This window comes from Vibrio marinisediminis, from assembly GCF_014050145.1.
Classification (GTDB): domain Bacteria; phylum Pseudomonadota; class Gammaproteobacteria; order Enterobacterales; family Vibrionaceae; genus Vibrio; species Vibrio marinisediminis.
The window spans coordinates 230,686-288,356 of sequence record NZ_JACFYF010000001.1; the positions used below are offsets into that span (position 1 = coordinate 230,686).

Genomic DNA, 57,671 nt, shown 5'->3' on the forward strand with positions numbered 1-57,671 from the left:
TTGTTTTTACGCCAACCGTTATGTTACCAACTTGTTAGCTAGCGAGATGCTTACCATTGATTCAAGAGTCGCATAATTGACCGGTTGATATGGATTAACCCAATGTTGGGATGAAATTGAACGTGCTGCCAGACGGGAGCTGTAAAGTCATTTACAGAAGCAAGGATAACCTTGCTGACCATTAAGGAAGGTCACTGAGTATGAACCACCGTTATCAAAATCATCATCTAGAGAACTTCTTCTCCACTCAACTTTCTGCAACCGACGACGCTGTGTTTGCAGGAATACAAGCGGAGTATGCTCGCCAAAATGAACAAATTGAATTAATCGCTTCAGAAAACATTGTCTCAAAAGCGGTTATGCAGGCACAGGGAACTTGCCTGACCAACAAATACGCAGAAGGCTATCCTGGTCGTCGCTACTATGGTGGCTGTGAACATGTGGATACGGTCGAAGCTATCGCCATTGAACGCGCGAAAAAGCTATTTAATTGCGAATTTGCCAATGTCCAGCCTCACTCAGGTGCACAGGCTAACGGTGCAGTAAAACTCGCGCTGTTACAACCGGGCGATACCATACTTGGTATGTCACTAGATGCTGGCGGGCACTTAACACACGGTGCGAAACCCGCCCTGTCTGGGAAATGGTTCAACGCAGTACAGTATGGCGTTGATCGAAACACGCTTGAAATCGACTATGATGCGGTGCGCGAATTAGCACTAGAACACCAGCCTAAAATGATCATCGCTGGCGGCAGCGCTATTCCCCGCACCATAGATTTTGCCAAATTCCGCGCTATTGCCGATGAAGTAGATGCGATCTTAATGGTGGATATGGCGCATATTGCTGGTCTAATAGCGACTGGCGCACACCCTAGTCCACTGCCTCATGCGCACGTCGTTACAACAACCACACATAAAACCCTTCGCGGTCCTCGCGGTGGCATGATCCTCACTAACGATGAAGCGATCATTAAAAAGATCAATTCTGCCGTGTTCCCTGGCTTGCAAGGCGGTCCTTTGATGCACGTTATCGCATCAAAAGCAGTCGCATTTGGCGAAGCATTGGGACCTGAATTTAAGACTTATATTGATTCGGTGATCGATAACGCAAAAGTTCTCGCTGAAGTATTGCAAACTCGCGGATGCGATATTGTAACAGGCGGGACTGATACACATTTGATGCTGGTTGATCTTCGCCCTAAGGGTTTAAAGGGCAATCAAGCCGAGCAAGCCCTAGAGCGTGCAGGCATCACATGTAATAAAAATGGCATCCCATTCGATACAGAGAAGCCTATGATTACATCGGGCATTCGTTTAGGAACCCCCGCCGGAACAAGCCGCGGCTTTGGCGTAGAAGAATTTAAACTGATCGGTGAATGGATTGGTGATGTGCTAGATGGGTTGATTGAAAACCCAGAAGGCAATGCAGAGGTGGAACAACGTGTCCGCAAGCAAGTAAAAGAACTCTGCACTCGCTACCCTCTTTACCAATAAAAAATTAAATTTGGAGATTTAGCAATGGACAAAACCCTCATGTTTACTGATAGCCACGAATGGGTCCGTGACAACGGTGACGGCACTGTCACTATCGGTATTTCTGAACATGCACAAGAAATGTTAGGCGACGTGGTTTTCGTTGACCTACCAGAAGTCGAGAACTCTGTTGAAGCGGGTGATAGCTTCTCACTCGTTGAGTCGGTAAAAGCGGCATCAGATATCTACGCACCTGTATCGGGTGAAATCGTAGAAGTGAACGAAGAGTTGGAAGACAGTCCAGAACTGATCAATGAAGAACCTTATGACGGTGGTTGGATAGCGAAAGTCAAACTTTCTGATCCATCTGAGTTAGAAAGCCTCAAAGACGCCGATGAATACCTAAACTCTATTGAAGAAGAGTAACCAAGGAAATAGCAAAAGCTGCCCATGAAAATGGGCGGCTTTTTTTGAAGGTGACGTCTGTCATTGGCGCTATTTAATAGCCAATAAATGACAGGGACGAACCTTTATAGAAGGTAAAAGCAAATGACAACACTACTTCAAAGCCTCAGCACCCAACATGAGTTCGTTGCTCGCCACAACGGCCCTAATAAAGCGGATCAGCAAACTATGCTGACTGCAATTAATGCCACCAGTTTGGAAGATCTCATCACCCAAACGGTACCAGCACAAATTCGCCTTGAGCAGCCACTAAAACTGGCACAAGCACAGAGCGAAGCAGACATGCTCACTTCAATGAAGCAATTCGCTCAGCTAAACCAAGTTAAGCGCACCTTTATCGGACAAGGTTACTACAACACCTTTACGCCAAACGTTATTCTGCGCAATGTGATGGAAAACCCTGGCTGGTATACCGCGTATACGCCTTATCAGCCTGAGATTTCTCAAGGTCGCCTTGAAGCACTATTGAACTTCCAACAGATGGTGATGGATCTGACGGGGATGGAAATCGCCAATGCTTCACTGCTTGATGAAGCGACGGCCGCTGCCGAAGCGATGACCTTGTGTAAGCGTGCCGGCAAGAGCAAAAGCAATACCTTCTTCGTTGCTTCTGATGTTCACCCGCAAACGATTGAAGTAGTGAAAACTCGAGCAAAATTTATCGGCTTTGATGTATTGGTGGATGAGCTAGATTCACTGCCAACTCACGATGTGTTTGGTGCACTAGTACAATACCCATCCACAACGGGTGAAGTACGCGACATCAGTGATTTGATCGCCAAGGCACAAGCCAATAAGACGCTTGTCGCGGTAGCAACCGACTTACTTGCTAGTACCCTTGTGAAGCCTGCGGGTGAAATGGGCGCTGACGTAGTGATTGGTTCTGCACAACGTTTTGGCGTACCAATGGGTTATGGTGGTCCTCACGCTGCATTTATGGCAACCAAAGACAAGCATAAACGTACCATGCCAGGACGTGTGATTGGTGTTTCGATTGATGCCAATAATAACCAAGCACTGCGTATGGCAATGCAAACTCGTGAGCAGCACATCCGCCGCGAGAAAGCGACATCTAACATCTGTACTGCGCAAGCACTGCTTGCCAACATGGCAGCGTTTTACGCGGTTTATCATGGCGCTGAAGGCTTGCGCACTATTGCCCGTCGCACGCACCACATGACAGCCATTCTGGCGGCAGGCTTAACCAAGTCAGGTTATGAACTAGCACACAATAGCTTCTTCGATACCATCACGATTAACAGTGGTGCAAACACGCAAGCACTATACCAAAAAGCGCAAGATTCAGGTATCAACCTTCGTCTGCTGAAAGCGAACCAGCAGCTTGGTGTTAGCTTAGATGAAACCACCACAATTGCCGATGTTGGCGCCCTCTTTGCTATCTTCGATGTGCAAGAGAACGTGGCTGATTTGTCTGCCGATATCGAGAACAACGAGTTTGCTGCCATTCCAGAGTCTTGCCGCCGTAGCTCTGAGTTTCTAACTCACCCGGTATTCAACACGCATCACAGCGAAACTCAGATGATGCGTTACCTAAAACAGCTTGAGAACAAAGACTTCTCACTGACCCACGGTATGATCCCGTTAGGCAGTTGCACCATGAAGTTAAATGCTGCCGCAGAAATGATCCCTGTGACTTGGCCAGAATTTGGTGCACTACACCCGTTTGTTCCGGTTGAACAAGCGGCAGGTTACAGCGCGCTCGCCAAAGACCTCAAAGAGAAGCTTTGCGAAATCACCGGCTATGATGATTTCTCACTGCAACCAAACTCGGGAGCATCAGGTGAATACGCGGGTCTTATCGCGATTCAGCGTTACCATGAAAGCCGCGGCGACGCACACCGAAATGTCTGTTTGATCCCAAGTTCAGCGCACGGCACTAACCCTGCTACCGCTTCTATGGTTTCAATGAAAGTGGTCGTGGTTAAATGCGACGATGACGGTAACATTGACCTTAGCGACCTAGCAGACAAGATTGAGAAGCACCGCGACAATCTATCAAGCATTATGATCACCTACCCTTCTACACACGGTGTGTATGAAGAGCAAGTGATGCAAGTATGTGAAATGGTGCATGAAGCAGGCGGTCAGGTTTACCTTGATGGTGCCAACATGAACGCACAGGTTGGTTTAACCACTCCAGGGCTAATTGGCTCAGACGTTTCTCACTTGAACCTGCACAAAACCTTCTGTATTCCACACGGTGGCGGCGGCCCGGGCATGGGACCTATTGGTGTGAAATCTCACCTAGCACCTTTCCTACCTGGTCACATTGAAAACGGTGTAGAAGGTGAAGACTTTGCCGTATCAGCAGCAGATTTAGGCAGTGCTTCTATCCTCCCTATTTCATGGGCATACATTGCTATGATGGGTGAAATTGGTCTAACGGAAGCGACTAAAGTTGCCATTCTAAATGCTAACTACGTAATGGAGCGCTTACGCCCGCATTACCCTGTTCTATACCGCGGTACTAACGGTCGTATTGCGCATGAGTGCATTATTGATATTCGTCCGCTGAAAGAAGAGATTGGCATTAGCGAAGAAGACATTGCCAAGCGTCTAATGGACTACGGCTTCCACGCGCCAACCATGTCGTTCCCAGTGGCTGGCACTTTGATGGTTGAGCCAACTGAATCGGAAGATTTGGAAGAGCTTGACCGCTTCTGTGAAGCAATGATCGCAATTCGTCACGAAATGAACAAAGTGAAAGAAGGTGAATGGCAACTAGACAACAACCCACTAGTGAAAGCACCTCATACTCAGGTGGATCTCTCTGCTGACGAATGGGACCGCCCATACTCACGCGAAATTGGTTGCTTCCCATCACCATCAACTAAGATCTGGAAATACTGGCCAACAGTAAACCGTGTTGATAATGTTTATGGTGACAGAAATCTAATTTGCTCTTGCCCGAGCATTGATAACTACGAAGAGTAATTTTTAAATAATGATCATGTCATATCAAGTTGGAAACCGTGATATGCCAGCACTGTGTATAAATCATTTAATTGGTTAACGATTGAATAAATTTGGTTAAATCCAAATGATAAAAAGCGAACCCCTGCAAGGTTCGCTTTTTGCGTTGTGGACTAAGCTCAGACAGCGATCCTACTGCTACGTAATAATATAACCACCCAACCATTCGAGCATTTACGTCCACATGCCGGATAATCTGATTGAGGTATATTAGCCATATAGCTAACATTTACTTGAAAGTGAGAAAAGGTAGCTATATGGCTAACACCTGACTAGGAGTCAATCATATGTACAAACTGTAATAGCAAGCCTTGTTAACCAACTTCCATGTTTGAAGTACGTTTTCGAAGATCCATCTTTCGAGAGTCGATTAACCAAACTTGATTAATCATCCTCAATTACGAAGCCATAACTAAAAGTATTGCAAAGGCCACTTAACTTATTGGCTGTGATGGCTCAAGAACAAAATCCGCTTTATTACTCACTGTTTATATTCTCCTAAGAGACGCTCTGGAACTAAATAAAGACTTCGCTTTGCTCTAGTACAAGCCACATATAGCTTGTTTTTGGTCTGAGGGGGTAATTCGCTAAGCTTACCCTTAGTGTATTTATTAACAGTATTGGGGTTTAAAACAACGCAGACATCTTCGTAGTGATCCTCACCTTTTGTCGCCCCCCAGTTCTCAGTAAATCCTTTATATTTATAACTTGCTTGATAGAACAATTTTACGGTGTCGGGACAATTGAAAAGCTCTTTAGCTCGTTCCTTGCAGTTTATGTATTCTACATTCGTAGCATCTTCCCTATGCGAAAAAATATCTATTCCTATGTTATTCGTGACGAAATCACAGGTGTTTACGCTACATCGATAGCTGTGGGAAAGCGTACCTGTATCGACCATGTATCCAGCTTGGATAAATCTTTGCTTATATTTATGATAGTTGTCATGCAAAGCCTTATTGATCGGCCCATCTCTACTGGTGTCGAAAGTGTGCTGGTAAAAATCACCAACCAGCAACTGACTTACATTAGTGTTTGCCATCTGAAGCAAAAAATTAAAATCATGTCCAGCGAAGTCTTGAACTTCATCAATACAAACACTCTCGAAATACTTTTCCACTCTCGATAGGATTTCATCAACGACTTTATATTGCTCGAACATCTTAGCTATGCGGTTATGATAGAGCCTCTCGTTTGTATCAATATAAAAACGTTCATCGTCTCTTTTCAAACGTAGTGTGAATTGAGGCGGTATATCCCAGTTTATGCCCTTAACTTTGACGGTATTACCCAGTATTGGTTTGAAACAGAACGAATATATAAATGTGAAATAGGTATACACCTTGATACCACTCGGAATGTATCCAAACTTGGTTGATATGCGCCTTTTTAGGTTTTTGAAGTTATTTTCAGTGTACGTGATGATGAGGGTACGCGATCTCTCATTTAAACCATCAATAATATGACTAGTTTTACCCGAGCCAGCTACCGCAAAAATTACTCGTTTATCCATACGAACGCTCTAGTAATGTAATCGGGTGAAACTAATTCGTTTGCTTTTTTATCAAGCATTTCAAAGGCTACATCAGCTTTATGACTTAGCATGTATTCTGGAAGTGTCGTTTTCTCGTTTTTTTTTGGCTTTTTTCTTAGCTTCTTGGTGAACAGTTCGTCACAAACCTTGAAGTTTGCAGCTAACATACATATTTCGAATGTCCAGTTATTATCATCGTCATCATAGAACACTTGCATATTATCAGCTGTGTAGTCGACAAAGCCATCGACACAATTTGTCTGATGGTCACCATCATTATCTCTAATCACAGCGACTTTAATGCCTAACAACTTTGCAATATCGAGATAGCGCTTGAAGCTTGTCCCTCCGACTGAAATGATATGCACGTCATCCTGTTCTGGTGTTGAACCTGTAGCACTTTTATATAGCTGCTCAATGAGCATGTATTCGGCGTCACCTTCAACTAGAATGACTTTTGGCGACATTACAAATTCCAGAACATTGTTATCTGGCGCTTTCATAAAGAACTTGGCGGTATCGCTAGGCAAATCTTTTAACAAAAGAGGATCTGTGGATTTACTATTCATGAAAACTGTTCTTCGAAGATCTAATCTCGTACTAATCAAACTGCTATGAGTTGCAATAAATATCTGTTTTGCCTCAGATTTAGAAATTCGATCTACCAATTTCTTCATATTTGTATGACTAAGGTGATTTTCAGGCTCTTCCAATAAAAGAACATCAAGATCTTGGTCTGGATTACTTCGTTGCAGCGCGAACTCTGTCTTGATGAAACACTGGCGTCCTTTACCTTTGTTCTCGATTGGAACATCATCTTCAGTGATTGTTAAGTCAGTTTCTAAATTAGACTTAGTTCCTGACCTAATCGCAAACTGATAGCTACTTAGACGGTCATTAATAGGCTTTAAATTATTTTCTTTAAAGTTAGTTTTTTGCTGGCGGTAGTCATTTTGCAACCCAATTCGTTGTGGTTGTTCAACATGAGATTCATAAACAGTCTTAACATACTCTTTTGTTGCATACTCATTATTTATTTGAGAACTATCGAGTGTTAGATATTTCAAGAACTTACGATAACCAGTGTATGCTTCACCAGAAAAAGTAACAAATTTTATTGAATAATATTCAAAGGGAAAATTAGCTTCTGGCTGAGTTAACACTTGGGCTATTTCATAACTGAGTTCTTCATTTGGTTCACAGATAAGCCGAAGCCCATCTGTCTTAATTCCATCTATGTTGTTTCTTCCATTTAACGATGGATTGTCTTGCTCATTAAGGTGTAACTCGGCAATGAGGACGGGAAGGTTTTCAAGTTTTTTATCACTAGCTAAAAAATCCTGTACAACGCTCGTGTTAAACAAGGTATCGAGACCAGCAGTCTCAACTCTGTTCTTACTCCCACTAAGCACTAATTCAATGGCTGTCAGGATGGTGCTTTTGCCAGCTTCGTTATCTCCAATTAAAATGTTGAGTTCGGGGTCAAAATCGACATTGAATTCCTGATATTTTTTGAAATTGCGTAATTGAATTTTAGTTATTGTTTTCATATTTTTCGTTCTTAGAGATCAAGTGTGAGTAATCCGAATATTGATGGGTGCCCCTATAACACCTCAATATGAGATTACTTGCACTATATAGGCATTAGCCGAGTTGATTCAAATAGGAAGAGATAGAAGTGTTATGCGCAACAACTCTAAATCAAAATGGGGCAGAACTGAGCTTGAAAGGCAGTAAGACCATACCAACATCGAAAGATGTATTTTTCACAACCTCCCTCCTCGATAAACACGACGGATAAAATCCTTTTCAGACATATAGATCCGGGGGGAAATCGAAGGGGACTACACTCACACTCTAACCTCACATTTTCCTATACGGCATGTTCAGCTGCACACTATCTCCACTAAGTCATTTTTCTTGATCGACCGGATATCTTGCCTGTTATTTCCTTTTTATTTTCGAACGTTAATAGCCAGAAACTATCAATAATAATATATCAATAATTAACACCTACTAATATTTAAGTGCTAAATCTCTGATTTGTAGAAAAACCAAAAGAATCGACAAATCTAAACTATTAGCAATAGTTAATATTTTTACTATATTATCAGTGACTTACAAATTTTACAGATTAAAAAACGCGCTTATGCTCCTTGATAAAGTACTTGAGGAGGTAGTATGACTAAACCTGTAAAGCAACCCATCGTTACTCAGAAAGAACGCAATCGGATTACGGAATATCTAAAGGCTGTTAAGCGACAAGGCTATCGACCTTGGGTAACCGTACGTCAAAGCCACACCATTGGCCAAGGTCAAGTTATAAATAGCTGGAAAACAGAGCGTAACCACCATTTTCTTGGTCGTGGAGAGCTTCAGCCATTTTTCCATTTTGAACATGACCCTAACGTCGTCGATATTTTTGAGCAATACCCTCTTCCCATTGCAGAAACGATGCAGATAGCGAAAGAGTTAAATATCGTACATCCTCGTTCATACATCGAGGCCGAAGACTTCGATGGTAGTGCTCCTGCGAAAACGATGACAACAGATTATGTTGTACTTTACAGAGACAACAAATTACACGCGTACAATTTCAAATATAGTGAGAGCTTAGATAGCACTATTACAAGTCCACAGTCAGTTGCACGTACTCTTGCAAAAAATAGTATCGAAAGGGCATTTCACTCGAAGCACGATATCGGGTGGACTCAAATCACCGAAAAAAGCTTCGATCCGAACATTACAGCTAATCTTATGTACCTGCGGGAATGCTTCAGTGATGAAGATGAGCTCACAGTAGATGATCACTTCAAAGCAATCGTTCTATCAAGACTCTGCGCTGGGTTTGAGCAAAATCCAGATGCGACAGTGAGAGAGGTCTTAGAAACTGTTGCAATTGAATGCGGCATCAGCCTTTTTCAGTGTCAATGCTTGTTTCAATGGTTCGCTTATCATCACTTGTTCACTTTTAACTGGTTAGTACCAATCGATCTCAATCGCACTCTTTCCGTTAATGTCACAAGGGGGAATCATGCTCGTTAATCAAGTACTGGTTTCTACTGGCAAAAGAGAGGCAGTTAAACTTTTGATTGTCGACATTAACGATATTGACGGTTTAATCGCAGTCTCTGACCTATTAGCGATTCCGCCTAAACGTCCTTTTACTATTAGCCTTACTGAAGCCGAAAAAAAGCTTAAAAACAAAAAGTATGCATTACGTGATCACGACTTTCCTGACACACTCTATTTGCCGAATTCAAAGATCCCCTCTAGTCAACTCAGCAAGCGAGATGATGCAAACAAATCGCTTGCGTCTTTACTTCAAGACCCTGACAAAAAACATCAGTATTTGTACGGCGATGCTACTGGTCTAGTCGCTGAATTAATATCCCTTTCAGGTCGAAGTAAAAAGTACATCACTGGGTTATTAAATCGCCATTTTTTCTTTGGAGGATTTGAAAACTCCGTTTTGCCGACTTATTTCAATTGCGGGAAAAATTTCAAACTAGAGCAAGAGCCACTCGAACTAGCTGACGGCTCAATTTGCCTAAAGAAAAAGCCAGGTCGTAAGACTACATATGGGAATCCATACCGCCATGTCACTCAAATGGACATAAATAACATCCAGAAATTTGCTAAACATCACGTGCGCAACAATCAGCAAGTCGTGTTGAGCGACCTCTATCAGGAGTTCATTGGTCAGTATTACGCAATGACCGTCAAGAAGAAAAACATTCCTGATGAAGAAATAGCCGAACCACTTCGTCTTGTCATGGACAGACGACACTTAATTTCTACGAGAGCATTTAAACGTCAATTAAACAAACTATTCTCTAAACTCGACTGGATTAAAAAGCGCGTCGGAGAAAAAAATTACTTGCGAGACCATGCTGGAAAACCAGGTAGTGCACACAAAGGACTTCGCGGAGCGACTTCTCGATATGAAATCGACAGCACAATTCTCGACGTATACATTCGCTACCCCTACAGTAATGAGCTACTGAGTATAGGTCGTCCGATACTCTACCTAGTTATTGATGTAGTAACGGGAATGATCGTTGGTATGCATGTCGCGTTTCATGGTCCTGACTGGACTGGCGCTAGTCAAGCCTTGCTCAATGCTTTTTCCAATAAAGTGGATTTTTGTGCCAAATGGGGTGTTGAAATTGAAGAAAAACAATGGCCTTGCCACCATGTTTGCAAGGAGTTAACCGCAGATCGAGGGACAGAAAACACCGACAAAAACATTGAGGCTCTTCTCAGAGGTTTAATCGGCATTAGCACCGTAAACCTAAATCCCTACTACATGGGCAGTGCAAAAGGAACCGTTGAAAAAACATTCGATATCATACAAAAGAAGTCACTCACTTTTGAAGCAGGCAAAGTAACTAAAGTACCTCGAAGGGAAGATCAACATTCATCTCGCCGTGCACTGTATACATATGAAGAGCTAATGCAGGTACTCATTAAGACCATCCTACTAGCCAATAACCACTCCGAACGAATCAACGGCCGTACTTTTGAAATGGAACGAGACGGCTGTGCATTTACATCTCTAGCCGCTTGGAACTACAGCCTTTCACGCAGCATGATCACCAAAGATCTACCTCAAGACAGATTAATATTTGCATTATTGCCAGAGGCACAAGCTACGGTTCGAGCACAAGGTGTGTACTTCCAAGGTTTGTTTTATAGCTCTAGAGAGTTCGAAAAACTCGACAAATTGGCAGAAGCTAAAAATTTCGAACGAAAAAAAATCCAGATTAGATACAGTGATATAAGTACCAACTGCATTTGGTGGCGAGATGATGAAACCAAAAATCTCTATAAACTCGATTTGACTGACCGCTGTGAAGCATACAAAAACCAATTATGGGTTAGTGTTTTACATCGCATAGAAATCATCAAGCATGAACTCGCATTATTAGATGAAGCTAACTTTGCAGCTAAGGTGGCTCATCGCATGGATCTGCGCAATAAAGAACTATACCTCAAACGAAAAAATCGTGAACTAAAACGTTCTAGAGCCAAAACACCCGCGTTAGGAACCAAAGAGCGCGGTAAGAATTTTGGTGATCAACAAAAATATCTTTTCCATCAACAGGTTAATGCAACACTCTCTTTACCAGAAAACCTGTCTACGTCATCCATTGATCCCACACCGGATTACACTACTTGGTCAAACCCTAATGCAGTTCCCTACGAGGAGATAAACAATGGTAAAAGCTAAATATATTCGTCATCCGAATTCTGCTCTGCGAGGAAATCCTCTTATTGAAGGGTTAGGCTACCCTCTTTCTAGAACTCAACTACATGAATGCTGCAATCGTTCGTTTGTAAGAGATTTAGATTTAAATGAAGTGCCAGTTGAACTTCATGGTTATTACATACGCTCGTTGTTGAACAACTTGCTAGATGTGCATATCTGTCAAGATGAGATGATTGAAGTCTATGAAACTATTAGACAATCCATTGAGGTTGGCTATCGAAAACGTAACCCTCTCGATCCAGATCACCAACGCCTATTAGCCGCAATTGAGCGTGACAAAGATTCTCCGCTGAAAGCTCAGAACATTAAACGCTTAAACCTTCTTGGCGACTCGTTTAGCTATTTACTCTGTGGCTTAAGTGGCAGAGGAAAAACATCAATGATTCACATAGCTCTCAATCACATTGACCAAGTTATTGAACATGACGAGTACGTTGACTTGGACAATAATACTGTTGCTTTATCCTTTACTCAAGTAACGTACGTTTATATACAACATCATGATCGCAGGGGTCAGAAAGCATTACTTATATCCATTCTGGAAGCTATAGATGAAGAAACAAATGAGGGTTATGCGTACGGGAATCGTAACAGTAGCGTAAAAGATCTAATAAACAGTGTTCGTAAGGCTGTGATCTTACACGGTATTGCCACAATCATCATTGATGAAGCACAAAACTTTGCCTCATCACCGAAAGATGTAAAAATTGGCACGAACGAAAAAACATCTATGAAGTTTGTTGAAGAGATCTTCAACACGATTGGCGCATCACTTATTTTCGTTGGCACGTTTTCAACGCTAGAGTTATTCAGCAAAGAAGTTACGATTACTCGTAGAACTATTCGCCATGGTTCAATGACGCTCGCTAGTTGTGATGTCGAAGGCTCATTTTGGAAAAGACTGTGTAACGAGATCCTTGTGACTGACTTACTCGCTGGAGCAAGTGATGACCATGTATCACTTCGTCAACATGTTCACTATTTAAGTGCAGGTATACCTGCCATTGCAGTAAGCCTAGTTAATTCCACGCTGTCCTACTTGACATACAACACACCCGAAAATCAGACGCTCACCATATCCGCTCTCGACTATGTCTTCGATAAGCAATTTTCTCTGCTTCGTGAACCCATTCGCGCATTACACGAAGGTAACTATCATCAATTTGAAGACCTAAAACCGATGCTTCTACTTGAAAAAGCAAACCCAAAAAATAAAACAGAAGAGCAAATACGTGGCATCCAAGTACAAGCTCAAGAAATGGAAGCGAGGTTACATCAGAAACAGACGAACCTTCTCTCCGGATTTGTACAAATGCCCTCAGCCGAAAAACCGACACCAAAGTATGAAGTCGATGCCACCAAAGAGTCAGAAGCTCTCTCTCCAACTAATTTTATCAGTCTTTTGGGGGGAAATTCATGAATGGAATGATGAAACTACTTCCCAATGAACACTTATCTGCTGCTCCTGCTCGATGGCATTTCCTTGGAGCAACAGGGGCGATTGAACATACATTAGAAGCCCTAGGGGTCAAGCAAGTAGCCTTAAAGCCAACTCGCTTAATGAGTACAGAAGAACTTGTCATCAGCGACCTTCTTACTAAGCAGGGTACCAGTAACTCTCATTTCTCAAATGGTATGGCTGCTTATGAAATGAGCTTTTTGCGACCTAATGAAGAAAACCTATATGCTTTCAACAGAGCCTCATTGAAAATCGTAGGGTCACACTCTATTTTACCAAATCGATGGCGTTGGTGTCCCGACTGCGTTGAAGAAGATAATGATATACATGGTATTAGCTATTACCATCGCGACCATCAATTACCCGGAGTATTTCATTGTCATAAACATAAACATAAACTTGGACTTGTTGATAGCTGCCACGAATGCGGATTTCATGTGAGCAGTCTTAAGTCTCTATGTGTGCCTCCTTATGATAACAAATGCCCTAATTGTGGAATGTGGATGAGCAGCTACGATGGCATTTTTACAGCGGCAATGGCAGCTATTGAAACTGCCAGTCTTGGCTTAGTACAAAACCAGACATATAAAAATCGTCAACAAGCAAGCATAACAGCAATTCGAGACCATGCCGGTCTAAAACAAGTACACGAAAACTCATTACCAGAGCGTAAACGACTTATCAATTGGTTGGACGCATTTTCTGCTCACTATCAATCTGGAGAGATACGTGCATTTTTCAATCAACTAAGATGATGAAAGGAAAGCTAGTTTCACCACTGATGCGTCATCAACGTCTTTATCTGCATGCTACACCTGCTCCTCCTCTCCATCCTCTGGTTCATCTAATGGCAGAAGAATATGTCAACGAGTCAAACTAACGATTAAAGAGGAAGCGAGATGCATAGACTGCCAACTTATTTACTAAAAGATGAGAGTGCTTACAGCATCGTCGCTCGGACATATATAGCTTCGCCACATCAATCCTGGAAAGTAACGAATCACAAATTATTTGGCAGTGAGTATGTCAGACTCAATTCAATGCTACCCGGTCATATCGATGACTTAGCGAAGTTATTAAATAAACCCTCAGCAGAAGTCAGGCTTTGTTGTACGGGACATCCTCTGATCGCTTTAGGGATAGCTAAAAAACAAGTGCTACTCGAAATGATGCGGCATGATGTTAATGGTGATGCGTCGAATCTTTACCACGATAGTCGCTTAGCGGCTTCAAAACTGAGTTTTGGGAATTCTTTAAAAGGGTGCCCCCTTTGCCTTATTGAAGATGAAGCAAACTACGGTATTGGTTACTGGCACACTATTCATCAATGTCATGGAGTATGCTCATGTCCGAAACATAATGTTAAGTTAGTCGCTCTAACAGCTGGCGATGGGGGTATTAATCATCATTACATACTGCCGACACCGGAAATCTTAGGTCCCCCTGTTACAAGTAATCCAGCTGAACAAAAATTGTCGAACTTTGTTTGGCAACTAAAACAGTACTTATGCAAACAATCCCCCATTATTGCGATGAGTGCTCTGTACAAAAACTGGCTCAATGCACTGGGGTACCTCACCAAAGGAGGTAGCATAAGATGGAAACGGCTAAGAGCAGATCTAAATAATTGTTGGGGTGATCTATTTAATAGCACATCCCCTTCACTGCCATTGGAACTCAGTGATTTTAAATTTGTACCTAGCATTGTGCATCATGACAAGAATGTACATTATATTAAGCACACATTGCTTATGAGCTTTCTCTCACAGTCCCCAAAGTCGTTTTTTGATGGACCTATGCGCGATAATAATCCCACAACTACAAGCACCAAAACACCGTTACCTAATTCGACTTCTGTGCTCAAGTTGCTGGATAACGGGTCATCTATGCGACAAACAGCGAAACAGCTAAAGTGCCGTGTCGGCTATATAAAACAGTTAGCTTTGCGCGAAGGGAGAAATATTGAACGACGCCGCCAATTTATTACATCAGATATAGAAAGAGCGATTTGGCTTAAAGCATTTATCGGTGAACACCGCCAATCCATTGCTGACGCGTTCAATTTATCGGTTGGAGCTGTAGAGGCAATCATCCAAAGTCATTATGGTTTGGCTGAATGGCGGCATCATTTACGAATGGCAAAACGTAAGAAACAAGAACAAGACAAGCTACTTGACTATTTGGTAAAGCACCCCGCCGCTTCTCGAACTCATATCAAACAAGACTGCGGTGCTTACATGTGGCTGTATAAACATGATCGCGATTGGCTATACAAGCAGTTACCGCCAGCACAAACGAATATTAACAAAGCGCCAATTAACTGGCCTGGAAGAGATTTAGTAGTTCTTGCTCAACTCCAATCATTAGAAGGAAATTACGCCTCAATGTCCGCAATAGACAGGGCTGTTGGCGGACATAGTTGGCTTACTAAGATGAAAGATCGATTTCCGCTATCATGCGCATATGCAAAGAAAATATTACTTAGCGAGTGAAGCGGAAAAAGGAACTGGACCTTGCTCATACATAGTATGTATGCCCCCCAACCGACATAAACTGAAGTAAGAGCGCTACCTAACCTATGAATTAATAATGGCCATATAACATTTAGATTTTAGTGACGTACTTATTACCTTGTGAACAAATAAAGTTCACATCACACTTAGAACATGTACCCTCACATGTTTTATTTTTATCAAGTTTTGGCAGCTTAGGTTTGTTGCTACTAAAGAGACCTTCGGCTTGAATACGTAACGTTACTTTAGCTGCATTCAGTTGCTCTTCACTCACTTCATAAGTATCTGGTTTAGAGGTTTGGAACTCTCCACTACTATCACGTTTAGGTTTATCTGCGTAGACAACTGAAATACGTTTTGGGACCTCTCCACTTTGCTCCCACTCACCCAAAGCATACCCCATCAATTGAAGTACTACTTCATCATGTGAAACGGCACTGTGCTCACTTTTTAGATCAAGTACTTCCTTACCACCCACACCGAGACGAAGCACATCCATCCTTCCAACCAAACGTATACATTCCGACAACAATAAACTTACCGATTTTTCCGTATGCGTCGCCCCTCGAATTTTGTCAAACCGATGTTCATGTAAAAACTTAAACCTTTGAATCAAACTCTTGTGTATGTTTTTGCGAAGTTCACTGTCAAAACCTGTAGTGTAAGGTAGGTAGAAGTGTCTATTTACAAGACTCTCTATATAAATTTCAGGGTTTTCGTTAGTAACTTTATTAACCAAGAGATCATTTATGTACTCTTGAAATGCACTATGCAAAATGTTGCCAAACCCCAAACGCTCACTGTAACCAGGTTGAAACCCATATTCACATCGTAACTTATAAGCATATGGGCAAGTATTGAAAATTTTAAGGTGACTGAAGTCCACTTCTTGTATAGCACTCAATGACTTAGGCTTAGGCACTAATTTTGGCTCAGTAACTTCCTTATCATTGCTCTGTGAATAATCTGAAGATGCTAACTCCTCAAAGAAAATAGACTGTTTGGAAAAACTATTGTTCCCCGCCGGAATTGGTGCCCAACTTGCAAATAAGTACTTTTCTGCCCTGCTAGCCCCGACAAAACCTAAACGGCGCTCTTCATCTCGAGGAGTGCGATAGGCCTCTGGATAAGGAAATGCGTCTTTATCTATGAAATAAAATTCATTACGACCACCGCTTGCCTTAAGAGGAAATTTGTTTGCAACAAGGCCAGGCATGAATACAGCTGGAAACTCTAGTCCTTTAGCTGCGTGAACAGTCATAACATTAACAGCATCGTGTTCTTTTTGCTGATGGAAAAGCCTCTCATCAAATTGGCTATCCGCCGTGTAAACCAGAAAGTTTGCAAAATTGGAGTACAAAACTTCGGGAAAGTAGCCAAAGTGAATTAATTCAAAGCGAGAAATCAACTGGCTAAATTGTCCTAAGATTGAGAAAGCGTGTTCACCGGGCGAACAATAAGGGTTGCCATCATACTCCACTCGTTCTTCCGATAAAGAAAGGCTCCCGACAAACAATTGGAAGCACCTCTGGATGGAGCGTTGCGAGTGCATTTTGCTGTCTTTCCAACTAACTTTAAATACATCAAGCGCATCTATAGCTTGGTCGATGGTTTCTATCGCCAACTTGAACGGAGTCTTTAACCAACTATCTATTAAATCTTCACGGTTGTATTCTTGGCTCTTATAACTACCACATAAATAGAAAAAAATGCCAGCACAAGCTTGACCTATCGATGAGCTACTAATTAACCCTGGCCCACCTTTAAACTGATAAGGAACGGCTGCTTGCTCTAATGCTTGATTAATAATTACTGCTTGTTTTTTAGTCCGTACTAAAATGGCAAAATCGCTATAAGATAGACCTCGTGGTTCACTGGTGGATCTATCCTGATAAGGCGTGCCAATCATACGTTTGATTTTTTCTGCCACCCAACACGCTTCGGCAGAACAATCATCAAACTCCAACGTCAATACATCACCTGGGTCAAATTTATGATGAGAGCTGGCTTTGATGTTTTTACTCAAGCGTTGAAGATTCCGATCAACAATCCTATACGAACAATCAATGATAGCAGGACTAGATCGAAAATTATGATTGAGAGTTATACGTTCGACCTCTGGATAGCGAACACTAAACTCCAACATATTTTCACGTAGAGCATTGTTCCACCCAAAAATAAGCTGATCATCGTCCCCAACTACTGCTAATTTTATACGACCATCTGAAACTTGATGTAAATACTTAACAACTCTCTCTTGTGCATAGTTTGTATCTTGGTATTCATCGATAATCAGATATTTCAATGAATTAACGACTGAGAGGCGGAAATCGATATCACTCAACAACAAATCTGCAACTGAGCAAAGCAAAGCAGAAAAGTCGAGCTTATGTTGCAGTAAAAGCATCTCCTCGTAGTTTTTAAGGCACTCTTCAGCATTCCCAAAAGTTATTTTGCTTTTATCTAAATGAGCTTCACGCAACAGATTAAATAGTTTGGGAGCCCAACGCATTGTGTCTGATTTGCTAGCAAGTGAAACTACACCGTTTTTGTTTCTATAATAGAGCCCTCCATCGGGGAATATATGTTTGTAGTAACGTTGTATGAAAAGATACTGCTGCATACCATCTATTAAATCGAAACTTAAGTAATTAGGAGAGTGGCGCTGTAATAACTCAAGACACCACGCATGTATCGTACCAACAAATAGTTCGTCTAACTCACGCTCATGACCGAACTCCTCTCGATATATTTTTCTCAGTCGCTCACGGTTTTCAGCTGCTGCTCGTTGGGTAAATGTAATAACTACAATCTCTTTAGGCTTCATTCCATGATCCGTAATCAATGTACACACTTTCTGAGCTAGAATTTGGGTTTTTCCTGCCCCTGCCCCGGAGATGATTTGCAAGTTCCCAGGAGGGTGATTGATTGCCAATAATTGCTCCACCGTATAGCTGATTGTGTTGCGCTTGAATGTTAAATGCCGAGCTTCAGTACTAGTAGGGTCAGTATCTATTAGCCAAAGTTGGCTGGGTTCAACTTCTAATGCTTTTGCTAACTTGATTACGGTGGCGGAGTTAGGTACTGTTGAACCTTGTTCTGCTCTTGCTATTGTTTTCTTTCCTACGTTAGCTTTATGAGCTAGAGCTTGCTGGGACAATCCCTTTAACCCTCGGTAATACTTCAAATTTATTAACTTACATTCCATAGCATATTTTCTCGCAACACAATTGACTCATTAATCTAGTCATAACAGTAGAGCTCGATCAAGCGCATAGTGGGGTCACTTTGGGGTCATTGAGACATATGTCCCCAAAGTGACTCCAGAACGGCCCCTTTTCCTCGGATGTAGACTTAGTTGTAAGAAGCAGCAGAAGTACTCACTTAAATGCACTATGCCTTTATTGCTTAAATCGATGGAACTAAATCAAGAAGCTACGACCTGATCTGGTTACAACCAATCAATCGCCGTAGCCTCATACCTAAACCTCGTTACAAAACCACTAACTGGAAGCAGTACAGCAAAGCCTTAATCTACCGTGGTTCTCTGACCTTTTGGATTGATGAGGAAGCGAATGCCGAGTGGAAACAAAACAAGCAAGGCAAGGTTTTCTAGACTCAGTATTTAAGCTGGCTAACATACCGCTTGTTTGCCCTCACTACACCTGCATAGCCGCCGAGCTAAAGAATTTGAGGTATCATTTAAAACCAAAACCAGAAGCGTGATACAGCATCTGACCATCGATGCCACTGCCTCAAGGTTTATGGCGAAGGTGAATGGAAGGTCAAAAAGCATGGTGCTATTCGGAAGCGCCGACTCTGACGTAAGCTACATTTAGCAGTAGAGACCAGCACCCACAAAATAGTCGCAGCATAGCTCAGATTATCTAACGTTACCGATGCTGAAGTGCTTCCCAACCTACTTAAGCAGACACGTCGTAAAATCATTGAAATATAAGATGATGGTGCTTATGACACAGACATTGCCATGATGCAATACGTGTAAAACGAGCTGTTCCGCTCATCCCTCCAAGATAAGGAGCAGCCTTCTGGGAACAAAAACATCCTCACAATCTGGCAGTAGGTTGCCAGAAGCTATACGGATCCAGCAAGAAGCGGTATGGTTATCATAGGCGCTCGCTCTCAGAGACAGCAATGTATCGGTTAAAACAGTTGTTAGGTGGGAAACTAAGCCTAAGAAATTACAACGCTCTGGTTGGCGAGACTTACGCTATGATCAAAGCGTTGAACAAGCTTACCGGGCTTGGTATGCCTGAAACTCAGTGTATTGTTTAAGTATCAATCAGCATGGGGCAGCCATGTCTTCTCACTTAATTAAGCAACAAAGTCCGAGTAAAGAGGAAAACGGGAGATTTGCCCTAAATCAGCTCATTCACTAACTAGCTAACCGAATACGGCTAGCTAAAATTCCCGATGACATTCTGTTAATGCTCGCACCATATCAATTACAGTTATGAGCAATCGATCAACATCTAATAGTCGCTCTTTGTCAGGTGCCAACCTGAGCCGTATTTACATTTATAAGCCCGCAAGCTAATACCGTGCTCTAGATAAATAATATCTGCTCTTTGTCGCGCTTCTCTTTTAGAACGATAAGCATCCTTGGAAAGTCCATCTCGACCAGTACAACAATGGCACTTCTTACTTGGCGTTTGTCTATATCGTGGCGACAGGTGCCAAAGGCCGCACTTGGCACAATTATAAGGCGTTAGGTCGTTACCGAAATGTTCCCTAGAATACTCTGCTGCGCTTTGAGCGTCTTCCTCAGTGTAATATTCAGATAAGGGTTGGCCGTACATTTTGCCAAAGCATGTTTCACTTTTCATATCCCCTCCTTAAAGCACTACAACGTCTATATCAGCTTTGTGATATCTTGAAGCAAAGGTTCTAGAATTAAACTCTATTTGATTAAGGGCATTTTCTACACCACATAGACTAATGCTCTCACTAAACTTATATCCGACTTTGTTGGTGGAATTCTGGTAAAAGCGTCCTTGTGGATCAATCATCAAGTATGACTCTGTCATCGTAGAGTTAGACTCTGAAAAGATAGGTAACCCCAGCCCACTATGCCTATAGACGAACCTGTCAAACTGCTTTTTAGAGATGAGTAGTTCATTATTACCATATGGCATGACATGCAAAATTTTCCATTTATAAGGTTTCAGTTCCATCATTAGTTCAGAGAAATCTTCGTCTAAATTAAGGCTATTCACGACAGTATTGATCTTTGTCTTGATACCTCTTTGAGACAGGGTCAGGCTCGCTAATGCCTGCTTCAGATCTTCAGTTCCAAAAGAGTTTCCTTTTCTGTCTTTTCTTCCAATTTTACTTCGGGTGTCTAGACTCTGGCTGTCAAAGCTAATTCCGATCATATCTAGCGTGTTTTCAGGCAATGCCAATTTACTGTTAACTAAGTAATGCCCGTTAGTTATGGTAGATGTCTTAAAGCCTTTTTGTTTTGCCAGTTTCAAAGCAGTAATAAACGTGCTTCCAAGCATCATTGGTTCACCACCTGCAAAATTAAGACGAACATTTTCGTAACCAAGCTCACCTTTTAAGGTTGGAGTACCTTTGATGAAGTAGTCGGCTAGTTTATCTAGCAGCGTGTTAATTTCTTGACCAGAACGATGGAGTTCATTTGGACGTCCCCATTTTGCGAAGCAATATTTGCAACTGTAATTACAAACTTCGGTCAGGTGCCAATTGATGACTAGTTCTTTTGTTTTGCTGGGTTGGATAGTTGTCATGGTTTTGTTCCTCATGTATACAAGAGACACAATTATGAAAAAATCAGCTCTGTGGACGAATGAAAAGCAAAGTCCCCCCCTCACAGCCAAGATAGGAGGTCGGTTTTTAAATCCGTTTTGAAGCTGAAAAACAAAAAAGGATGTTCTGTGGCTACTTTTCCAACCTTTGAATCGGTGCTTCTTCAGATTGCTAAAGCGCTTGGTGCTAATCGCAATATGACTTCAAAATCAAAATCCAAGTTTAAATATGGCGATATGTCGATGGACAATTTGTCTGATACTTGGGAAAGCCTCTTGGGCGAAATAGCAGATGCTCTTGGGCTCGATGAGAGTGTCAAAGACGATTTGATTTCTAATATATTAGTTGATTACCAGATGCATAAAGCCATTGAGCTTGATATCTACTCTTCGAAGGCGACACAAAGAAAAATCGTTTGGCAGTACTTGGCTAGAGTCCTTGTACCTGCTCTGGCAAGGCATTCAGTGTTTTGGCAAATAACATCAAACATGGACGAAGGCATGCCGGGTGGAAGATTCTGGTATCTTCCTGTTGCTGACTCACCGGTTGAACCTACCCAACTTCATCTTCCCGTTCCACAAGTCCTGGATTGGTTGATTGATTTAATTCAAGACTCCAACACGAAGATTGCCAATAATCTGGAAGACGATTTACGTATTTATGACAGTGCCGGTACAGTATTAAGGAATCTATACAATTGGCAAAAAGCTAAGAGTACCCCCGAGATTTCAAGTATCAACAATACGTTTCCGGACGAAGTGAAAATACAGTTTCTAGGCTGCTTTGAACCAGATGAAAAGTCTCCGCAATTTGAACAAGCACTATCTTTTATTGAAAAAAAAGGACTGCTGCCAGCCGCTTTACAGCATGAGATTGCCATCAATGAAGATGATTTAAAACGAATTATAAATGCCGAATGCTCAGCAGAGGAAAAGCTAGATTTCGTGCAAAAACTGAAGTTACGTTATCAGGCTCCAAGCACTAAAACAATACGTCGCAGATTGCTCATAGCCAGAGCTATTCAAGAGGGATATGAGCAACTAGTTAAATTCTTAACGCCTACAATCGATAAGTTATGCATTGACTTAAATGAGAACAAGGCTCTCCAGTTAGTTCAGCTTTATAACGACGTTTATAATCGTACACTTGATGCTCACCTAGAGAAGCGACATATAGACGGTAAACTAAGAGAGTTTGCTGAGAATGTGTATTTCACAGAAAACCTACCTCCTTTCTTGCGTTACGACTTATTGCTTGCTTTTGCCTCAGATCATGAACAACCCGCCCCGATGGTCTCTGATAGGCTCAATAGTATTTTTAGTCGTCATGGTGAAGAGGATAACCTAGACAATATTCTACCTACATCTGAAGACGATATTAGGTTGATGATGAACGTTATAAGGGAAGAGGGGCTGCAATCAAATAATTACTTCATGCAATTAGAAGCCCTAGTTGAGAAGTTAGCGCAAAACAAAGCCCCATATAAGCAATTGCAGAAAATGGATGATTTTGAGGTTGTATATGGAGCAATGGGCCACCATTATCCCAACCCAAAAATCTTGGAAATGATAATAGGAAGATTGAGTGAACTAGAAACGACGTCTGAGCAATCGATGAAACGTATATTGCTTGAGCTTGAATACCTCCTGCTCGTCAAGCCGTTTGATTCTAAAGCAGAAGAAAAAGTCAGCGCCTTGATAAAAAATGCAAAAAAATGTGATGATTTTGAGTGTTCAAAAGCACAAGTCCTCCGGTTTGAAGCGTATCATTTTATTGCCCAGAACAAACTTCCTGAAGCAGAAAAAAATTTAAATTTAGCTATTGATGAATGCAAGAAATACAGCTTTGGTAAACTTCGAGGGAACTTAGCAAAAGTTGCATTCTCATTGGCTTTAGCAAATCAAAAACTCATCCCAAACAATCACGAGAAGTACTTTAGAGACATGACCTACTGGGGAGGTTTTGATGGCGAGGCTGACAATTCTGAAGAAATCGATATTTATGGTGTTTCTCGTAAACTACACGAGGATTTCTGGGAGAACACTTATAACTGCTACCCTGACTATAAGCCATTATTTGCTACCTCTCGTAGTGATTTCCAGGTATTTATTCGCGACTTGCTGCCATGCATTAAAAGTAATAAGCCTATTTCTCAAATACTAAAAAAACACACATTTCTTAAAAAGAAGCAATTGAAATATCCGCAAGCAGATAGTGTCATCATGCTTATGATGAAGATAAGCTATGATACGTTGGGTAAGCTAAGGTTTTACGGGCAGACCATGCCGCCTGAAATCGAGAGTGAGATACATAGTGCTTTTACCGGAATAATTGCGGCTATCAGGGAAATTATTCAAGAATGGCCAGACATTATTAACGTTTCTGATTTCAAACAACAAACACCTCTGATGCTTGCTGCTCACAACAAAGATTACGAAACGGTAGAAGTATTGCTAAAAGCAAATGCAGATACTGATCTGAGAGATTTTACTGGTAGAGCGGCACTTCATTCAGCAGCAGCAAGTCGATGCCTGAGGTCTGCTTCACTTATACTAGAGTATGGCTGTGATGCAACGATAGCTAACCTAGAAGGTGCGACGGCGTTGCACACTGCTACTCGTATGGGTGAGAGACCTATAGTAGAACTATTAATAGAAAAACGACCAGAACTACTCCAGATTGAAGATTCAGAAGGTTATTTACCTGAACAATTGGCCAAAGTCATTGCAACTGACACGTTGGCCTACGAGTTACTAAGTCAATACCTTATATCCGAGTGCAGAACAGTGGTAACTCAAGGTACTTATGAGAAAATGTTAGAAGTTTTTTAACGTTGATTTGGGTTACATATTGGGTGTTTCCAACTTAGTTGACACAAGTTGTCTATCTTGATAGCAGCAAAATGACTGAAGTTTCCAACTACATTTGTTTTTTGAAAATTTGTAAGTCATTGATTTTATCAAATCGACTGTTTCCAACTTGATATGACATGATCAAATAAAAATCATGATGTTAGTTGTATTTTAGTCTAGTTAAAAAGCGAACCTTGGGGTTCGCTTTTTGCTTTGTGGACTAAGTTAACTGACGTTAATCAAATTAGAGGCTCGCTAACTCGAAAATGGACAGAAGTTTGTTAGTGATCCTGCTAATTTAGCAATTCATACATAACTTCAGGTGTGGCAAAGTCACTTAAGTTTGCTAATTAAGTTTAAGCAGCGCTGAGACTTTCTGTGTGTTAGTTTAAAACCAACTCTCTAAACCATGCCCTTTACTTTGGCTTTGATGTAGGCAATGAACTACCACCGTTCCCCTCGACAAATTTCGCCTATTCCAATCTGTCGGTTATGATTGCATCGTGATTTGAATGTTGACAGCTTGAGCTCAGACTAACCCATTTATACTTGTTCTTACTTAAAAGTAGCTATTCAAGATCCAAAACAAAAATTTCAACTCGTCCTTGCAGTGTTGCTTGGCTATTTACTTTTAGCATTTCTTGTAACTCCTCGGCTGTTTTGGGCTTAGTTATACCTCTACCAGGTGTTTGTAATATTTTATTTCCAGGTTGATTTTGCCCGAACCAAAGTACTAGATAAATACCACGATTTTCTGCTCGCCAATCTTGCGTATAAAGTCTATCCAACTGTGTGTATGCTGCGTGCCATAGATCCTTATGCCATTGCCCCTTCACTTCTATTGGGAGTCTAAGCTTCTCAATAGCACAAGTGATATCGACTTCTTTGTCATTTGCTACATGTTGCTCTGGAGTATATTCAATGCCTTCCACTCCTTGGCGGAGTAACCCTATTAAGGCACTACTACAACGTTCTTCTTTGTGAGCAACGTTGTTGTCATCATAAAATACGCAACGACTATCAACATCATCACTTCTAATTTTTGCTTGAACGACTTCTAATTCTTCAATAATTAATGCTTGTAGATCAGCCATTGATTTAGGAAGGGTGTTGCAAGTAATAGCTTTGACTGCTGCTAATGGCAGTGGCATATAGCTAGCCTCAACAACAAGGCGATGTTGCTCTGCTGCTACCATCTTTATCCGAGGGGTATAGCTGTCCTCTGAAGCGTACCGTAATCGCTGTAGCGCTTTAACTGCTTCTACATCAGTAAAACTGCCTATCCGGTCAATAAATGAGTTTATGAATTGACTGGCGTCCCAAGCATTATCAGAACCGTACGTTCCTTCACTTGGGTGTTCAGCAGCAGGCCACTTAGATCTAAATGTCTGTATTACCCATTCACATTGGGCAAAGCTAAGAGCTAAATGTGAGCTATGTCTATAGTGACCTTGTACTAAATCCTTCAGTATCCAAATAAGGCCTGAGTCGATGTTGTCGCCTATCTTTTCAGCTATATTTTCAAAATCAACAATAATACAAACTGCATCCCAGATGAGACGGTGATTTCTGTTTTTAAGGTCTAGGTATACATTGAGTAAGCTTCTTAACTCATCAAACTTATATGAGTAAACAAGCCTCTTAATCAAGTGTGTCTCTGCATTTTCGTGGAGAGCGTTGAAACATTGTAACCATTCAAATGCTAGCTTATTGCAGGCATTTTTTTTATTTTCATCACGCATAAGTTCATGTAAGCCTGGAACAAACTCTTTCTTAGCTTCAAGTTGTGGTTCGTAAAAACGTCTGGTAGCAGTTTCCCAAAGCCCACGAGTTTCTACCTCGTTCTCAACTAGATGAGTTACTCGAAGCTCACTGAAACCAGCATGTTGTTCAAGGTTGGAGTGGTGACGTAATGAAAATAATACCGATAAAATTACATCATCGGGGAGGTCTTTAAATCCCCCCCCCCTTTCTTACGCGCTCAGTAACCGCTACGATAATGATGTATTCAGCATTATATTTTTTGCTCTCTTCTCTAATTTTTATTATTTCATGGAATGTAGGAAAGAAAGGTTTTTTAGTAAAGTACGCTTCAAAGCCTTCAAAAGCTGCATCGCTTAATTCATAACCAAGCCACTCTGCAATACGTTCATGAGCAAGGGATTTTTGACCAACATCATCAAATAGCTTTAAATATGCCATCGCGGGATACACTATATCTTGATAGTTCCCTCCTCTTATTTTACTAATTTTGGTGTGATACTGCTGTCGGTGAACTGCATGCTGAGAAGCTATTTTTTCTTGACGCTTTCGCTGGTTTTCTTCTTGTCTACTTTGCCAAGAAGGTATTTGAGGTTTAGGCAAATTATCCAGCCACTCAAGGTCTTCTATCGAATCTTCAGCAAACGGTAGGGCAGCTTGACGTAAATTAGCCCCATGTTCATCATTATGATTATAAAGTTGTAATAGCTCTTTCCAGCGTTGGTCACCCTTATCTAAAAAACTAAGTAGTAGAATCAAATCTTGCTCTTGTGGCATCAAAATCGGCAATGAGCCTGCAATTAGGTAATTTCGTTCTCGAATAGACTGTTCTAAAGGTGAGTCAAGTAGTACCCATTTTTGTATTGCTAGCCTTATCTCTTTTTTGTCGTCTATAAATGAGCTTAATTCTTTTAGATTACAGCATTGTGAGCCATGTAGTGGATTTAACCAAGCCCAAACTCTTTCAGGGCTGACGCTTGTGCTTTGTAGATTTCTAAGTATGAGGTGGTGAGAAAAATCTGTAAGTTCATGATCACCCGATCGGTCATGCCATTTACCTAGTTTGGTTAAAGAGTTAGTAAACAAATCTAAAATATTACTTATCCGGTGTTCTGGAAGTGTTCTTTCTACAGAGTACAACACACCTAAAACGGACTGTTCTTTGCCTGCATAAGATATAACAGTATCTACGATGAACTTGTCCTCAATACTTTCAAAGTTAAGATGTTGAAAAGCTTCCATAATTAGACGTAAAGAATCGGCATCATCAAACTTCAACAGAGTGTTTAATATGGCCGATAGGTTAACTTGGCATTTGCTCTCAATTATCACTTCTAATGCAGTGCTTCTAATCGAAAAAATATCTTTCTTATCTAGTACTATTCTTTTTAAGTTATCAGTGAGTTGATTGCTTTTCTTAGATTTGATAAATGCTTCAAGTAACAGCTTACGGAGCCCAAATACAGTATTCGAAGAGACAATTAATTGTTTTATTTCTTCAAAAATCTCATCATGAATCAGTCCTTTTGTAGAATATCTTTTCCAATCGCGAAAGTGAGGGTCTTCAATCGCTAATTTTTGTAAAGCGGCCAGAAGAATGCGTGCTTCGTTGACAGTAAGTACGTCAGCGTCACCATATTCTATAAAGCCCATAGGATCATTTTCGATGATAAGAGGCTTTAGAGTTGAGTCTTGCGCCAACCAAGCGTGGATGCCTCTCAAGCTAGCTGGTACTAAACCATCGCAATAGAAAAGCGAAAGAAATCGTCTTTTGTTAGTCCCAGTATTTGAATGTTGAGCTAGCCATTTCGCGCCAAGGTACTCACCTATGCTGCGGTGTATGTAAGTAAATCTGTCTACTCCATTACTTTTAAACAGCCGCGCGGAAATAACGTCGTTGAGAGCTTCAGCATTGGGTAATGTGCGTATATCTGTAAATGATAACTCGCCTTCTTCAATGTTGGCTGCAGCCTTACGAGTTAAAGCTTCATTACCCGTGAGAATTAAACTAGCAAAGGCAGCTCCCGCTGCTTTTATTGTTGTCTCTTTATCAAGCTGCGCTTGCGCTCTAGTGTCATTATGCTCACACCATAACACATCGATAGCGCGTTCAAAGAGTTCACCTTTACTATTGGGTAAGTCACCGCTTCGAGCTACTTTAGAGATTAATTCAAGTGTTTGTGGGTTTCCTAGTAATTGACCTAAACCAAGATCGTTAAAATGTTGTACGACGTTCTGGGATTGCGCTTCTCCTAATGATAAAGATAAAAAGCTTTGAATGTCATAATGATTGAAAGGCATTAAATGAAGCTCGATTGGCTTCTTTGAGTAGTCCTCATTAATCGAATTTATAGCAGTCGCACTTTGCCAGTCTGCTACTCGACAGGACAAAATAAAAGAAGGGCAGCCGATTTCTTGAAGTTTTTGTAGAATGGAGTCTACTGCGGCACCATCTTTTTGCGAACTTACTTCATCTAAAGCATCTATGACAAGAACGCGTGCATTGCCAAGAATCATTGATGGTTTGCAACTCCGTATCAGCTTTCTTGCGGTACAAAATTGATACTCAGCATGCTCGCTTAGCCGGTTGAGTAAAAATGACTTCCCCATACCGGCCTCACCTAAAATGACTAAAGGTTCGGTTAAAGTGTTTAGTTCAGATTCAGTGATTTCTTTGCGGTCACCTTTGTATTCAAACCAAAGGGATCTTTCTATACTACTGTGAATCATCTTAATGCCAGTGCCTAAAGTTATCTGATAAGTACTCGAAGGTAAACATACCATAGTAAACTGAGTACATAGTTAACCATTAGCTTAAGTAGGTCAACTAACGGCAACAGTAACGAGTCAAGGTTGTTGGCTTAAACAACTTTGGGGCATTTTTGATTTTGAATGATTTGTGCAACAGGGTGTTGCACGATTGGACAACGGCTTGTTTCACTAACAAGCGAGTCTGATTTTAGCCAACAGGTTGTTGACCAAATTTTTTGACCAACGGGGTCAGGTCTTGTTTTTTGCTTAGTCAATACCCCTCCAACGACAAGCTCACCAATTCAACCACCCCATTAGGTAAAAATTCAGGACGAATTTTTAGGTTTTCGGCGTCAGAAACGCCTAAAACCGACCAGACAGCGACAAAGAAACCAAAGCGCCTTTCTGGTTACTCTATTTCACGATATCTAGCCAAGACAAAGAGTGACGGGACCGCTTACAGTAAGGGCGAAGAAATCAGCAGACTAACAAGCGGGACTTACCTACTGCTAACCAAGAATCCCCACCCATAGCCAAAACCAAGTTCAAAAAAGGCGAACCCATTCGGTTCGCCTCTCATGTACTAAAACTAACAACTCGCTTGCGAGTATTACAAAACGTTAATTAGACTTCGCCGCTGCATGCTGCTCAACCATAAACGCGATCACTTCTTCATTTAAGCAAGACTTACTCACGTATTGGCGTTGCTTACCCAGATGAAGGATCAAACCTAGATCGCTTTGTTCAAGTTGGTCGATTTCACCCCAAGCGATTTGGCGGTCAATTTTGCCGCTTTTATAACGCACACCGTCAGTGTTGATTTGAAGCACCACCTTTTTGCCACGGCTTGAGCTGATGGTTTGTCGCCATAGCCACCATGTTCGTTTGCAATAAACACTGAACGCTTCAATCACACTCAATACGATAAAGAACCAACCGACGTAACCGTTAGGTAATAGCTCAAACTCTAATAACACCACACCAAAAATAAGAAAGAGAATGCCTTTCAAATACGCGTGTGGGAACTTAACAGGCTGGCTCGTTTGATCATAACACTCAGCAAAGAAAGGCTTGTCGAACGTGTATTCTGTGGTGAAATCGAAATCTTTAGACATGTATGGTTACTTTAAGGTTTCTGTGAATGAGTATTGCATATTGCGCTCCGGCAACGCCTGCATTGTAGCGCTTATCCAAGTTTATCATTAACAATTTCGATGCCGTTTTGTAAATCAATGATACCAAAGCTAAGTTCAAAATCGGTCAAAACATAAACAGACTTTAAATTTGCAACGATTAGTTAGAAAATTTACTTCGGTATGCTTTTGGAGTTAAACCTTTGTAGCTTAAGAATAACCTATTGAAATTTGAAGCATTGTTATAACCCACCATTTGGCATATATGACTGACTTTGAAGTTTGACGTTTCTAGCAACCTAGCCGCATGACTTAACCTTATCTTTTTTAGCCTTTGGCTGAACGTTTCCCCAAAATGGCGAGTAAAAATTCGGTTAACCGTTCGCTCACTACAAAAAATATACTGGGACAAATCATGTAACGAAATATCTTGGGCATAGTGTTGATTCAAATATTGAGATAGTGCCTCAATTTTGTCTTTTTCAGATTCAAATTTCACATTATCAGATGAACATAAAGTCACCTGCTTCTTGTCTTGGGTAATCACTGAAAAAACACGAAATAGCACAGAAAGTTGCTCTAAGCTTGAAGTTTTATAATCAATTTGATTAATCACACTTTTCACTTCCTCAGCGGTTGGTTGGGAAAACTGAATGCACAAACCGTCACCAAGTATGCTCGTTAGCTTTCTCATTTCATTGCAGTGCGCCAACATGGTTGATACCCACTCTTTTTCAATCCAAAGGCTGTACCTCTCAGGGGGAGTCTCTTGGTCACTGGCAACCAACCCTTTTAAGTCATGCCCTAGTTCTGGTGGAATCAAGAACAACGAACAACAAGTAACGTCTATGTCAACGCTTCCTATTCTTAATCCTCCCTGATAGTTATCAAGCAACAGAAACTCAAACTCTCTGTGAAAATGAGGCTTCGATAACTCTAGAGGTGAGTCGTCTAAATGATGCCTCCATGAATAGCCTGGACGAATCAAACTTTTCGCTGATATAGGTCTCATATTTGCCTAGCACTCATCAATATTGCCGCCACACATTGGCGAAATAGTATCACCACATGTCCAAATAGTGCACCTAAAGACTGGAGAAATAACGAATAATAGGCTCAAGAGCTTAGCTAACCTCGAAAATACAACTAACAACAACTTAAAGAGGTTGAACGATGAAGAATTATGCAAAATTCATCTTCGATATGGATGGAACACTTGTAGATTCTAAAGATGCTGTCGAAAAAGCATGGAGTCTATGGGCGACAGAACACAACATAGACGTGGCTCATATTTTGGCCATATCACACGGTCGTCCTGCTGATGAAGTCATCAAAGAGTTAATGCCTCATCTTAACATCAAACAAGAAGTCGCTAAGCTAGAAGCAATAGAATTGAGCAACGTCGATTCGGTAAAACCCGTTCGTGGTGCCATCGCTTTTCTGAGCGAGTTACAAGAACACGATTGGGGAATATTTACTTCCGCACCAAGAGCGTTGGCAGTAGAGCGATTGAAGGCGGCCTCCATTCCAATTCCTCAAATCTTGGTCACCGTAGAGGATGTACAAAAAGGAAAGCCGGATCCAGAGGGCTATATATTAGCAGCACAGAAGTTAGGGAAACTGCCTGAGCAGTGTCTTGTTTTTGAAGATGCGCTCGCGGGTATTCACTCAGCTCTCGCCGCGGGGTGTGACGTTATTAACATTACCGCTGTTGCGCCCGAGCAACCCCTTGTCACTGATGTAATTTCAGTGAAGGACTATTTCGGTGTATCCGTCTATTTGGACAATAACCTGATATCCATCTAGTTCGGGGGGCAACTAAGCTCCGTTGAGTGCCTTTAGGGTGGGAATTTCAGGGACACTCTCTTACTTACTCAATCCGCGACGAAAAAACAAACGCTCAGATCAAACAAGGCGAACCATTCGATTCGCCTTGCATCAATTAACCAAAATTTCTACTTCAACGGCTCGTCATCCGGCAGTGCACTATGAATCCAACGTGCTAGTCTGTGTTTGATATTCGCACCATCAAGCTTACTTTCAGGAAGTGGCGTGATCTGTTTGGCATCAACCAAAAATAGATAAATCGCTTTTACTCTTAGCGGTTGTGGTGATTGCGGAAGTTCAAAACCTTGCATTTTTGCCATCTTCCCGCCAATCTCAAGTGCCTTTTTAACCAGTTTATCTTCGTTATGAAGCTTGGTGCTTTTTGACATTAATAGAATCCTCTTCTTCACTTGCACTTAGAATACCTTAACTGTCACAAGCCGCGTGTTAGTAAGCTCTCATATTGATAAGTTTGGGCTATATTCCATCACCCAGCGCGCTTGGTGAGGTCCAAAGTAATCTGCTTCTTCAGCAATTTTACTAAAGCCAAGTGATTGATATAGACGCAACGCTGCGGGATTTTCAGGGTCAACAGTTAAGCGCACGCGAGCGTAACTCTGTTGCTCCAGTAATTGAGTCAGTAGCTTACGCCCAATGCCTTGACCTTGCAGCTCAGGTGACACTGCCACAGATAGAATCCAACCGATATCTGGCGTTTCACTTTGCACGAGGATCAAAAACGCCTGCATCTTTTGCTCTTGAAACGCAGCAAAGCATCCTTTTGGCCAGCAATCGTAAGACTGGCGAAAAAAGAAATCCGGCAGAGCATGAGCGCCAAAGCACTGCTGTTCTAGCTGCGCCATCATGGCAAATTCATCTTGTTCTATTGCGCGATAAGTAACTGTCATATTGTAGTTAATCAGTATATTAGAGGTCATTCCATGGGTATTTGGCATGTTAACATCACATACGCTAAAATTAGAGGTGTATTGTTAGTTTGTAACGACTGGCGCAGCAATACCGTCTCCACATATGTCAAGTTAACCGCCCAACCAATGTTCAATTTCATAAATCGTTACATAACTCGAAGCTTTGACGCTTTACATCTAGTGCGAGACAAAGAACACTTCTCCACGAAATTGATAAATATCCGACACATTAGAGTCATTAGTAAATTATGAATAATACGACCGTGAAAAAGTCTAACCCTCTATTTGAGATCCTTTTTAACGTCTTCATCCCTTCTTTCATCTTGATGAAGTTTAGTGGCGAAGAGCACCTAGGTACGGCAATGGCATTGGTTGTTGCACTGGCTTTCCCGATTGCTTATGGCGGTATGGACCTGATCCGCAATAAGAAATTTAACTTCATCGCTGCACTTGGCTTTGTCAGTGTATTACTTACCGGCGGGATCGGTTTATTGGAATTGGATACGCGTTGGCTAGCACTTAAAGAGGCGTTAATCCCGGGTTTGATTGGTTTAGCGGTACTTGGATCTACCTTTACGCGCTTTCCATTTATGCAAAAGATGATCTTAAATGACACAATTTTGAATTTGTCACTTATCAAAGAACGCCTAACTGAGAATAACAAGTATGAAGAATTCGAACGTTGCCTAATGTCGTCAAACTATCTGTTTGCCAGCACGTTTGCGTTCTCTTCAGCGATGAACTACTTCCTCGCAACGTGGATTGTCACCAGCCCTGCAGGCACGGCGGCGTTTAATGAGGAGCTGGGTAAACTCACCCTATACAGCTACCCAATCATTGCGATTCCAAGCATGTTGATGATGTTTGGTATCTTCTACTACGTTTGGCGTCAGATCCGCGCGATGACCTCACTTGAGACTGAGCAGATATTCCATACTAAATAAACGATGACGTATTTGAGGCTTTCCTTTACGCCTTAAGCCCCTTTTTAAATGGCACTTCTTTTGCGAGAAGTGCCATTTTTCTTATCATGCTAAACTTTCGCTTTTATCTTGAGCAGGCAACGAGGTCAGATCTTGTCTTTTGCCTACAATTAGTTCAATAGCGTTAGAAATGACTAATTATGATGCCAGAAAAACATGATCGTTGAACATATGGTTGCCGTAACACCTGACACTAGTATTAAATCCAAGATGAAACCGATGAGAAGAGAGAGCTTACCTAACGCCTCAACGCCTTTTAAAATCAGCTCAACAACAGCCCAGCAAAGCCACAAACCAAATAGTCCACCAATAACATGAGCCCACATATTCCAGCCATAGTCATTGAAAATATACATGCAATATAAGGTTGTCGCTGCGGCTTGGTAAAAAGCAAAGACTAACGGTGAAAAGCCCCCATAGGCTGAAACTAAGGCCTGTGTTTCCTCTCTACTTTTTGTTTCCCACACGCTTGATAGATGTACGTCTTGGTGGGAGTAAGAGCCGTTTCTATAGTGCCTTACCTCAGTTGCATCGTAGCCAGCATGGTTTTGCGTAGCCGATTTTAGGCAAATAAAATAAATAAATACAAATGCACCCAGCCATAGTGCATTATCAAACTCTTCAGGAACGACATTATATATTTGTCGCCCACCATAGAAAATCACCCCGATGATTGCAAACTGAATCAGATAGATTAGCCCTTGATAAGATTCTCGACTGTTAGTTCTTGACATTGTGCTCTCTTGTGATTTTTATTTTCAATAAGATTGAATGTTATAGATATAACTCACATATCATGATGATCTTGTATCAATCTGCAGCTCAGGCTAAGAGCACGAATATTTCCTTTCCATAAACATCAAATCAAACCTATTTATCATTACAAAATATGAATAACGGTGAATATAAAATCACTCTGTTTTTGAGTTTCCCCCAATTACCGTTCTATACCTTGATTGTGGGTTATGGTTTATATTTAATAGTTCAGAAAAATAAAATTCACGCTCTCGCGCTGCTGAGTAGGCTCTATATTAGAGACTACAGATTGGCTACAACTGGTTCACTGCTACTACTGAATCAACAGTGGTAAAGGAGGATTCAATGTCCCAATAATAGAAACTTCAACTTCGTATGAATATTTATCATTAACTGGCAGTGCCGATACAAATGCATAGCCAATCAATTCTTTGCTGGACTTATTGCCAATAATGAACCTGTCAGTGCTATCTTTAAGAACATCCATGTCATTTTCTGAGTAACCGTTCTCACCTAGGTACTCTACAATCGCGTCACTAATATTTTCACTTAAAGATTCATCCTCATCGATTCTATATACATCAGATTTTTCAATACTTCTGTCTGTAAATGACTCTGGGAACCCTTCAAGAAAATTCTTGTGGTTAGTAGAGTTATAAACACAAGCTGACAGGGAAAACTCTTCAGCATGAGCCTGTTTTGCTTTCTGGACAGCGGCGCTCATTACTTTAAAATACTTCGCTTTCGCTGCTTCTTTTTTGTTAAACCAAGTTGTAAAAGCTCCAACAGCTTGCTGGTATGTAAGGTTGCTTTTTGAGCGCACTTCTAATGTATTTTCTATTGCAGCTAGGTAGCGTTCATAATCCTCATCATTGAAATAGTCAAACCGGGAACGGTCTGCTTGCAGATCACGTTTTAGTTCATTGCTGTCTGTTAGCATGGCTGGTGTAGACATGTATGGCGTAGAAAAATAATCGTCTAATGATTCAGGATATGCCGGGTACGTCGGAAGCTTATCGGCAGTAACATTTTTGGCATCAGCGATGATAGAACGAATAATAGTTCCCGCACTGTAACGTTCTTTCATTGAAGAAAGTGCTTTTTCACCTGAACTAATATCACCTTGTTCAATTCCACAAAGAGAAATAATACCCGATTCATCAATAGAGAATTTAGAGTGAAGCTGCTTTAATTCGCTTTCTGTTGGCGCTCCAAAGCAGCCAGATAATACGACAGGAAGCGATAGATAAATCAGTTTTTTTAAATTATTCACTTAGATTCCTCTTTTGTTTTTAACGGTGTATTAATAGAAATATTATTATTCTTTTAAATACTACTGAATCATTCGCCTGATTAATATACCAGTGACATTTAAACCTTGTTGTTTGTTTGTTTTTTAAACAAACACCTATTACTAAAACGTCTAAAGAAAATTAAAACACATCTTAATGAAAACTATGATTTCGATATTAGAACCGCTACAGGGATTTAGTCACCCTGTAACTCAACGATTTACTAGTAATATAGAGATCTGTCTTTTTGAGTACAAATATCGAAATACTGGCATGACACGGTCATCAGCAAAAGCTAACAAATTTCATATATGACGAGGATATATCTAGAAATTCGATGCGAAAATATTGTTTTTTAACCACCTGAACACTATGACTCATGGGGCGTCAGACCACCAATATATTAGTGCTACCCAAGTTGAACGTAATATTCAATTGTGTATCGGGGATTCGCTTATTAGAACTGTACTAAGCGAGTTAATATTCGGACGCTATTGCTGAGACAACAGCTGGTCACCACCCATTGAGTTCGAAATAAGCGCTAACGAAAAAGCGAACCAAACGGCTCGCTTTTTTGCTTTTTGCTTTTAGCTAAAGGGCTAAAGGGCTAAAGGGCTAAAGGGCTCTACAGATACAGTCTGCGCAGCTCTTTCTTGTCCACTTTTCCGACACTGGTTTTCGCAATAGCATCGACAAATTTCACTTTCAATAGCAGAGCCTCTCTGGCGAGGATACCTTTACTGATGAATTCTTTCGCAAAGCCAAGAAGCTCTTTCTCAGTCACTTGCGCTTCATCTTTAATCGTGACAAGTGCGAGAGGAACTTCTCCCCACTTTTTATGCGACATACCGATAACGGCCACTTCAGAAACCGCTCGATGCTGGTGAATAATATCTTCCAGCTCCAAGGAGCTAACCCACTCACCCGAGATTTTAATCATATCTTTCACGCGGTCAGTGATTTTGATGAAGCCTTCGCTATCAATGGTAGCAACATCTCCCGTGTGTAAATAACCACCACGCCATAGCGCTTTGGAGTTCTTGTTGTCTTTATAGTAAGTTGGCGTTAACCACGGCGCTCGAACCACTATTTCACCGCTTACCTCACCGTTATGGTCGAGCTTTTGCATCTCTTCATCAACAATGAGAGCTTCAACCATGGCGACTTTTTTACCCGTCTTAGAACGGTACTCTGCTTGCTGATCAAGATCTAACTTCAAGTGCTCTGGGGTCAATTGCACAATAGAGAGAATCGGACCTGTTTCGCTCATTCCATAACCGGCAAACACATCAATATTGCGTTCCAACGCAGACTTACACAGTGCTTTTGGCAAAGCTGCACCACCAATAACGACTTTCCATTGAGACAAATCGACAGAGTCAGCTTTCGGTGAGCTCAATAGCAAATGCAATATAGTCGGTACACAATGCGAGAAGGTGACCTGTTCGCGCTCTATCAAGCAAAGCAATGCATCAGGGATATACTTACCAGGGTAAACCTGCTTAACGCCAAGCATAGTCGCCATATATGGCAACCCCCACGCATGTACGTGGAACATCGGCGTGATAGGCATGTATATGTCACCTTGATGAAGCCTTCCTTGCACCGCATTCGTTCCGAGAGTACTTAATATACCCAAAGTATGCAGAACCAATTGACGGTGAGTGAAGAAAACACCTTTAGGCATGCCCGTTGTACCCGTCGTATAAAATGTGGTCGCAACGGTATTTTCATCAAAATCAGGGAAGTCAAACTGGGCACTTTCCTGCTCTAGGAGTTGCTCGTATTCACACTCCCCTTCATCACGTAATACAACGTAGTGAGTGACCGTATCTATTCGACCTTTGATCTGATCCAAAATCGGCAGAAATTCCTCATGGATCAGAAGTATGTCATCTTCAGCATGGTCAATAGTGTAGAGAATCTGTTCAGGAGAGAGACGGACGTTGATCATATGCAGCTTCGCACCAATCATCGGGATAGCAAAGTAGCACTCCAAATAGCGGTGTGAATCGTAATCCATAACAGCAACTGTATCGCCTTTTTTTACGCCCATTTTGGTCAGCGCATTGGCAAATTGTTTCACTCTGTCATGGAAAGTCTGGTAGCTATGGCGACGATGGTTGGCGTATACAATCTCTTGCTCAGGGTCAAAAGCAACCGGGGAAAAAAGCAGGTTTTTTATCAGTAATTGATAGTTGGATGGATCATTTACGTATTGGTTCATGTCAGTTCTTCGTTATCTTTTGTATTTGTTGATTTTGTTCGTTATCAAGATCGCTCTGCGTTTCACAAACTCATTGTTACTTTATGCTCAAAGTTACTTTATGCTCAAAGACCTTGGCGTTTCAGGCCAATAGTCAGTAAGACTAGTATAGAGTGATGTATTATCCTGCGCACAGCAATTAGGTTAAATCCCAATTGTTAAGCCGGTAGACATTTTTAATCTCAATCACAACAGGCTCTGCTCAACGCTTAATTCATGCTCAAAAGCCCATTATCTATCGCTTTTTGATAAAACCAGAGTGGTCTTTCATTTCCCACTTTAAAGCTTTAACTGAAAATGACTCGTCGCCATAACCGTCCATCAATCGCTGACAAACCAAGAGCGATAAGCAGCATACCGAATAGGTGAATAACTTGTAGTGATTCATTAAGAACAACAACCCCTAATAAAACCGCTGATACAGGGACCAAAAGTGTCACTAATAACACGTTGGTAGCACCAGCCACTTCAAGTATTTTAAAATAAAGGATATAAGCCAACGCGGTAGAAAACACCGCTAACCCAACCATTGCCATCCATGTATTGATACTCGCATTTTCAAGTTCTGCGGTGCCATCTACACTGAGAGCAATCGGCAATAAGACCAGTGTCGAAGCGGTAACTTGTCCGGCAGCCGTGATCATTGGGCTAACACTCAACACCTTAAAACGACGACCGTACACACTTGCGAATGCGTAGCAAACTGTTGCCGCCACAATGGCAAGCTGAGCCAATAGCTTGCTATCTCCGCCTAAAGCTGGCACGCCAATCATCACCACAACACCAATAAAACCGAGTGTGACGCCAAACAGTTTCAATGGTGTGGGCTTTTCATCTGGTAATAAAAGACCGGCGACGACAACGCCAAAAATGGGGGTAGCGGCATTTAAAATAGAGGCTAACCCTGAAGCAATTTGAGTTTGCCCCCACACAATAAACAAGAATGGAAAAACATTATTTAGCAGCCCCATCCCTAGAAAAGCGGACCATAGTTTCAGACTTTTAGGCGGACGATGCCCCATAGCTAGTGCGACAAGCCAAAGGACGACTGCCGCCATCCCAACCCTTAACGTGACAATCGTCAGCGGTGGAAGGTCGTTTACTGCAACACCAACGAAGAAGAAAGAACCTCCCCATAACATCGAAAGGAATATGAGCATTCCCCATACTCTTAAACTCATAGCGTCACTGATCGATGTTGTCATGGTAGATTCCTGTCTATAGAGCATGGGAGTTTTCATACTAACCTGCCCTTTACCATGGTACTAGTGGTCATTTTTTGCGCGAGTCGCCGACGCAAAAAGACGAACCTATTGGTTCGCCTTTGTATTCATCATTTGCCATTAGCAACGATTTATTCGCTTGCTCACAATCAGCCTATTGTCTTCATTAAACCAAACAAGTCTTTTGGGTTTGCCATTTGCGGCACTAGCTCAATGGTCTCACCCATTTTCAGTTCAGTCGCTAAATCATAGACGTAACGAAGCACCGCTAAATCTTCCAAAGCAAAACCCACTGAGTCAAATATGGTAATTTGATCTTGGCTATCACGCCCTTGCGCCTTACCAGCGATGACCTCCCACAAAGCATTCACTTTATGTTCTGCTGGTAGTTGCTGAATATCACCTTCAACGCGAGTTTGAGGCTCATGTTCGACGAAGATTTTACCAGCACGAAGCACGTCAATATGCAGTTCGGTTTTACCAGGGCAATCACCACCAACGCCGTTAATGTGCATACCCGGCTCTACCATATCTGGGGTTAAAATTGTCGCGTATGCTTTGTCTGCCGTTACCGTGGTAACAATGTCAGCACCTTTCACACACTCTTTGGCGGAAGACGCCGCTATCACGGTCAGCTCTGGGTATGCTAAGAGGTGATTAGCTAATTTGTCCATTGCTGCCGAGTCAATATCGAAAATGCGTAGCTCTTTAATGCCAAGAATTTTATGAAAAGCAACCGCTTGAAATTCACTTTGAGCACCACAACCAATCAAACCCATTGATGAAGGGTTAGAGTTCGCCAATGCTTTGGCTGCCATGACTGAGGTTACCGCGGTGCGAAGAGCCGTTGAAATGGTCATTTCACACACAAGACGTGGGTAGCCCGTTGCCACATCCGCAAGCGCACCAAATGCCATAACGGTTGAAAGCCCATGAGTGGGGTTCGATGGGTGTCCATTCACAAATTTAAAACCATAGTTAATATGATCTGCAATTGGCATCAACTCAATCACACCCACGTCACTATGAGCCGCGGTACGAGCAGATTTATCAAACTCAGGCCAGCGAGAAAAGTCTTGCTCCATATAGCCCAACAAGCCCTGCATAAATGACTCACAGCCCTGTGTTTTTACCAGTGTAGATAGAGCGTTTACATCCAAAAATAACGTCATCTTAAACCTTCAATACATTCATTATTTGTTTTCTTTCGTTTGAGATTCTAATACTCAATCAAGCCAACAAAAAGACAGATAAATGTACAAATGTTTAATGTTAACTAGCATAATGATAGAAATTATTAGCATTATGCTAAGTAGCATTGGTTAATTAAGGTATGTGATGAAAAATAGTATGGATGACATCGACAGACAGCTGCTTGCTCTATTGAGAAAAAATGCACGCATGTCCGTGGTGGAGCTAGCCACTAAATTAAAAGTCTCTCGTGCAACAGTACAAAACCGGATCAGTAAACTGGAAAAAAATGACATTATTTTAGGTTACACCGTTAAGCTCAAACATGAAGCAGAAGTGGAATCTAATGCGGTTAAAATCGTCATGAGTATATCAGTAGAAGCGAAAGATGAAGCTGAGGTGCTAAAAGCACTGCAATCGTTTCATGAGGTGATATCGGTATACCACACTAATGGGCATTGGGATCTTATTGCAGAAGTAAGGGCAGAGAATTTGTCGCTATTAGGCGGGTTACTTGTCAGGATTCGCGCGATTAAGGGCATCATCCAAACTGAAACAAACCTGCTGCTTGACCAGATTTTTTGATCAGCAACAAGCAAATACTGGTGCAGAGCCATTGAACAAGCGCTGCACCAAATGTTTTCAGTAGAGCTATTTAAGAGGCAGTACGGTGCTAAATTTGAGTGACTCCATCGCAAAGGTGGATGTCACATTGGTTAATCCTTCAACTTGATTAACCAATCGTTTGTAGAAACTATCAAACGCATTCATGTCTTCAACTTGAACTCGCATCATATAGTCATATTCACCAGCCATACGATAAAAATCCATAACTTCTGGCATATCAAACACGGCGAGAACAAATTTCTCGTACCAGGCATGAGAGTGATCACAGGTTTTAACCTGTACAAATGCGGTAAAGTTAACCCCGATTTTAGCGGCATCTAATAGCGCAACCCGCTTGGTAATCACACCCTCTTCTTCCAAACGCTTTAATCGTTTCCAACAAGGTGTGGTAGTCAGGTTGACGGTTTTAGCCAGCTCGTTTAAAGGCAAGGTAGCATCTTGTTGTAATGCAGCTAACAACAAGCGGTCTACTTTGTCTAATTTTACTCTCTCTCCCACAGGATCCTCACACAACTCAATAAGCGCACTGCTTAGGAAAATTTGCTATATATATGCATAATATCGGAAATATTTTTGTGACAGAGATCACCTTAAAACTTCCTTCTATATCATATGCATTGGTAGTAGTAGTTATTTAATTATCCTCATTTTACCAAATCATTAATAGCAAAATTTTCTCTTTACCTGCCAAATTGTAGAATAATAGGAAAAAAATTTCTTCCCATCTTGTTTTACAATAGAAAAATAATCGAGGTCCTGTAGACCCATAGAAATAACTATTATTTTTTGAAGCGAGCTTATCCATGAAACAACACCTATGGTCTTTATTTATTGATGTAATCAATCGTGAAGTAGTACCAGCCCTTGGTTGTACTGAACCTGTATCTGTTGCACTAGCAACTGCGATTGCTATCGACAAGCTAGGCGTAAAACAAGACGCAAGTTCAGTAAACATCGAAGCTAGCGTTTCACCAAACCTAATGAAGAATGGCATGGGCGTAGGCATTCCTGGTACAGGTATGATTGGTCTACCTATGGCTGCGACTATTGGTGCTGTTGCCGGTGATCACACGGCTAACCTTGAAGTACTAAAGCACGTCACTGCAGAAGATGTAGCTGTCGCGAAACAGATGCTAGACAACAAACAAGTGACCGTGGGCGTTGCTGATGTTTCAAACATTTTATATGCGAAAGTAACCGTATTTTATCAGCAACGTAGCGTTGCAGTGACTATCGCTGATAGCCACACCAATGTTGTTGCAATCGAAGAAGATGGCATTACTGTTTTCCAAGCTGAGACTCAAGTAAAAGCCGATACAAACAACAGCAGTAATCCTTTTGAAGAAGCCACGGCACAAGACGTGTATGACTTCGCGATGAACGCTGACCTTGAAGACATTCGCTTCATTGAGCAAGCAAAGGTGTTAAACACTGCACTTTCTGAAGAAGGTCTAACTGGCAACTACGGTTTAAAAATTGGCGCAACTTTCCGTAAAAATGAAGAACGTGGCTTGCTATCTGGCGGTCTACTAACTGAAGTGTTGGTGCGTACTTCTGCAGCATCAGATGCTCGCATGGATGGTGCAATGAAACCGGCAATGAGCAACTCAGGTTCAGGTAACCAAGGTATTGCTGCGACTATGCCTGTTGTTGCGGCGGCTGAATTTCTAAAAGCTGACGAAGAACAAACTATTCGTGCGCTGATGCTTTCTCACCTAATGGCGATTTACATCAAGAGCTACCAGAACAAACTGTCTGCTCTATGTGGCGCAACAACGGCTTCTATGGGTTCGGCAGCGGGTATCACTTACTTACTTGGTGGCAATTTCGAACAAATCAGCGCATCAATCTGTAGCATGATCGGTGACATCGCGGGCATTATCTGTGATGGCGCAAAAACCTCATGTGCGATGAAAGTTTCATCGTCTGCTGGTACAGCAGTTAAATCTGCACTGATGGCAATTGATGGTATTCGAGTGACGGGTAATGAAGGTATCGTCGCAAATGACGTTGACCAATCTATTATAAACCTATCAGCTCTGGCTAACGGCTCTATGACGCAGACTGACATCCAGATCCTAGACATCATGGTAAACAAGTAATTTTGTTCTCATGCGTGAATACTATCGTGTTTTAGTCACTAAATACTTTAGTGAATCACTGACGTAGTCGTAGCGTATAAAGCCAAAATTTTGCAAGCCAAGCTTTTGAGGGACCTCTCGCCCACACTAGCTTGGCTTTTGTTTACTATCAAACTGTCGATTTTTCTCCCTCACTCATCATTATTTCCAATTCAGCGTTTTACACCCTCATTCCTTGCGGCTATCAGTAATATCACTCAGCAGCTCTATTCTCTCAATTAGAAATACACCTATGACATACACATTAAAGTTCTAGTCGGTCTCTGCGTGCCGCCAAGCAATTAGCTCACCTACCACGAAAGAGTATTGCTGTACTCATTTTAGTTATAACAAACTTCTATTCTCTAAACGGCTATTTTGCCCCTTATTTAGCCCCTATAAAGAGTACGTGTAGGCTGAATCCAACCACCTCCATCAGCGCCAATTATTCACTCTAACCGTGACTGTCGAATTTAGTTGCGATCACTGAGCAAGGTGCTCAATCAAGTTGACTGGTTGAACGAAAAATACAATTCGACACCGCTTAAAAATTGGCTGATTTTCGTATCATCACGCCTCTATATTTGTATCATCTCGCCTCTATAAATGACCAATACCAACAGGCAATGTAAAGGTTCCACGAGTCAGCTAGGATCTGTTTTGCTAATAATTTGACCAGTCAGTAATGTGCTTTATGAGAACAAATATTATTACGTAAAAACTAGCCCGTTTTTGCTCAATGCTTGCTGTTTTAATTAATAAAAGTGTGAACAATCTCTCGTGTCAGTGAAAAGAAACCTTACAAAAAAAAGAGGTATAAGGTGAACTCCGTCAAGCTTTTGGGGGGAGTAAAGTCGTTAAAAAATGATCTAAATCAGCGCAGGAAAATAACCCTGTTAATAATGCGTATTTGTAGTATATTTTCCTACATTAGGGCTTTTTGACGACATTATTAGTAAACTATTTCTATAAATCCTCGCGTATGCTCCAAGCAAATCAAGGCAAACAGCAAAATCGTTTGTAGATAATAATAATCAAACCTCTTACTTTTTAACGGCAATAGCCCTTATAAAAATGGAATAATAATTATGAGTGAAACAATTCAAGGCACCTCTACTTGCGCCAAAGATACGCGACCTGTGCATGAACGCGCGAACATGAGCAAAAGCGAGTGGAAGCAAGCTATTAAATTTGACAGTGTAGATATTGGTTGGATCGTGATGAGCATCGGTATGGCGATTGGTGCTGGTATCGTATTCTTGCCAGTACAAGTTGGCGTAATGGGTCTTTGGGTATTCCTCCTTTCTTCGATCATCGGCTACCCGGCGATGTTCCTTTTCCAAAAACTCTTTATTAATACTCTAGCTGAATCAAAAAAATGTACTGACTACCCTGGTGTTATCGAAGGCTATTTAGGCAAAAACTGGGGTATTGCGCTGGGCGTACTTTACTTCTTAATGTTGGTCATTTGGGTACTGGTTTACTCACTAGCAGTAACGAATGACAGTTCTTCATACTTACACTCTTTTGGTGTTACTGAAGGGCACCTTAACGAGAACGTATTCTACGGTCTAGGTCTTATCTGTATACTTGCATTCATTGGTTCTAAAGGTGAAAAGCTACTATTCAAACTGTCTGGTTTCATGGCGGTAACGGTACTTTCTCTTGTTGCGGTAATGGCTGTACTTCTGATCGCTCGTTGGGACATGGCTAACATCCCTGCTATTGGTGATTTCGGTCCAATGCTGAAAAACGCGATCATCACTCTACCATTTACACTAACGTCTATCCTGTTTATCCAGTCGTTAAGCCCAATGGTTATTTCTTACCGTTCTCATGAGCGCTCTGTTGAAGTAGCACGCTACAAAGCAGAACGTGCAATGAAAATCGCTTTCGCTATTCTGTTCGTAATCGTGTTCTTCTTTGCTGTATCGTTCACGTTCGCAATCAGCCAAGAGCAAGCGGCAGAAGCAATGAACAAAAACATCTCTGCACTGGCTATCATCGCACATTACTTCCCAGGTAGCTGGGCAACAGTTGCGGGTATTGTTATCAACATCTTTGCGGTTGTAACTTCATTCTTCGGTGTTTTCCTAGCGTTCCAAGAAGCATGTCGCGGTTTGGCAATGAACATTCTTCTTCGCTCTCGTCAAGAATCAGAAATCAATAAAAACCTAGTAAACAAACTGGTTACTGTATTTATCATCCTACTTGCGTGGTCAGCGATTGCTCTAAATGCTCCTATCTTGTCATTTACTTCAATCTGTAGCCCAATCTTTGGTATGGTTGGTTGTTTGATCCCTGCTTACTTAGTGTACAAAGTCCCTCACCTACATAAATACAAAGGTGCAGCGACAAACTTAATCATCGTAACGGGTATCCTACTTTGTATTTCACCACTACTAGCATTCATGTAATTGAATTCAACAGTGTGAAATGAACAGGTAAGTCACTAATATAAAAACGCCACTCCCTTCTAAGAGAGTGGCGTTTTCGTTTTAATAGCTCATCAACCAGCTATTACTTAAATTCAAATTTTCCTTTCATAATTGCCCAATGCCCTGGGAAAGAACAAAAGAATGAATAATCGCCACCCGCTTTAAGCTCAGCAGTACTAAACGTCAGTGTTGTTTCTTCACCACCACCAACCACTTCAGAGAATGCATAAACACGGTCATCGCCAGGCTTAATGTAGCTATTGTCGATACCTGCCGTCATCCCGTCAGTACCGACATTCTTAACATTTGCGGTATCGGTAATAACAATATTGTGTCCCATTGACGCTGCAGGAAGGTTCCCTGTATGTTTCAGCGTAATCGACACTTCCTCACAGCTCGCTGGCACGCTAATAAGATCCGTTGAGTATTTCATCATATCATTTGCTTCAAGTGACACTTCACAGCTAGCACTTGCTTGAGCTGAAAAAGCCGCCGCAAGCAGTGTTGTGATCGAAAGCAAGTAACGAAGTTTCATTATTTATCTCCTTCTCTGAAAGCCTTTTTTAATTATAACGAGTTGAAAGACACTTACTAACGCGCATCTCTCAATTAACATCAGTGCAGCATAACATTTACTCAATCAAGTGCGCTTGCTCGTCGTTCTCAACTTTCCGTCTTCGCTCGCTGCGCTGCTTATAAGTAACCTCTCTTGGTTACACAATCATCAATCCAAAACTAAAGTCTCTACAAATGCGCCATAGAAGCCAAGTTAGCTCATATAAATAAGGCTTTTATCTAAAAATCACTGAATAATCCATATATATACAAATTAAACCTAAGCAATAATGATAAAACTTCAAATCTGGAATTAATTGCCCTACCTCCCCCACCAAAACCAACAACAAACCCCAAAAAAACGCACCAGCACGAGACAATAAACACTTTTAGCCCAAAGCAATCAAAAACATCAATACACAACCAAAAGCAAACGGTAAAACGGACAGTAAAAATAAAAACCAGAAATACAACACGCAGGCAGACAAAGAAATATAATTACTAAATACAACAAGTTAAATTAAATGACAAATTTATCATTGACTTTAACTTATCAATCACCATAATACGCGCCGTTTGACTAGAATTTAGCACTAAATTTAATTATTAAGCGTGGAGGTTAAAATGGCAGGTGATAACAACTATAGCCTTGGTCCTGTTCCTGATAAGGCAAGAAAGGGAGTCGCATCGCTGACAATGGTGATGTTGGGACTGACTTTCTTTTCCGCAAGTATGTGGACTGGCGGTACTCTCGGCACTGGTCTCTCCTATAATGATTTCTTCCTCGCTGTTCTCATTGGTAACTTAATCCTCGGTATTTACACTTCTTTCCTCGGTTACATCGGCGCTTCTACTGGTCTCTCTACACATCTCCTTGCTCGTTTCTCTTTTGGTTCTAAAGGCTCTTGGCTTCCCTCCGCTCTTCTCGGCGGCACTCAAGTTGGTTGGTTTGGTGTTGGCGTGGCTATGTTTGCCATCCCAGTACACAAAGCCACAGGAATTGACACCAACATTCTAATTATTGCCTCTGGTTTACTCATGACCGCCACCGTCTACTTCGGTATATCAGCCCTAATGATCCTTTCCGCCATTGCCGTCCCTGCAATTGCCTTATTAGGCGGTTATTCAGTGATAGAAGCCGTTAACAGTATTGGCGGTATCGAAGAACTACAAAAAATCGAGCCCGCACAACCTATCGACTTTTCAGTTGCGCTCGCTATGGTGGTCGGGTCATTTATCAGTGCTGGTACCTTAACGGCGGATTTTGTTCGATTTGGCAAAAAGCCTAAGGGTGCGGTACTGGTTACTATGGTGGCATTCTTCATCGGCAACTCGCTAATGTTCATTTTTGGCGCAGCAGGTGCTTCCGTAACGGGTCAATCTGATATTTCTGAAGTGATGATTGCTCAAGGTTTGCTTATTCCTGCCATTATTGTGCTTGGTTTGAATATCTGGACTACCAATGACAATGCACTGTATGCGTCTGGGCTTGGTTTCTCTAACATTACGGGCTTACCAAGCAAATACATTTCCATGGCGAATGGTGTGGTGGGCACGCTGTGTGCACTATGGCTATACAATAACTTTGTCGGCTGGCTAACCTTCTTGTCGATTGCGATTCCACCAATTGGCGGCGTGATCATTGCGGACTTCTTGGCAAACCGTAAACGTTATACAAACTTTGAAACAACGCAGTTCCAAACTGTCAACTGGGCTGGCATTATTGCGGTAGCCATTGGCGTCGGCGCTGGACACTTTATTCCCGGCATCGTTCCTGTCAATGCAGTGCTCGGCGGCGCAATCAGTTACTTAGTTCTCAATCCTATTCTTAATAAAAAAGCGCTGGTTGAACAGCCAGCGTAAGGAAACATCATGACAACACTATTGATCAAAAACACCACTGTGCAAGGACAGGAAGGTCTTAAACAAATTTTGATTAAGGATGGTCAATTCGCACAGATTGAAAATAATGATGTAGAGCTAAACTTCATCGGTGACGTGCTTGATGCTGAAGGTGGAATGGCAGTCGCTCCGTTTTGCGAACCTCACATCCATCTTGATACAACGCAAACAGCAGGCGAACCAAGCTGGAACATCTCTGGCACTCTATTTGAAGGCATCGAGCGTTGGGCTGAACGTAAGCAAACACTCTCTATCGAAGATGTTAAAGCACGTGCGAAACAAACATTAAAATGGCAAATTGCCAACGGCGTTCAACATGTACGTACTCATGTCGATGTGTCAGACCCTACTCTTATCGCGCTTAAAGCGATGGTAGAAGTGCGTGAAGAGATGAAGCAATGGGTAGATATCCAAATAGTGGCGTTCCCACAAGAAGGTATTCTCTCTTACCCAAATGGCAAAGAATTACTAGAAGAAGCCGTCCAACTTGGCGCGGATGTTATTGGTGCCATTCCTCATTTTGAGTTTACTCGTGAATACGGCGTTGAGTCACTGCACTATGTATTTGAATTGGCGAGAAAATATGACTGCTTAATCGATGTACATTGTGACGAAATTGATGATGAGCAGTCGCGTTTTGTTGAAACTTTAGCGGCACTCGCACACAAATTTGATATGGGACACAAGGTAACGGCAAGCCATACAACCGCAATGGGCTCATATAACGGTGCATATGCCTCACGCTTATTCCGCTTGCTGCGTATGTCAGGTATTAACTTTGTTGCGAACCCACTTGTGAATATTCACCTGCAAGGTCGTTTTGATGACTACCCAAAACGTCGTGGTGTGACGCGAGTAAAAGAGATGCTAGCGGCAAACATCAACGTCTGTTTTGGTCATGATGATGTGTTTGACCCTTGGTATCCATTAGGCACAGCAAATATGCTGCAAGTGCTGCATATGGGTCTGCATGTGTGCCAAGTGATGGGCTACGAGCAAATCAATAACTCACTCGAACTCATCAGCACCAACTCAGCCCGCACGTTGAATATTCAAGATAAACACGGCATTGAACAAGGTAAGCCGGGTTCTCTTTTGATTCTTCCTGCCGAGAATGGTTTTGATGCAGTACGCCGCCAGGTTCCAGTACGCTACTCAATTCGCCACGGTAAGATCATCGCAGAGACACAGCCCGCAACGACTCAAATTCATCTAGAGAGTTCTGAAGCCGTCAATTACAAACGCTAAAACAAGAAAACCCCGCTAGGCAAGCCTAACGGGGTCTATTCTTACTCGCAGCGATCCAGCTACTAAAAGTGCTCCCTGCATCAAATCCTTGATAGTATGCTGCTTCCTACAGCGCTTCCTTAACATCGCCATCCTAGCGGTGTCCTTTGCTTTCCATGCTAGTCGTCTATCCTAGACAACTATATCTTCTTCCTGAAGATGACCAATCCTTGGGTCTTTCCTGTTCCGTGTCTGCATCCTGCCGACACCTATAAATTAACCAATTTCTCTCTTCGCGACAATAATCCTTAAGCCATTTTTTTGTCAGAGTGAAATTGCAATTTCAAGTTATCTCATTAAATTCAATGCTTTAAAATTATATTTGCGGTTTATTCTACGAGAAATCATGCTAGAGTCTCACGCTCTTGTAAGAGATATCTCACAAGGTATTGCGACAAATTGCTCATATGATCTGCTCGGCACGAGTTACGAATTGGAGATACTTTGTATGCAACACGCTTAAACTGGGTACTAACCCTATAAGAAGTGGGATAATATTACCTATTGGCAAGTAGTTATTTATTCGCTTTAATGGATTAAATCCTGCTTTATATTTCTAATTACTATTCTTGTTGAGGAAACGCAATGATCTCAAAATGGGCACAACGCTTTTACCAGATGGCAGAACTTGTTGGCTCTTGGAGTAAAGATCCATCAACACAAGTCGGGGCTGTTATTACCAAACAAAACCGTATTGTATCGGTAGGCTTCAATGGTTACCCACACGGAATCTCCGACAGTGCCATAACTGATGACCGAGAGATGAAGTATCTTAAAACATTGCATGCTGAAGAAAATGCGATTCTTTTTGCCAAGCGTGATTTGGATGCCTGTGAAATTTGGGTCACCCATTTTCCATGCCCAAACTGTGCAGCTAAGATAATTCAAACGGGTATTTCTGCTGTTCACTGCCCAGAGCAAACTGAGGATTTCCTCTCGCGCTGGGGTGAGAAAATTGAAATCAGCCAAGAGATGTTTTTACAAGCTGGCGTTAAAGTTAATTGGCTTCCGTTGGAAGACCTTGGAAAATCGGCTCGCTGATCTCTCGCAAAGCGCGCTGCTTTTTACTCTAAAAGCGGCGCACAATCATCGTTTACTTTTCTTACAAGCGTCAACATATCGGAATTTCTACACTTCATTGCCTTAATAAAGCTCAATCGAGTATTACGCGCAAACCTCTAACCGCCAAACAAAACGTTAACCAAGTCACATTTATACATTCAGAACATCACGGTAAACCACGCCTTACTAAGTAACATCCCACACTACACTTCAATATTCATCTAGCTGCCACTTATTATTACCATTTCTGTTGAATGACCACGATTGATCACAAATCTCCTCTGACGGTTGCATCATTTGATCACCACATAAATACATGAGTATTTTTCGGGCAAAAATAAGCGCCTTAGTTTTTGATTGTCAATTATCAATCATGCGCATTTTTTCAGCGAATAACCGCCCAATATCGGTAAGAATACCGCTATTCGTCGATCATTATTTTTCCTAGCAGATTAAGGTTGGCACTATTACAATCCCGCCACATAAAAATTACAACATATTCACTGCCTCATATTGATGGGGTGGAAGCTCAACTCAAAAACGTGAAAAGGTCCTAAGCTCAATGAGTCCTGAAAAACATCTTCTCGACTGGCAAACGAACCAGACGGTTGCCGAAACTATCTCCCCGTTACTCGGTCAACTTTATCGCCAAAAAGGGGTTGAAGTATTACTTTTCGGTAAAACCTTAGTTAACGCAGCAACAATCGACATTATTAAGTCTCACCGATTATCTAGACATTACAGCGGTACCGCTCTAACCCCTTCTCAAACTCTTCCTCTAATCCAAGCCTTAGTTGATATGCCTTTATCACCTTGTAAGGTTGATATTGGTCAGTTGGCTGACAAATTCTGGCAGAGTCATAACGATACACATGCATTAAAAGACTTCCTTCATTCGGCACTTGTTACCGCAATGAACGGAGAAAGCGTGGGTACACCAAAAGACGTCGTTTTATACGGTTTTGGTCGTATCGGTCGCTTGCTTACTCGTCTACTTGTTGAAAAAAGTGGCCCTGGTTACCCTCTTCGTCTGCGAGCAATCGTCGTTCGTGGCGGAAAAAATGGGGATCTACAAAAACGCGCCAGTCTATTACGCCGTGATTCAGTACACGGTCAGTTCAACGGCAGCATTATTGTTGATGAAGAACGCAAAGCAATTATTGCGAACGGTAATTACATTCAAATTATCTACGCAAACCAACCTGAAGATGTCGACTACACACAATATGGCATCAATGATGCGTTAATCGTTGATAACACGGGTGTGTGGCGCGATACAGAAGGTTTGAGTAAGCATCTATCTTCAAAAGGTGCTAAAAAAGTTCTTCTAACTGCCCCAGGTAAAGGTGACATTAAAAACGTGGTATTCGGCGTGAATGAAAATGTCATTCAGCCAGAAGACTTAATCATTTCGGCAGCAAGCTGTACCACTAATGCCATCACTCCAGTGCTAAAAGCGCTCAATGATCGCTATGGTATCGAGTCTGGTCATATTGAAACTGTCCACTCATTTACCAACGACCAAAACCTGATTGATAACTTCCACACGGGTGAACGCCGTGGTCGTAGTGCATCACTCAATATGGTGTTGACCTCAACGGGTGCTGCAAAAGCGGTGTCAAAGGCACTGCCTGAACTAACTGGCAAGCTAACTGGTAACGCTATTCGCGTGCCAACACCAAACGTATCGATGGCGGTAGCCAATCTAAATCTTGCTAATGCAGTAGAACGCGATGAATTGAACGTTTATCTACGTGACATGGCATTGAAGTCTGAATTGGCAGGGCAAATTGATTACACCGATTCGACCGAAGTCGTTTCAACAGATTTAGTGGGCTCTCGCTTTGCTGGTGTGGTTGATGGCGCTGCAACCATTGCACAAGACAAACGCTGTGTACTTTACATTTGGTATGACAATGAATTTGGCTACAGCTGCCAAGTTGTTCACTGCATGGAACAAATGATGGGTGTTCGTTACAAGACGCTCGCATAGAGATTAAAGCTCCACAACATAATCATTATAAGTAACACTGTTTTTTGCCGCTTCTTATCGAAGCGGCTTTTTTATCTGCGTGCTCTATCCGTTTTAGGGTAACCCCTTGTTATTGGTGTCCGTTCGCATTTGATAATTTACTTGGTAGACTGACCAAGAAATAAGTTGTGAAGAAATTGATTAACATGTTCATGTTCGATTCATCTCGCTCAGCGTATTCTATAAATCACTCATTGGTACAGCGTGAACAACTTTCACCCCACACTTTGAAACGACTGAATAATTAATGAGGTAATAAACATGGTTCGTATACTGAACACTTTGCTTGCTGTTATCACTGGTTTTTTTGTATTAATTGGTGGGCTGCTTATTGCTATCCCTCTCGCTATTGTCGGAGCCATCACGGGTCGACGACTAGTCAAAGCGGTGGAAAAAGCTCAATATAATCAAACAAACCAACAAGGTAGCAACCACCGCGTTATTGACGGTGAATATGAAGAAGTCGCCAAATAAGGTCTGAGTTATCGGTTTAGGAAATCAACGATTTTTCCGGCGATTAACCGATGGATCCGCGTAGTATAAACTTGCTATATTGGTTTGCGATTAATTGGCGTCAGGGAGTAAGACGATGAGCAAGCAGCAAAGAGAAGTTACTTTACGCTTCTTAGCCGAACCAAGCGATGTTAACTTTGGTGGTAAAGTCCATGGTGGCGCAGCGATGAAATGGATCGATTTAGCCGCCTATGCATGCGCTGCGGGTTGGAGTGGAAAATACTGTATCACTGCTTATGCAGGCGGTATTCGTTTTGTTTCGCCCATTCATGTTGGCAACTTGGTTGAAGTGAGCGCTAAGGTCATTTATACCGGAAGCAGTTCAATGCACATCGCAATCGATGTTCAAGCAAGTGACCCAAAAGAACTAACCAATCGATTGACCACACATTGTATCGTTATCATGGTTGCTGTTGACGAAGAGGGGAAAACGACCAGTGTTCCAGAATGGATCCCCCAGACAGAAGAAGATATAGAGTTGCGAGAGTCCGCTATTCGGTTAATGAACATGCGAAAGCAAATTGGCGAAGAGATGGAAGCCCACGTAAAGTACCTCAAGTAGACGTTAAGTACCGTGCCTGTGCTTTACTAGCAAAAGTGATGATAACCATTTGTTAGTGCGTGGATAATTCACGCATCTGTCATTTTTCTTTAATCAATCTTTGATTAAATCCGAGTTTGTATTCTTTAACAGGCACGCAAACTTGGTGACCAAAGCAACGACCTTAGATGAAAGTACCCTCAACAACCCAAAAGCGGTTGAATACCAATGGGTTCGTACTATGTATGTAGAGGGCTATGACCCAACTCAAATCAACTACTATATACAAGTTTGCTTTGGTGGAGACGCCATCTTCGCAGACTTGTTTCGCCGCGTTGCCCTATCCCAAGAAAGCGTCTACGTATTACTTCAACATGTAGGTTGCGCCCCCTCAAATCGTGAGTTTTAAACACCTAACGAACAATACGTAGAATCACAAATACCGCCATCGCAAAACTGCAACGACTATAACTAATTATCTGAATTTTAGTACTGTATCGCATTGAATGTGGACACGACTATTTTGAGCGGCGAGAGATCTTTAATATCGGGGACTGCAAAAGAAAAAGCCTGAGCAGAAGCCCAGGCAGGTTACAAAAACTGTTAGTAGGGATAGTAAGGAATCTAAGCTAACAGCCAGCTATGCGTAACGCCAATTTTGCACGTAACTTAACTGATCGGCGGCCAAACCAAGAGTGTTAAGTAACGATACAATGGGGCGACTTAATATCGCCCTTATTGTTGTGATACTTCCCGCTTAATACTAATTGAATGTCCTCCGACCAATCAGCACTACGCAAGAAACGCGACAATTCTTTCGCTCAGTACTTTCAGCTTTAACTGATGCTTAAAACTAGTTAAAAATACTGATGAATATACCGATAAAACACTGGGTGTAGTTTGTATCAATATGTGCCAGAAAGCAACCAATTGCGACAGGAATCGCACTTTTGATCTCATCAACTGGGCATATGCAAGACTATTTCCGACTCAAACGACAGATAGTTATACAAGTTGTCATTTAGCATAACAATATGAGTTGCTTACCCATTAATTAGCAAACTCTAATGTTACTCAATATCGCCCGTTCCTATTGGGCTTTATCACAAGGTCTCTCAGTAATGTTAGTTCTTTAATTTGAGTTTATCGCCAGCCCTTCGAGCTAAAGTTCCATAGTGTGCTCTACAGCAGTTTTAGCATCATAATCATGTAAGCCCTCGCCTCCTTTGTAACAATAAAATTGCAATAAAAGCTCGCTACTTCATTTTGCGATGCCCTTGTAGCAAAGGCGTCGTATCAACCATATTTTCCGCAGACACTGGATATGCCTGTCCAAACCCTTTAACAAACAGACCTTTTTGAGGCAAAAAATGGAATAAAATAAAGTCTTGCAGTTGAATTAGCCCAGACACAATATCTCCGTGTCGCTCTTCCATTTGAGATATCACTTGCTGCCACAATCTTGAGTCGCGCTCCACCTTATGGGCAGTCGCATCAAAAGTTAGACGAACTCGTGCGTAAAGCTGTGAACTCGCTGCTTCATCTTCAACCATCATTAGAGATACGTTAGGGGTAGTGAGTAAATTTTGAGTATGACGAGCCAATTCAGAAATCAAGACAAAGTAACCATGCTGATTTTGTACAAAAGGGGCATAACTCACATTCGGTTGACCTTGTTGATCAACCGTTGCTAGTTGCAACGTATACCGCTGCTGCCTAAATGCTTTAAGATCACTCTCTAGCTTGCTCTTTAACCGCTGTTGTTGCTCTTTATTCATCTGCCTCTCCTTGTCCTAAATAACAGTGTAATACTGAAACAGTAGAAATGGTTATGGGTCAACCAATGTCGCATCAGCTAATTACTCAAAATGCGATAGTTAAAAAAAATCCCCTGAGTCACTGAGTGACGCAAGGGATATTTAAAACCGGCTAGCCTAAGTAAACTTACTCTGCTGGTGTCTCTACCGCTGGTTGCTCGGCTTCTATAACAGGTTCGGCAAACACTCTAGTCGGCTTCGCGACCAGATTGCGGTTTTCTTGGTTAACGTCTGTCAAAATCAATTCAAGAGTGTCACCTAAACGGAACTCAACTTGCTTATCAATAGACACTGTACCGTTGTCACCATTGCATTCGATGCGCTCTTTATTACTCATAATAAGTGAGCTTGGGATAAACGCAGCCGCGCCATTCTCTAATAGACGAACACGCATACCTGCACGGTTAATATCGAAAATTTCAGCATTAAACTTAGTCGCCTTAGCTGGTTCTTCCGCCAATGTGCGCGCGTACAACCAATCCGACACATTGCGCTCTGCCATGTTGTGGTGCTTACGGTGCAACGCCAGCTCTTCACCAACGGTTTCGTCAGCCATTTGCACTGGCTCTTTACCAAGAATATGAGCTTTAAGCATACGGTGGTTAATCATATCGCCGTATTTACGAATTGGAGACGTCCACGTTGCGTAAATGTCTAAACCCATCGCAAAGTGCGGAAGTGGCTGGTTACCCATCTCACTGTAGGTTTGCATCTTACGAATACGATTATCTAGGTAGCTGCTATCTTGCTCACCTAACCAACGGCGAAGTGCGGCAAAACCTTCGATAGTGACAATAGACTCCGCAGTAAATGGCAAGTCACCTTGCGGGTTTACCATTTCAACAACTTCTGCAATTTTTTCCGGTTTAATGCCCGCATGGTGGTTAAAGACACCTGAGCCAAATGCTGCGCACAACGTTTTACCGGCACAGATATTAGCGGTAATCATTGACTCTTCTACTAGTCGATTCGCACTGCGGCGCATATCTGCGTGAATGGCGATAACGTCATTATCTTCACTCAACTCAAAACGGTAATCTGGGCGATCTGGGAATACCACGGCATTCTTTTCGCGCCAATTCGCACGAGCTAAAGAGAATTCGTAGAGGTCACGAACAATTTGTGCAATCTCTTCGCTTGGCTGCCAAACAGGTGACTCACCGTTCTCTAACCAATCAGAAAGATGGTCGTACGCAAGACGAGCATGGGATTTAATATTTGCTGCAAAGAAGTTAATGTCATCACCGATAACACCGTCTTTATCTACTGTTACTGTACAGCACAGTGCTGGGCGCACTTCATCTTGCATTAGTGAACACAATTCATCAGCAAGATCACGCGGTAACATTGGAATGTTGCGCCCTGGAAGATAGATGGTAAAACCGCGTTCACGCGCTACTTTATCCATTTCACTGTCAGGGGTGATGTAAGCGGTAGGATCAGCAATAGCAATGGTAAGTTCAAAATCACCGTTTTCAAGCTTCTTCGCGTACAACGCATCATCCATATCTTTGGTCGATTCGCCGTCAATAGTGACAAACGGGATGTGGGTCATGTCGATACGTTCTAGATCTGCATCGTCTTTGATTTCCCAGTTATCGATACCTTCAGGTTCGCTGTTTGGCAAATCGTTCTGAGCTAGAGTCACCCACCATGGTGCAATTTTATCATCCGCATCGGTGATTTTTTTAGAAATCTCAACGAAAAATCCATTGTCACCTTTTAGCGGGTGCTGAATAAGATGGGCAACAACCCAGTCACCTTCAGCAAATTCATTCGGGTTAAGACCCTTCTTAACTTTAGCTTTCAGCGATTGTTTTTTCAGTTGTGGATGATCGGGTGTTACGTTCAATTTACCTTTGAACATTTTCACACGACCAATAAAGCGAGTTAAATTCTGCTCCACTAGCTCTTCTGGCTCTGCCACTTCACGTTCATTCTCAGTACGAATGATCGCTTTTACTTTATCGCCATGCAGACATTTCTTCATGTACGGTGGCGGAATAAAGAAGCTGGTTTTGCTGTCCACTTCTAAGAAACCAAAGCCTTTTTCTGTTGCTTTGATCGTGCCTTCCTTTTTAGGTAGGGTTTCTTGGATTTGCTGCTTGAGCTGAGCCAATAGTGGGTTATCTTGGAACATCTTAACTCTATATCGCTTGAAAAATTGCGCGCATTATAACATCGGCACTATACCCAATCTATAGAAAGCGCTACTTCGTTCACGAAACTCGCGCTTAGAATTGAGCAAAATGACAACGAATTCTCATAAGTGTGACGATAAAAGAACCATTTCGACCTCTCGGAAGAAATT

Annotated in this window: 41 protein-coding genes and 1 pseudogene; 22 read left to right on the forward strand and 20 right to left on the reverse strand. The window is 41.8% G+C overall.

Going from position 1 to position 57,671, the window contains the following annotated elements; genetic code table 11:
* Positions 1-200 precede the first annotated feature (200 nt).
* The 3 genes from H2O73_RS01160 (at position 201) to gcvP (ending at position 4,895) form a co-directional block, all read left to right on the forward strand.
* On the forward strand, positions 201-1,496 hold the full coding sequence (locus H2O73_RS01160) for a serine hydroxymethyltransferase (RefSeq protein ID WP_182105698.1): 1,296 nt from the start codon (positions 201-203) through the stop codon (positions 1,494-1,496).
* 24 nt (positions 1,497-1,520) lie between these two features.
* Positions 1,521-1,901: a glycine cleavage system protein GcvH gene (gene gcvH, locus H2O73_RS01165; protein WP_182105700.1), complete on the forward strand. Its 381-nt coding sequence runs from the start codon at positions 1,521-1,523 to the stop codon at positions 1,899-1,901.
* A 123-nt stretch (positions 1,902-2,024) separates the two neighbouring features.
* On the forward strand, positions 2,025-4,895 hold the full coding sequence (gene gcvP / locus H2O73_RS01170) for an aminomethyl-transferring glycine dehydrogenase (RefSeq protein WP_182105702.1): 2,871 nt from the start codon (positions 2,025-2,027) through the stop codon (positions 4,893-4,895).
* A gap of 520 nt (positions 4,896-5,415) precedes the next feature.
* On the opposite strand, the gene H2O73_RS01175 is transcribed toward gcvP, so the two are convergent.
* Positions 5,416-6,447: a DNA helicase UvrD gene (locus H2O73_RS01175; protein ID WP_182105704.1), complete on the reverse strand. Its 1,032-nt coding sequence runs from the start codon at positions 6,445-6,447 to the stop codon at positions 5,416-5,418.
* On the reverse strand, positions 6,432-8,018 hold the full coding sequence (locus H2O73_RS01180; RefSeq protein WP_182105706.1) for an ATP-dependent nuclease: 1,587 nt from the start codon (positions 8,016-8,018) through the stop codon (positions 6,432-6,434). The genes H2O73_RS01175 and H2O73_RS01180 overlap by 16 nt, the downstream gene beginning before the upstream one ends.
* Before the next feature lie 631 nt (positions 8,019-8,649).
* Between H2O73_RS01180 and H2O73_RS01185 the strand changes: the two genes are divergently transcribed.
* From H2O73_RS01185 to H2O73_RS01205, 5 genes are all read left to right on the forward strand, one after another.
* Positions 8,650-9,513, forward strand: a complete 864-nt coding sequence (locus H2O73_RS01185; protein WP_182105708.1) for a TnsA endonuclease N-terminal domain-containing protein — start codon at positions 8,650-8,652, stop codon at positions 9,511-9,513.
* Entirely contained in the window at positions 9,503-11,701 is a 2,199-nt protein-coding gene (locus tag H2O73_RS01190) for a TnsB C-terminal domain-containing protein (RefSeq protein WP_182105710.1), read from the forward strand. Before H2O73_RS01185 ends, H2O73_RS01190 begins: the two co-directional genes overlap by 11 nt.
* A complete protein-coding gene (locus H2O73_RS01195) occupies positions 11,688-13,160 on the forward strand; it encodes an ATP-binding protein (protein ID WP_182105712.1) in 1,473 nt (490 codons plus the stop codon). The genes H2O73_RS01190 and H2O73_RS01195 overlap by 14 nt, the downstream gene beginning before the upstream one ends.
* Positions 13,157-13,954: a TniQ family protein gene (locus H2O73_RS01200; protein WP_182105714.1), complete on the forward strand. Its 798-nt coding sequence runs from the start codon at positions 13,157-13,159 to the stop codon at positions 13,952-13,954. Before H2O73_RS01195 ends, H2O73_RS01200 begins: the two co-directional genes overlap by 4 nt.
* Before the next feature lie 144 nt (positions 13,955-14,098).
* A complete protein-coding gene (locus H2O73_RS01205; RefSeq protein WP_182105716.1) occupies positions 14,099-15,691 on the forward strand; it encodes a TnsD family Tn7-like transposition protein in 1,593 nt (530 codons plus the stop codon).
* A 112-nt stretch (positions 15,692-15,803) separates the two neighbouring features.
* Here the strand turns inward: H2O73_RS01205 and H2O73_RS01210 are convergent, their stop codons facing one another.
* Entirely contained in the window at positions 15,804-18,920 is a 3,117-nt protein-coding gene (locus H2O73_RS01210; protein ID WP_182105718.1) for a UvrD-helicase domain-containing protein, read from the reverse strand.
* Between the two features lie 270 nt (positions 18,921-19,190).
* On the opposite strand from H2O73_RS01210, the pseudogene H2O73_RS01215 reads away from it, so the two are divergent.
* Positions 19,191-20,008 (forward strand): annotated as a pseudogene (locus tag H2O73_RS01215) (IS5 family transposase).
* A gap of 197 nt (positions 20,009-20,205) precedes the next feature.
* Here H2O73_RS01215 and H2O73_RS01220 read toward each other — a convergent pair.
* Together H2O73_RS01220 and H2O73_RS01225 are read right to left on the reverse strand one after the other, a co-directional pair.
* Positions 20,206-20,559 carry a hypothetical protein gene (locus tag H2O73_RS01220; RefSeq protein ID WP_182105720.1) on the reverse strand — a complete coding sequence of 118 codons (354 nt, stop codon included), beginning with the start codon at positions 20,557-20,559 and terminating at the stop codon, positions 20,206-20,208.
* A gap of 9 nt (positions 20,560-20,568) precedes the next feature.
* Positions 20,569-21,483, reverse strand: a complete 915-nt coding sequence (locus tag H2O73_RS01225; protein WP_182105721.1) for a viperin family antiviral radical SAM protein — start codon at positions 21,481-21,483, stop codon at positions 20,569-20,571.
* A 147-nt stretch (positions 21,484-21,630) separates the two neighbouring features.
* On the opposite strand from H2O73_RS01225, the gene H2O73_RS01230 reads away from it, so the two are divergent.
* On the forward strand, positions 21,631-24,333 hold the full coding sequence (locus tag H2O73_RS01230) for an ankyrin repeat domain-containing protein (RefSeq protein ID WP_182105723.1): 2,703 nt from the start codon (positions 21,631-21,633) through the stop codon (positions 24,331-24,333).
* Positions 24,334-24,923: 590 nt separating this feature from the next.
* Here the strand turns inward: H2O73_RS01230 and H2O73_RS01235 are convergent.
* From H2O73_RS01235 to H2O73_RS01250, 4 genes are all read right to left on the reverse strand, one after another.
* Positions 24,924-26,096: a DUF8371 domain-containing protein gene (locus H2O73_RS01235; RefSeq protein ID WP_182105725.1), complete on the reverse strand. Its 1,173-nt coding sequence runs from the start codon at positions 26,094-26,096 to the stop codon at positions 24,924-24,926.
* A 211-nt stretch (positions 26,097-26,307) separates the two neighbouring features.
* Entirely contained in the window at positions 26,308-28,845 is a 2,538-nt protein-coding gene (locus H2O73_RS01240) for an NACHT domain-containing protein (protein WP_182105727.1), read from the reverse strand.
* A 641-nt stretch (positions 28,846-29,486) separates the two neighbouring features.
* Positions 29,487-29,981 carry a YcxB family protein gene (locus tag H2O73_RS01245; protein ID WP_182105728.1) on the reverse strand — a complete coding sequence of 165 codons (495 nt, stop codon included), beginning with the start codon at positions 29,979-29,981 and terminating at the stop codon, positions 29,487-29,489.
* A gap of 178 nt (positions 29,982-30,159) precedes the next feature.
* Positions 30,160-30,894, reverse strand: coding sequence for a helix-turn-helix transcriptional regulator (locus H2O73_RS01250; RefSeq protein ID WP_182105730.1), 735 nt, complete (start codon positions 30,892-30,894; stop codon positions 30,160-30,162).
* A 278-nt stretch (positions 30,895-31,172) separates the two neighbouring features.
* Here H2O73_RS01250 and H2O73_RS01255 point away from each other — a divergent pair, with 278 nt between their 5' ends.
* The gene (locus tag H2O73_RS01255; protein WP_182105732.1) at positions 31,173-31,805 is read left to right on the forward strand and encodes an HAD-IA family hydrolase; all 633 of its coding nucleotides are present in this window, start codon (positions 31,173-31,175) and stop codon (positions 31,803-31,805) included.
* A 149-nt stretch (positions 31,806-31,954) separates the two neighbouring features.
* On the opposite strand, the gene H2O73_RS01260 is transcribed toward H2O73_RS01255, so the two are convergent.
* Both H2O73_RS01260 and H2O73_RS01265 read right to left on the reverse strand, forming a co-directional pair.
* Complete coding sequence (locus tag H2O73_RS01260; RefSeq protein WP_182105734.1) at positions 31,955-32,215, reverse strand: DUF5062 family protein; 261 nt, start codon at positions 32,213-32,215, stop codon at positions 31,955-31,957.
* Positions 32,216-32,284: 69 nt separating this feature from the next.
* Positions 32,285-32,782, reverse strand: a complete 498-nt coding sequence (locus tag H2O73_RS01265) for a GNAT family N-acetyltransferase (protein ID WP_246335808.1) — start codon at positions 32,780-32,782, stop codon at positions 32,285-32,287.
* A 221-nt stretch (positions 32,783-33,003) separates the two neighbouring features.
* Between H2O73_RS01265 and H2O73_RS01270 the strand changes: the two genes are divergently transcribed.
* A complete protein-coding gene (locus H2O73_RS01270) occupies positions 33,004-33,699 on the forward strand; it encodes a VC0807 family protein (protein ID WP_182105735.1) in 696 nt (231 codons plus the stop codon).
* 173 nt (positions 33,700-33,872) lie between these two features.
* Here the strand turns inward: H2O73_RS01270 and H2O73_RS01275 are convergent, their stop codons facing one another.
* The 5 genes from H2O73_RS01275 to ocd form a co-directional block, all read right to left on the reverse strand.
* The gene (locus H2O73_RS01275; RefSeq protein ID WP_182105737.1) at positions 33,873-34,472 is read right to left on the reverse strand and encodes a hypothetical protein; all 600 of its coding nucleotides are present in this window, start codon (positions 34,470-34,472) and stop codon (positions 33,873-33,875) included.
* A gap of 335 nt (positions 34,473-34,807) precedes the next feature.
* Entirely contained in the window at positions 34,808-35,767 is a 960-nt protein-coding gene (locus tag H2O73_RS01280; RefSeq protein WP_182105739.1) for a hypothetical protein, read from the reverse strand.
* A 644-nt stretch (positions 35,768-36,411) separates the two neighbouring features.
* The gene (locus H2O73_RS01285; RefSeq protein ID WP_182105741.1) at positions 36,412-38,013 is read right to left on the reverse strand and encodes a long-chain fatty acid--CoA ligase; all 1,602 of its coding nucleotides are present in this window, start codon (positions 38,011-38,013) and stop codon (positions 36,412-36,414) included.
* A gap of 326 nt (positions 38,014-38,339) precedes the next feature.
* The gene (locus tag H2O73_RS01290; protein WP_182105743.1) at positions 38,340-39,257 is read right to left on the reverse strand and encodes a DMT family transporter; all 918 of its coding nucleotides are present in this window, start codon (positions 39,255-39,257) and stop codon (positions 38,340-38,342) included.
* A 167-nt stretch (positions 39,258-39,424) separates the two neighbouring features.
* The gene (ocd, locus tag H2O73_RS01295; protein WP_182105745.1) at positions 39,425-40,447 is read right to left on the reverse strand and encodes an ornithine cyclodeaminase; all 1,023 of its coding nucleotides are present in this window, start codon (positions 40,445-40,447) and stop codon (positions 39,425-39,427) included.
* A 166-nt stretch (positions 40,448-40,613) separates the two neighbouring features.
* On the opposite strand from ocd, the gene H2O73_RS01300 reads away from it, so the two are divergent.
* Positions 40,614-41,051 carry an Lrp/AsnC family transcriptional regulator gene (locus tag H2O73_RS01300; RefSeq protein ID WP_220457433.1) on the forward strand — a complete coding sequence of 146 codons (438 nt, stop codon included), beginning with the start codon at positions 40,614-40,616 and terminating at the stop codon, positions 41,049-41,051.
* 66 nt (positions 41,052-41,117) lie between these two features.
* On the opposite strand, the gene H2O73_RS01305 is transcribed toward H2O73_RS01300, so the two are convergent.
* Complete coding sequence (locus H2O73_RS01305) at positions 41,118-41,591, reverse strand: Lrp/AsnC family transcriptional regulator (protein WP_182105747.1); 474 nt, start codon at positions 41,589-41,591, stop codon at positions 41,118-41,120.
* Between the two features lie 305 nt (positions 41,592-41,896).
* Here H2O73_RS01305 and H2O73_RS01310 point away from each other — a divergent pair, with 305 nt between their 5' ends.
* Both H2O73_RS01310 and H2O73_RS01315 read left to right on the forward strand, forming a co-directional pair.
* Positions 41,897-43,195: an L-cysteine desulfidase family protein gene (locus H2O73_RS01310; protein WP_182105749.1), complete on the forward strand. Its 1,299-nt coding sequence runs from the start codon at positions 41,897-41,899 to the stop codon at positions 43,193-43,195.
* Between the two features lie 1,106 nt (positions 43,196-44,301).
* Positions 44,302-45,630 carry an SLC5/6 family protein gene (locus H2O73_RS01315; RefSeq protein ID WP_182105751.1) on the forward strand — a complete coding sequence of 443 codons (1,329 nt, stop codon included), beginning with the start codon at positions 44,302-44,304 and terminating at the stop codon, positions 45,628-45,630.
* 103 nt (positions 45,631-45,733) lie between these two features.
* On the opposite strand, the gene azu is transcribed toward H2O73_RS01315, so the two are convergent.
* Positions 45,734-46,186 carry an azurin gene (gene azu, locus H2O73_RS01320; protein WP_182105753.1) on the reverse strand — a complete coding sequence of 151 codons (453 nt, stop codon included), beginning with the start codon at positions 46,184-46,186 and terminating at the stop codon, positions 45,734-45,736.
* A 644-nt stretch (positions 46,187-46,830) separates the two neighbouring features.
* On the opposite strand from azu, the gene codB reads away from it, so the two are divergent.
* From codB to H2O73_RS01355, 7 genes are all read left to right on the forward strand, one after another.
* Positions 46,831-48,069 carry a cytosine permease gene (gene codB, locus H2O73_RS01325; RefSeq protein ID WP_182105755.1) on the forward strand — a complete coding sequence of 413 codons (1,239 nt, stop codon included), beginning with the start codon at positions 46,831-46,833 and terminating at the stop codon, positions 48,067-48,069.
* 9 nt (positions 48,070-48,078) lie between these two features.
* Positions 48,079-49,356, forward strand: coding sequence for a cytosine deaminase (locus H2O73_RS01330; RefSeq protein WP_182105757.1), 1,278 nt, complete (start codon positions 48,079-48,081; stop codon positions 49,354-49,356).
* A 624-nt stretch (positions 49,357-49,980) separates the two neighbouring features.
* Positions 49,981-50,436: a dCMP deaminase family protein gene (locus H2O73_RS01335; protein ID WP_182105759.1), complete on the forward strand. Its 456-nt coding sequence runs from the start codon at positions 49,981-49,983 to the stop codon at positions 50,434-50,436.
* 583 nt (positions 50,437-51,019) lie between these two features.
* Entirely contained in the window at positions 51,020-52,450 is a 1,431-nt protein-coding gene (locus H2O73_RS01340) for a glyceraldehyde-3-phosphate dehydrogenase (protein WP_182105761.1), read from the forward strand.
* A gap of 300 nt (positions 52,451-52,750) precedes the next feature.
* Complete coding sequence (locus H2O73_RS01345; RefSeq protein ID WP_182105763.1) at positions 52,751-52,963, forward strand: hypothetical protein; 213 nt, start codon at positions 52,751-52,753, stop codon at positions 52,961-52,963.
* Between the two features lie 115 nt (positions 52,964-53,078).
* On the forward strand, positions 53,079-53,564 hold the full coding sequence (locus tag H2O73_RS01350; protein WP_182105765.1) for an acyl-CoA thioesterase: 486 nt from the start codon (positions 53,079-53,081) through the stop codon (positions 53,562-53,564).
* A gap of 145 nt (positions 53,565-53,709) precedes the next feature.
* Complete coding sequence (locus H2O73_RS01355) at positions 53,710-53,952, forward strand: hypothetical protein (protein WP_438696031.1); 243 nt, start codon at positions 53,710-53,712, stop codon at positions 53,950-53,952.
* Between the two features lie 847 nt (positions 53,953-54,799).
* Here the strand turns inward: H2O73_RS01355 and hutZ are convergent.
* Both hutZ and rnb read right to left on the reverse strand, forming a co-directional pair.
* Positions 54,800-55,321: a heme utilization protein HutZ gene (hutZ, locus tag H2O73_RS01360; RefSeq protein ID WP_182105769.1), complete on the reverse strand. Its 522-nt coding sequence runs from the start codon at positions 55,319-55,321 to the stop codon at positions 54,800-54,802.
* A 166-nt stretch (positions 55,322-55,487) separates the two neighbouring features.
* Positions 55,488-57,500 (reverse strand): exoribonuclease II, encoded by a 2,013-nt coding sequence (rnb, locus tag H2O73_RS01365; RefSeq protein WP_182105771.1) that lies wholly within the window; start codon positions 57,498-57,500, stop codon positions 55,488-55,490.
* Positions 57,501-57,671: the final 171 nt, after the last annotated feature.

Excerpts from the sequence above, each read along its gene's own strand:
- H2O73_RS01160 (WP_182105698.1), top strand. The coding sequence starts at position 201 with ATGAACCACCGTTATCAAAATCATCATCTAGAGAACTTCTTCTCCACT.
- gcvH (WP_182105700.1), top strand. The coding sequence starts at position 1,521 with ATGGACAAAACCCTCATGTTTACTGATAGCCACGAATGGGTCCGTGAC.
- gcvP (WP_182105702.1), top strand. The coding sequence starts at position 2,025 with ATGACAACACTACTTCAAAGCCTCAGCACCCAACATGAGTTCGTTGCT.
- H2O73_RS01175 (WP_182105704.1), bottom strand. The coding sequence starts at position 6,447 with ATGGATAAACGAGTAATTTTTGCGGTAGCTGGCTCGGGTAAAACTAGT.
- H2O73_RS01180 (WP_182105706.1), bottom strand. The coding sequence starts at position 8,018 with ATGAAAACAATAACTAAAATTCAATTACGCAATTTCAAAAAATATCAG.
- H2O73_RS01185 (WP_182105708.1), top strand. The coding sequence starts at position 8,650 with ATGACTAAACCTGTAAAGCAACCCATCGTTACTCAGAAAGAACGCAAT.
- H2O73_RS01190 (WP_182105710.1), top strand. The coding sequence starts at position 9,503 with ATGCTCGTTAATCAAGTACTGGTTTCTACTGGCAAAAGAGAGGCAGTT.
- H2O73_RS01195 (WP_182105712.1), top strand. The coding sequence starts at position 11,688 with ATGGTAAAAGCTAAATATATTCGTCATCCGAATTCTGCTCTGCGAGGA.
- H2O73_RS01200 (WP_182105714.1), top strand. The coding sequence starts at position 13,157 with ATGAATGGAATGATGAAACTACTTCCCAATGAACACTTATCTGCTGCT.
- H2O73_RS01205 (WP_182105716.1), top strand. The coding sequence starts at position 14,099 with ATGCATAGACTGCCAACTTATTTACTAAAAGATGAGAGTGCTTACAGC.
- H2O73_RS01210 (WP_182105718.1), bottom strand. The coding sequence starts at position 18,920 with ATGGAATGTAAGTTAATAAATTTGAAGTATTACCGAGGGTTAAAGGGA.
- H2O73_RS01220 (WP_182105720.1), bottom strand. The coding sequence starts at position 20,559 with ATGAAAAGTGAAACATGCTTTGGCAAAATGTACGGCCAACCCTTATCT.
- H2O73_RS01225 (WP_182105721.1), bottom strand. The coding sequence starts at position 21,483 with ATGACAACTATCCAACCCAGCAAAACAAAAGAACTAGTCATCAATTGG.
- H2O73_RS01235 (WP_182105725.1), bottom strand. The coding sequence starts at position 26,096 with ATGCGTGATGAAAATAAAAAAAATGCCTGCAATAAGCTAGCATTTGAA.
- H2O73_RS01240 (WP_182105727.1), bottom strand. The coding sequence starts at position 28,845 with ATGATTCACAGTAGTATAGAAAGATCCCTTTGGTTTGAATACAAAGGT.
- H2O73_RS01245 (WP_182105728.1), bottom strand. The coding sequence starts at position 29,981 with ATGTCTAAAGATTTCGATTTCACCACAGAATACACGTTCGACAAGCCT.
- H2O73_RS01255 (WP_182105732.1), top strand. The coding sequence starts at position 31,173 with ATGAAGAATTATGCAAAATTCATCTTCGATATGGATGGAACACTTGTA.
- H2O73_RS01260 (WP_182105734.1), bottom strand. The coding sequence starts at position 32,215 with ATGTCAAAAAGCACCAAGCTTCATAACGAAGATAAACTGGTTAAAAAG.
- H2O73_RS01265 (WP_246335808.1), bottom strand. The coding sequence starts at position 32,782 with ATGCCAAATACCCATGGAATGACCTCTAATATACTGATTAACTACAAT.
- H2O73_RS01270 (WP_182105735.1), top strand. The coding sequence starts at position 33,004 with ATGAATAATACGACCGTGAAAAAGTCTAACCCTCTATTTGAGATCCTT.
- H2O73_RS01275 (WP_182105737.1), bottom strand. The coding sequence starts at position 34,472 with ATGTCAAGAACTAACAGTCGAGAATCTTATCAAGGGCTAATCTATCTG.
- H2O73_RS01285 (WP_182105741.1), bottom strand. The coding sequence starts at position 38,013 with ATGAACCAATACGTAAATGATCCATCCAACTATCAATTACTGATAAAA.
- H2O73_RS01290 (WP_182105743.1), bottom strand. The coding sequence starts at position 39,257 with ATGACAACATCGATCAGTGACGCTATGAGTTTAAGAGTATGGGGAATG.
- ocd (WP_182105745.1), bottom strand. The coding sequence starts at position 40,447 with ATGACGTTATTTTTGGATGTAAACGCTCTATCTACACTGGTAAAAACA.
- H2O73_RS01300 (WP_220457433.1), top strand. The coding sequence starts at position 40,614 with ATGAAAAATAGTATGGATGACATCGACAGACAGCTGCTTGCTCTATTG.
- H2O73_RS01310 (WP_182105749.1), top strand. The coding sequence starts at position 41,897 with ATGAAACAACACCTATGGTCTTTATTTATTGATGTAATCAATCGTGAA.
- H2O73_RS01315 (WP_182105751.1), top strand. The coding sequence starts at position 44,302 with ATGAGTGAAACAATTCAAGGCACCTCTACTTGCGCCAAAGATACGCGA.
- azu (WP_182105753.1), bottom strand. The coding sequence starts at position 46,186 with ATGAAACTTCGTTACTTGCTTTCGATCACAACACTGCTTGCGGCGGCT.
- codB (WP_182105755.1), top strand. The coding sequence starts at position 46,831 with ATGGCAGGTGATAACAACTATAGCCTTGGTCCTGTTCCTGATAAGGCA.
- H2O73_RS01330 (WP_182105757.1), top strand. The coding sequence starts at position 48,079 with ATGACAACACTATTGATCAAAAACACCACTGTGCAAGGACAGGAAGGT.
- H2O73_RS01335 (WP_182105759.1), top strand. The coding sequence starts at position 49,981 with ATGATCTCAAAATGGGCACAACGCTTTTACCAGATGGCAGAACTTGTT.
- H2O73_RS01340 (WP_182105761.1), top strand. The coding sequence starts at position 51,020 with ATGAGTCCTGAAAAACATCTTCTCGACTGGCAAACGAACCAGACGGTT.
- H2O73_RS01345 (WP_182105763.1), top strand. The coding sequence starts at position 52,751 with ATGGTTCGTATACTGAACACTTTGCTTGCTGTTATCACTGGTTTTTTT.
- H2O73_RS01350 (WP_182105765.1), top strand. The coding sequence starts at position 53,079 with ATGAGCAAGCAGCAAAGAGAAGTTACTTTACGCTTCTTAGCCGAACCA.
- hutZ (WP_182105769.1), bottom strand. The coding sequence starts at position 55,321 with ATGAATAAAGAGCAACAACAGCGGTTAAAGAGCAAGCTAGAGAGTGAT.
- rnb (WP_182105771.1), bottom strand. The coding sequence starts at position 57,500 with ATGTTCCAAGATAACCCACTATTGGCTCAGCTCAAGCAGCAAATCCAA.